Origin of the sequence: Pseudomonas sp. NPDC087690 (genome assembly GCF_044743175.1) — a bacterium.
Taxonomy (GTDB): Bacteria; Pseudomonadota; Gammaproteobacteria; order Pseudomonadales; family Pseudomonadaceae; genus Aquipseudomonas.
The window spans coordinates 1-54,491 of record NZ_JBIUVX010000033.1 but is presented as its reverse complement, the minus strand read 5'-3'; the positions used below and the strand labels follow the sequence as shown (position 1 = coordinate 54,491).

Annotated in this window: 57 protein-coding genes; 35 read left to right on the top strand and 22 right to left on the bottom strand. The window is 59.8% G+C overall.

Annotated features, from left to right (window positions below):
- Nucleotides 1-63 precede the first annotated feature (63 nt).
- The 9 genes from ACIPIZ_RS23220 (at nt 64) to ACIPIZ_RS23180 (ending at nt 8,624) form a co-directional block, all read left to right on the top strand.
- On the top strand, nt 64-1,185 hold the full coding sequence (locus ACIPIZ_RS23220) for a Re/Si-specific NAD(P)(+) transhydrogenase subunit alpha (RefSeq protein WP_122660354.1): 1,122 nt from the start codon (nt 64-66) through the stop codon (nt 1,183-1,185).
- A 15-nt stretch (nt 1,186-1,200) separates the two neighbouring features.
- A complete protein-coding gene (locus ACIPIZ_RS23215; RefSeq protein ID WP_401167671.1) occupies nt 1,201-1,521 on the top strand; it encodes an NAD(P) transhydrogenase subunit alpha in 321 nt (106 codons plus the stop codon).
- Nucleotides 1,521-2,954, top strand: coding sequence for an NAD(P)(+) transhydrogenase (Re/Si-specific) subunit beta (locus ACIPIZ_RS23210; RefSeq protein ID WP_401167668.1), 1,434 nt, complete (start codon nt 1,521-1,523; stop codon nt 2,952-2,954). Before ACIPIZ_RS23215 ends, ACIPIZ_RS23210 begins: the two co-directional genes overlap by 1 nt.
- 214 nt (nt 2,955-3,168) lie before the next feature.
- Nucleotides 3,169-4,662 carry an acetyl-CoA hydrolase/transferase family protein gene (locus ACIPIZ_RS23205; RefSeq protein WP_008081132.1) on the top strand — a complete coding sequence of 498 codons (1,494 nt, stop codon included), beginning with the start codon at nt 3,169-3,171 and terminating at the stop codon, nt 4,660-4,662.
- 321 nt (nt 4,663-4,983) lie between these two features.
- Nucleotides 4,984-5,199 (top strand): DUF1127 domain-containing protein, encoded by a 216-nt coding sequence (locus tag ACIPIZ_RS23200; protein WP_007911656.1) that lies wholly within the window; start codon nt 4,984-4,986, stop codon nt 5,197-5,199.
- A 375-nt stretch (nt 5,200-5,574) separates the two neighbouring features.
- The gene (locus tag ACIPIZ_RS23195; protein WP_064389772.1) at nt 5,575-5,892 is read left to right on the top strand and encodes a DUF2388 domain-containing protein; all 318 of its coding nucleotides are present in this window, start codon (nt 5,575-5,577) and stop codon (nt 5,890-5,892) included.
- Between the two features lie 108 nt (nt 5,893-6,000).
- A complete protein-coding gene (locus ACIPIZ_RS23190; protein ID WP_105704799.1) occupies nt 6,001-6,318 on the top strand; it encodes a DUF2388 domain-containing protein in 318 nt (105 codons plus the stop codon).
- 27 nt (nt 6,319-6,345) lie between these two features.
- Nucleotides 6,346-6,666: a DUF2388 domain-containing protein gene (locus ACIPIZ_RS23185; protein ID WP_401167664.1), complete on the top strand. Its 321-nt coding sequence runs from the start codon at nt 6,346-6,348 to the stop codon at nt 6,664-6,666.
- Nucleotides 6,663-8,624, top strand: a complete 1,962-nt coding sequence (locus ACIPIZ_RS23180) for a DUF4105 domain-containing protein (protein ID WP_401167661.1) — start codon at nt 6,663-6,665, stop codon at nt 8,622-8,624. The genes ACIPIZ_RS23185 and ACIPIZ_RS23180 overlap by 4 nt, the downstream gene beginning before the upstream one ends.
- An 84-nt stretch (nt 8,625-8,708) precedes the next feature.
- On the opposite strand, the gene ACIPIZ_RS23175 is transcribed toward ACIPIZ_RS23180, so the two are convergent.
- The 3 genes from ACIPIZ_RS23175 to trpB form a co-directional block, all read right to left on the bottom strand.
- The gene (locus tag ACIPIZ_RS23175) at nt 8,709-9,164 is read right to left on the bottom strand and encodes an anti-virulence regulator CigR family protein (RefSeq protein ID WP_253481043.1); all 456 of its coding nucleotides are present in this window, start codon (nt 9,162-9,164) and stop codon (nt 8,709-8,711) included.
- Nucleotides 9,165-9,286: 122 nt separating this feature from the next.
- On the bottom strand, nt 9,287-10,099 hold the full coding sequence (trpA, locus tag ACIPIZ_RS23170; RefSeq protein WP_150647443.1) for a tryptophan synthase subunit alpha: 813 nt from the start codon (nt 10,097-10,099) through the stop codon (nt 9,287-9,289).
- Nucleotides 10,099-11,331 carry a tryptophan synthase subunit beta gene (gene trpB, locus ACIPIZ_RS23165; protein WP_105704795.1) on the bottom strand — a complete coding sequence of 411 codons (1,233 nt, stop codon included), beginning with the start codon at nt 11,329-11,331 and terminating at the stop codon, nt 10,099-10,101. The genes trpA and trpB overlap by 1 nt, the downstream gene beginning before the upstream one ends.
- 114 nt (nt 11,332-11,445) lie before the next feature.
- Between trpB and ACIPIZ_RS23160 the strand changes: the two genes are divergently transcribed.
- Nucleotides 11,446-12,363: a LysR family transcriptional regulator gene (locus ACIPIZ_RS23160; protein ID WP_064389766.1), complete on the top strand. Its 918-nt coding sequence runs from the start codon at nt 11,446-11,448 to the stop codon at nt 12,361-12,363.
- Here ACIPIZ_RS23160 and ACIPIZ_RS23155 read toward each other — a convergent pair.
- Nucleotides 12,336-12,662, bottom strand: a complete 327-nt coding sequence (locus ACIPIZ_RS23155) for a YqjD family protein (RefSeq protein WP_007911686.1) — start codon at nt 12,660-12,662, stop codon at nt 12,336-12,338. The two genes, ACIPIZ_RS23160 and ACIPIZ_RS23155, sit on opposite strands and share 28 nt — an antisense overlap.
- 157 nt (nt 12,663-12,819) lie before the next feature.
- Here ACIPIZ_RS23155 and ACIPIZ_RS23150 point away from each other — a divergent pair, with 157 nt between their 5' ends.
- Both ACIPIZ_RS23150 and ACIPIZ_RS23145 read left to right on the top strand, forming a co-directional pair.
- Complete coding sequence (locus ACIPIZ_RS23150) at nt 12,820-13,035, top strand: dodecin (RefSeq protein ID WP_007911688.1); 216 nt, start codon at nt 12,820-12,822, stop codon at nt 13,033-13,035.
- Nucleotides 13,036-13,163: 128 nt separating this feature from the next.
- Nucleotides 13,164-13,388, top strand: coding sequence for a DUF1161 domain-containing protein (locus tag ACIPIZ_RS23145; RefSeq protein ID WP_064389765.1), 225 nt, complete (start codon nt 13,164-13,166; stop codon nt 13,386-13,388).
- Between the two features lie 247 nt (nt 13,389-13,635).
- On the opposite strand, the gene ACIPIZ_RS23140 is transcribed toward ACIPIZ_RS23145, so the two are convergent.
- Nucleotides 13,636-14,637 carry an LLM class flavin-dependent oxidoreductase gene (locus tag ACIPIZ_RS23140; RefSeq protein ID WP_064389764.1) on the bottom strand — a complete coding sequence of 334 codons (1,002 nt, stop codon included), beginning with the start codon at nt 14,635-14,637 and terminating at the stop codon, nt 13,636-13,638.
- 243 nt (nt 14,638-14,880) lie between these two features.
- Between ACIPIZ_RS23140 and ACIPIZ_RS23135 the strand changes: the two genes are divergently transcribed.
- Entirely contained in the window at nt 14,881-15,312 is a 432-nt protein-coding gene (locus ACIPIZ_RS23135; RefSeq protein WP_064389763.1) for an OsmC family protein, read from the top strand.
- Between the two features lie 258 nt (nt 15,313-15,570).
- A complete protein-coding gene (locus ACIPIZ_RS23130) occupies nt 15,571-15,810 on the top strand; it encodes a DUF1161 domain-containing protein (protein ID WP_064389762.1) in 240 nt (79 codons plus the stop codon).
- Nucleotides 15,811-15,816: 6 nt separating this feature from the next.
- On the opposite strand, the gene ACIPIZ_RS23125 is transcribed toward ACIPIZ_RS23130, so the two are convergent.
- Both ACIPIZ_RS23125 and ACIPIZ_RS23120 read right to left on the bottom strand, forming a co-directional pair.
- Complete coding sequence (locus ACIPIZ_RS23125) at nt 15,817-16,236, bottom strand: hypothetical protein (RefSeq protein ID WP_105704791.1); 420 nt, start codon at nt 16,234-16,236, stop codon at nt 15,817-15,819.
- A 40-nt stretch (nt 16,237-16,276) separates the two neighbouring features.
- A complete protein-coding gene (locus tag ACIPIZ_RS23120; protein WP_064389760.1) occupies nt 16,277-16,699 on the bottom strand; it encodes a hypothetical protein in 423 nt (140 codons plus the stop codon).
- Between the two features lie 59 nt (nt 16,700-16,758).
- Here ACIPIZ_RS23120 and ACIPIZ_RS23115 point away from each other — a divergent pair, with 59 nt between their 5' ends.
- Nucleotides 16,759-17,841 carry an aminopeptidase gene (locus tag ACIPIZ_RS23115; protein ID WP_401167653.1) on the top strand — a complete coding sequence of 361 codons (1,083 nt, stop codon included), beginning with the start codon at nt 16,759-16,761 and terminating at the stop codon, nt 17,839-17,841.
- 93 nt (nt 17,842-17,934) lie between these two features.
- Here the strand turns inward: ACIPIZ_RS23115 and ACIPIZ_RS23110 are convergent, their stop codons facing one another.
- Together ACIPIZ_RS23110 and ACIPIZ_RS23105 are read right to left on the bottom strand one after the other, a co-directional pair.
- Nucleotides 17,935-18,585: an HAD family hydrolase gene (locus tag ACIPIZ_RS23110; RefSeq protein ID WP_064389758.1), complete on the bottom strand. Its 651-nt coding sequence runs from the start codon at nt 18,583-18,585 to the stop codon at nt 17,935-17,937.
- 29 nt (nt 18,586-18,614) lie between these two features.
- Nucleotides 18,615-19,160, bottom strand: coding sequence for a gamma carbonic anhydrase family protein (locus ACIPIZ_RS23105; RefSeq protein WP_105704788.1), 546 nt, complete (start codon nt 19,158-19,160; stop codon nt 18,615-18,617).
- Between the two features lie 88 nt (nt 19,161-19,248).
- Here ACIPIZ_RS23105 and prlC point away from each other — a divergent pair, with 88 nt between their 5' ends.
- Nucleotides 19,249-21,300, top strand: a complete 2,052-nt coding sequence (gene prlC / locus ACIPIZ_RS23100) for an oligopeptidase A (protein WP_401167649.1) — start codon at nt 19,249-19,251, stop codon at nt 21,298-21,300.
- Complete coding sequence (locus ACIPIZ_RS23095; RefSeq protein WP_064389755.1) at nt 21,297-21,584, top strand: YheV family putative zinc ribbon protein; 288 nt, start codon at nt 21,297-21,299, stop codon at nt 21,582-21,584. The genes prlC and ACIPIZ_RS23095 overlap by 4 nt, the downstream gene beginning before the upstream one ends.
- Nucleotides 21,585-21,629: 45 nt before the next feature.
- Here ACIPIZ_RS23095 and ACIPIZ_RS23090 read toward each other — a convergent pair whose 3' ends face one another.
- Entirely contained in the window at nt 21,630-22,274 is a 645-nt protein-coding gene (locus tag ACIPIZ_RS23090; protein ID WP_122660344.1) for a dual specificity protein phosphatase family protein, read from the bottom strand.
- Nucleotides 22,275-22,578: 304 nt separating this feature from the next.
- On the opposite strand from ACIPIZ_RS23090, the gene ACIPIZ_RS23085 reads away from it, so the two are divergent.
- The 6 genes from ACIPIZ_RS23085 to ACIPIZ_RS23060 all read left to right on the top strand — a co-directional run bounded on the left by ACIPIZ_RS23085 (nt 22,579) and on the right by ACIPIZ_RS23060 (nt 30,144).
- Complete coding sequence (locus ACIPIZ_RS23085) at nt 22,579-23,325, top strand: gluconate 2-dehydrogenase subunit 3 family protein (RefSeq protein ID WP_401167645.1); 747 nt, start codon at nt 22,579-22,581, stop codon at nt 23,323-23,325.
- A gap of 2 nt (nt 23,326-23,327) precedes the next feature.
- A complete protein-coding gene (locus ACIPIZ_RS23080; protein ID WP_105704785.1) occupies nt 23,328-25,112 on the top strand; it encodes a GMC family oxidoreductase in 1,785 nt (594 codons plus the stop codon).
- A gap of 12 nt (nt 25,113-25,124) precedes the next feature.
- Nucleotides 25,125-26,426 (top strand): c-type cytochrome, encoded by a 1,302-nt coding sequence (locus tag ACIPIZ_RS23075; RefSeq protein WP_401167641.1) that lies wholly within the window; start codon nt 25,125-25,127, stop codon nt 26,424-26,426.
- Nucleotides 26,427-26,502: 76 nt separating this feature from the next.
- Nucleotides 26,503-27,561, top strand: a complete 1,059-nt coding sequence (locus tag ACIPIZ_RS23070; protein ID WP_064389750.1) for a PA0069 family radical SAM protein — start codon at nt 26,503-26,505, stop codon at nt 27,559-27,561.
- 237 nt (nt 27,562-27,798) lie between these two features.
- Nucleotides 27,799-28,527, top strand: coding sequence for a carbonic anhydrase (locus ACIPIZ_RS23065; protein ID WP_064389749.1), 729 nt, complete (start codon nt 27,799-27,801; stop codon nt 28,525-28,527).
- Nucleotides 28,528-28,617: 90 nt separating this feature from the next.
- The gene (locus ACIPIZ_RS23060; protein WP_122855385.1) at nt 28,618-30,144 is read left to right on the top strand and encodes a SulP family inorganic anion transporter; all 1,527 of its coding nucleotides are present in this window, start codon (nt 28,618-28,620) and stop codon (nt 30,142-30,144) included.
- A gap of 129 nt (nt 30,145-30,273) precedes the next feature.
- Here the strand turns inward: ACIPIZ_RS23060 and ACIPIZ_RS23055 are convergent, their stop codons facing one another.
- Nucleotides 30,274-30,924, bottom strand: a complete 651-nt coding sequence (locus ACIPIZ_RS23055; RefSeq protein WP_105704782.1) for a hypothetical protein — start codon at nt 30,922-30,924, stop codon at nt 30,274-30,276.
- Between the two features lie 369 nt (nt 30,925-31,293).
- Between ACIPIZ_RS23055 and coxB the strand changes: the two genes are divergently transcribed.
- The 4 genes from coxB (at nt 31,294) to ACIPIZ_RS23035 (ending at nt 35,681) form a co-directional block, all read left to right on the top strand.
- Nucleotides 31,294-32,421: a cytochrome c oxidase subunit II gene (coxB, locus tag ACIPIZ_RS23050; protein WP_064389746.1), complete on the top strand. Its 1,128-nt coding sequence runs from the start codon at nt 31,294-31,296 to the stop codon at nt 32,419-32,421.
- Nucleotides 32,422-32,503: 82 nt separating this feature from the next.
- Nucleotides 32,504-34,090: a cytochrome c oxidase subunit I gene (ctaD, locus tag ACIPIZ_RS23045; RefSeq protein ID WP_401167635.1), complete on the top strand. Its 1,587-nt coding sequence runs from the start codon at nt 32,504-32,506 to the stop codon at nt 34,088-34,090.
- Nucleotides 34,091-34,216: 126 nt separating this feature from the next.
- Nucleotides 34,217-34,768, top strand: a complete 552-nt coding sequence (locus ACIPIZ_RS23040; protein WP_064389744.1) for a cytochrome c oxidase assembly protein — start codon at nt 34,217-34,219, stop codon at nt 34,766-34,768.
- Nucleotides 34,769-34,793: 25 nt separating this feature from the next.
- On the top strand, nt 34,794-35,681 hold the full coding sequence (locus ACIPIZ_RS23035) for a cytochrome c oxidase subunit 3 (protein WP_401167632.1): 888 nt from the start codon (nt 34,794-34,796) through the stop codon (nt 35,679-35,681).
- Between the two features lie 9 nt (nt 35,682-35,690).
- Here ACIPIZ_RS23035 and ACIPIZ_RS23030 read toward each other — a convergent pair whose 3' ends face one another.
- Nucleotides 35,691-35,894 (bottom strand): twin transmembrane helix small protein, encoded by a 204-nt coding sequence (locus tag ACIPIZ_RS23030; RefSeq protein ID WP_007911731.1) that lies wholly within the window; start codon nt 35,892-35,894, stop codon nt 35,691-35,693.
- Nucleotides 35,895-35,965: 71 nt separating this feature from the next.
- Between ACIPIZ_RS23030 and ACIPIZ_RS23025 the strand changes: the two genes are divergently transcribed.
- Genes ACIPIZ_RS23025 through ACIPIZ_RS23005 form a run of 5 tightly spaced genes read left to right on the top strand, consistent with a single transcriptional unit; the run spans nt 35,966 to nt 39,874 of the window.
- Nucleotides 35,966-36,706 (top strand): SURF1 family protein, encoded by a 741-nt coding sequence (locus tag ACIPIZ_RS23025; protein ID WP_401167630.1) that lies wholly within the window; start codon nt 35,966-35,968, stop codon nt 36,704-36,706.
- Complete coding sequence (locus ACIPIZ_RS23020) at nt 36,672-37,265, top strand: hypothetical protein (RefSeq protein ID WP_122855383.1); 594 nt, start codon at nt 36,672-36,674, stop codon at nt 37,263-37,265. Before ACIPIZ_RS23025 ends, ACIPIZ_RS23020 begins: the two co-directional genes overlap by 35 nt.
- 10 nt (nt 37,266-37,275) lie before the next feature.
- Nucleotides 37,276-38,355, top strand: coding sequence for a heme A synthase (locus ACIPIZ_RS23015; RefSeq protein ID WP_105704778.1), 1,080 nt, complete (start codon nt 37,276-37,278; stop codon nt 38,353-38,355).
- The gene (gene cyoE / locus ACIPIZ_RS23010) at nt 38,343-39,242 is read left to right on the top strand and encodes a heme o synthase (protein ID WP_159813367.1); all 900 of its coding nucleotides are present in this window, start codon (nt 38,343-38,345) and stop codon (nt 39,240-39,242) included. The genes ACIPIZ_RS23015 and cyoE overlap by 13 nt, the downstream gene beginning before the upstream one ends.
- Nucleotides 39,239-39,874, top strand: a complete 636-nt coding sequence (locus tag ACIPIZ_RS23005; protein WP_007911741.1) for an SCO family protein — start codon at nt 39,239-39,241, stop codon at nt 39,872-39,874. The genes cyoE and ACIPIZ_RS23005 overlap by 4 nt, the downstream gene beginning before the upstream one ends.
- 324 nt (nt 39,875-40,198) lie before the next feature.
- Here the strand turns inward: ACIPIZ_RS23005 and ACIPIZ_RS23000 are convergent, their stop codons facing one another.
- The 3 genes from ACIPIZ_RS23000 to ACIPIZ_RS22990 form a co-directional block, all read right to left on the bottom strand.
- Entirely contained in the window at nt 40,199-40,969 is a 771-nt protein-coding gene (locus ACIPIZ_RS23000) for a MetQ/NlpA family ABC transporter substrate-binding protein (protein ID WP_122855381.1), read from the bottom strand.
- Nucleotides 40,970-41,045: 76 nt separating this feature from the next.
- On the bottom strand, nt 41,046-41,720 hold the full coding sequence (locus ACIPIZ_RS22995) for a methionine ABC transporter permease (protein ID WP_016986455.1): 675 nt from the start codon (nt 41,718-41,720) through the stop codon (nt 41,046-41,048).
- Nucleotides 41,720-42,727, bottom strand: coding sequence for a methionine ABC transporter ATP-binding protein (locus ACIPIZ_RS22990; protein WP_064389737.1), 1,008 nt, complete (start codon nt 42,725-42,727; stop codon nt 41,720-41,722). The genes ACIPIZ_RS22995 and ACIPIZ_RS22990 overlap by 1 nt, the downstream gene beginning before the upstream one ends.
- A 260-nt stretch (nt 42,728-42,987) precedes the next feature.
- Between ACIPIZ_RS22990 and katE the strand changes: the two genes are divergently transcribed.
- Nucleotides 42,988-45,129, top strand: coding sequence for a catalase HPII (gene katE, locus ACIPIZ_RS22985; RefSeq protein ID WP_401167678.1), 2,142 nt, complete (start codon nt 42,988-42,990; stop codon nt 45,127-45,129).
- A gap of 123 nt (nt 45,130-45,252) precedes the next feature.
- Here the strand turns inward: katE and ACIPIZ_RS22980 are convergent, their stop codons facing one another.
- The 4 genes from ACIPIZ_RS22980 to ACIPIZ_RS22965 are packed head-to-tail and all read right to left on the bottom strand — an operon-like array spanning nt 45,253 to nt 48,052.
- Nucleotides 45,253-45,966 (bottom strand): PA5502 family lipoprotein, encoded by a 714-nt coding sequence (locus tag ACIPIZ_RS22980; protein WP_122855380.1) that lies wholly within the window; start codon nt 45,964-45,966, stop codon nt 45,253-45,255.
- A gap of 37 nt (nt 45,967-46,003) precedes the next feature.
- Nucleotides 46,004-46,792, bottom strand: coding sequence for a zinc ABC transporter permease subunit ZnuB (znuB, locus tag ACIPIZ_RS22975; RefSeq protein ID WP_016986450.1), 789 nt, complete (start codon nt 46,790-46,792; stop codon nt 46,004-46,006).
- A complete protein-coding gene (gene znuC, locus ACIPIZ_RS22970) occupies nt 46,785-47,570 on the bottom strand; it encodes a zinc ABC transporter ATP-binding protein ZnuC (RefSeq protein WP_122855379.1) in 786 nt (261 codons plus the stop codon). Before znuC ends, znuB begins: the two co-directional genes overlap by 8 nt.
- Nucleotides 47,570-48,052, bottom strand: a complete 483-nt coding sequence (locus tag ACIPIZ_RS22965; protein ID WP_007911760.1) for a Fur family transcriptional regulator — start codon at nt 48,050-48,052, stop codon at nt 47,570-47,572. Before ACIPIZ_RS22965 ends, znuC begins: the two co-directional genes overlap by 1 nt.
- Before the next feature lie 66 nt (nt 48,053-48,118).
- Here ACIPIZ_RS22965 and ACIPIZ_RS22960 point away from each other — a divergent pair, with 66 nt between their 5' ends.
- On the top strand, nt 48,119-49,039 hold the full coding sequence (locus ACIPIZ_RS22960) for a zinc ABC transporter substrate-binding protein (protein WP_401167622.1): 921 nt from the start codon (nt 48,119-48,121) through the stop codon (nt 49,037-49,039).
- Between the two features lie 83 nt (nt 49,040-49,122).
- Here ACIPIZ_RS22960 and ACIPIZ_RS22955 read toward each other — a convergent pair whose 3' ends face one another.
- Nucleotides 49,123-50,076, bottom strand: coding sequence for a homoserine kinase (locus ACIPIZ_RS22955; protein WP_401167619.1), 954 nt, complete (start codon nt 50,074-50,076; stop codon nt 49,123-49,125).
- A 54-nt stretch (nt 50,077-50,130) separates the two neighbouring features.
- Nucleotides 50,131-50,421 (bottom strand): DUF2782 domain-containing protein, encoded by a 291-nt coding sequence (locus ACIPIZ_RS22950; protein WP_064389732.1) that lies wholly within the window; start codon nt 50,419-50,421, stop codon nt 50,131-50,133.
- Nucleotides 50,422-50,495: 74 nt separating this feature from the next.
- Here ACIPIZ_RS22950 and polA point away from each other — a divergent pair, with 74 nt between their 5' ends.
- Nucleotides 50,496-53,300 carry a DNA polymerase I gene (gene polA / locus ACIPIZ_RS22945; protein WP_122855377.1) on the top strand — a complete coding sequence of 935 codons (2,805 nt, stop codon included), beginning with the start codon at nt 50,496-50,498 and terminating at the stop codon, nt 53,298-53,300.
- Nucleotides 53,301-53,724: 424 nt separating this feature from the next.
- On the opposite strand, the gene yihA is transcribed toward polA, so the two are convergent.
- Nucleotides 53,725-54,366, bottom strand: coding sequence for a ribosome biogenesis GTP-binding protein YihA/YsxC (yihA, locus tag ACIPIZ_RS22940; RefSeq protein ID WP_064389730.1), 642 nt, complete (start codon nt 54,364-54,366; stop codon nt 53,725-53,727).
- Between the last annotated feature and the right edge of the window lie 125 nt (nt 54,367-54,491).

Genomic DNA, 54,491 nt, shown 5'->3' with positions numbered 1-54,491 from the left:
CGCCCCAGTCGCACCATCCGTAGTGCATGGGTTTACTCAATAAGATCACGCAGGAGATTTGACGTGCACATTGGTGTTCCTCTCGAAACCCAGACCGGTGAAACACGGGTTGCTGCAACCCCGGAAACCATTAAAAAGCTGATCAGCCAAGGTCATAAGGTCACTGTGCAAACCGGCGCCGGCGTTAACGCCAGTGTGGTCGACAGTGCCTATGAAGCGGCAGGCGCAACCATTGGCAGTGCCAATGATGCGTTTGGCGCCGAGCTGATTCTCAAGGTGGTCGCCCCAAGCGATGCCGAACTGACGCTGATCAAGCGCGGTACGGTGTTGGTGGGCATGCTCAACCCGTTCAACAACGAAACCATCGCCAAGATGGCCGAGTGCGGCATTACCGCGTTCGCCCTCGAAGCCGCGCCGCGCACCTCGCGCGCGCAGAGTCTTGATGTGTTGTCGTCGCAGGCGAACATTGCCGGCTATAAGGCTGTGTTGCTGGCGGCTCACCACTACCCACGCTTCATGCCGATGCTGATGACCGCTGCGGGCACCGTGAAAGCGGCGCGCGTGCTGATTCTCGGCGCCGGTGTGGCCGGGTTGCAGGCGATTGCCACGGCGAAACGTCTGGGTGCGGTAATCGAAGCGTCCGACGTGCGTCCGGCAGTGAAAGAGCAGATCGAATCCCTCGGCGCCAAGTTCGTCGACGTGCCTTACGAGACCGATGAAGAGCGCGAATGCGCCGTCGGTGTCGGCGGTTACGCGCGGCCAATGCCGGCGAGCTGGATGCAACGTCAGGCCCAGGCTGTGCACGAACGCGCCAAGCAGGCCGACATCGTCATCACCACCGCGCTGATTCCGGGCCGCAAGGCGCCGACGCTGTTGAGCGCGGACACCGTGGCGCAGATGAAACCGGGTTCGGTGGTCATCGACCTCGCGGCGGCTCAGGGTGGCAACTGCCCGCTGACCGTGGCCGATCAGGTCGTGGTCGAGAATGGCGTGACCATTTGCGGCCCGACCAACCTGGCCGGCGAAGTCGCTGCAGACGCCTCGGCACTGTACGCACGCAACCTGCTGGACTTCCTCAAGCTGGTGTTCACCAAAGAAGGCCAGTTCGACGTCAACCTCGAAGACGACATCGTCGCCGCGTGCCTGATGTGCCGCGACGGCCAAGTCATCCGCAAAAACGCCTAAGCAGGGTTTCTGACGATGGAAGAGCTTATCACCCCCGGTATCTACAACCTGATCATCTTCGTGCTGGCGATTTATGTCGGTTACCACGTGGTCTGGAACGTTACGCCTGCGCTGCACACGCCATTGATGGCGGTGACCAATGCCATTTCGGCGATCGTGATCGTCGGCGCCATGCTCGCTGCTGCACTGACTGTCACGCCGCTGGGCAAAACCATGGGTACCCTCGCGGTGGCATTGGCGGCGGTCAACGTGTTTGGTGGCTTCCTGGTCACCCGCCGCATGCTTGAGATGTTCAAGAAGAAAGCCCCGAAAGTAAAAGAAGAGGCGCCGAAGTAATGAGCATGAATCTCGTCACGACGCTCTACCTGATCGCGTCGATCTGCTTTATCCAGGCCCTCAAGGGCCTGTCGCACCCGACTACTTCGCGGCGCGGCAACCTGTTCGGCATGCTCGGCATGGCGTTGGCGATCCTCACCACCGTCGGCCTCATCTATAAGCTCGGCGCTGAACTTGCAACCGCCGGTATCGGTTACGTCATCGTTGGCCTGCTGGTCGGCGGCACCGCCGGTTCGATCATGGCCAAACGCGTTGAAATGACCAAGATGCCGGAACTGGTCGCCTTCATGCACAGCATGATCGGCCTCGCGGCTGTGTTCATCGCGATCGCGGCGGTGGTTGAGCCGCAATCGCTGGGCATCGTTAAACAGCTGGGCGACTCGATTCCGGCGGGCAACCGTCTGGAGCTGTTCCTCGGCGCCGCCATCGGTGCAATCACCTTCTCCGGTTCGGTGATTGCCTTCGGCAAGCTGTCGGGCAAGTACAAGTTCCGCCTGTTCCAAGGCGCACCGGTACAGTTCGCCGGTCAGCACAAACTGAACGCGGTGCTGGGTCTGGCTACGCTGGCACTCGGCCTGACCTTCATGTTCACCGGCAACCTCACCGCGTTCGCGCTGATGCTGGCGCTGGCATTCGTAATGGGCGTGCTGATCATCATCCCGATTGGCGGTGCAGACATGCCGGTCGTGGTGTCGATGCTCAACAGCTATTCGGGCTGGGCGGCGGCAGGTATCGGCTTCTCGCTGAACAACTCGATGCTGATCATTGCAGGCTCCTTGGTGGGTTCGAGCGGTGCGATCCTCTCGTACATCATGTGCAAGGCGATGAACCGTTCCTTCTTTAATGTACTGCTCGGCGGTTTCGGCAACACGGCCGATGCAGGCCCTGCCAGTGCGAAAGAAGCCCGTCCGGTGAAATCCGGTTCGGCTGACGACGCGACTTTCCTGCTGACCAACGCCGACACCGTGATCATCGTCCCGGGTTACGGCTTGGCAGTAGCGCGTGCACAGCATGCGCTGAAGGAATTGACCGAGAAGCTGACCCACCGTGGCGTGACCGTGAAGTATGCGATCCACCCGGTTGCCGGTCGTATGCCAGGCCACATGAACGTTCTGCTCGCCGAGGCCGAAGTGCCTTACGACCAGGTGTTCGAGATGGAAGACATCAACTCCGAGTTCGGCCAGGCCGACGTGGTGCTGGTGCTCGGCGCGAACGACGTGGTCAACCCGGCCGCGAAGAACGATCCGAAGTCGCCGATTGCCGGCATGCCGATTCTCGAAGCGTTCAAGGCCAAGACCATCATCGTCAACAAGCGCTCGATGGCCAGCGGCTATGCCGGTCTGGACAACGAACTGTTCTATCTGGACAAGACCATGATGGTCTTCGGCGACGCTAAAAAAGTCATCGAAGACATGGTCAAAGCGGTCGAATAATTCCCCGCTGCAGCACCGAACGCCCCGACTCGTCGGGGCGTTTTTGTTTGCGCAAACAGTCGGACAATATGCCGCGTTGTTGCAGATCCAGTAACGGTGTTTTACTTGAAACCCGCTGAATAGACGCCTCGTTTGCGACCTTGGTAGCGGGACAGGCGCCCGTCAAATTCACTAGACTGCGCATCCTGCTACTCGCTTCCCGAGATAATAATCCATGTACCGTGACCGTATTCGCCTGCCTTCGTTGTTGGACAAAGTGATGAGCGCCGCCGACGCAGCTGCTCTGATTGAGGACGGCATGACCGTCGGCATGAGCGGTTTCACCCGTGCCGGCGAAGCCAAGGCCGTCCCTCACGCACTGGCCGAGCGCGCCAAGGTCACGCCGCTGAAGATCAGCCTGATGACCGGCGCCAGCCTGGGCAACGACCTCGACAAGCAACTGACCGAAGCCGGTGTTCTGTCGCGGCGCATGCCGTTCCAGGTCGACAGCACCCTGCGCAAGGCGATCAACGCCGGCCAGGTGATGTTCATCGACCAGCATCTTTCGGAAACCGTTGAGCAACTGCGCAACCAGCAACTGAAGCTACCGGACATCGCCGTCATCGAAGCCGTGGCCATCACCGAACAGGGCCATATCGTGCCGACCACCTCGGTGGGCAACTCGGCGAGCTTCGCGATTTTCGCCAAGCAGGTAATCGTCGAGATCAACCTGGCGCACAACGCCAACCTCGAAGGTCTGCACGATATCTATATCCCGACGTACCGCCCGACGCGCACGCCGATCCCGCTGGTAAAAGTCGACGACCGCATTGGCAGCACAGCAATTCCGATTCCGCCGGAGAAGATTGTCGCCATCGTTATTACCCAACAGTCGGATTCGCCGTCCACCGTGTCCACGCCGGACGTGGATACCAACGCCATCGCCGAGCACCTGATCACCTTCTTCAAGCAGGAAGTCGACGCCGGGCGCATGACCAATAAGCTCGGCCCGCTGCAGGCCGGGATCGGCAACATTGCCAACGCGGTGATGTGCGGCCTGATTGATTCACCGTTCGAAGACCTGACCATGTACTCCGAGGTGCTGCAGGACTCGACCTTCGACCTGATCGACGCCGGCAAGCTGAGCTTCGCGTCGGGCAGCTCGATCACGTTGTCGGAGCGACGCAACAGCGACGTGTTCGGCAATCTGGAGAAGTACAAGGACAAACTGGTGCTGCGTCCGCAGGAAATCTCCAACCACCCGGAAGTAGTGCGCCGTCTGGGCATTATCGGGATCAACACGGCGCTGGAGTTCGACATCTACGGCAACGTCAACTCGACCCACGTTTGCGGCACACGGATGATGAACGGCATTGGCGGTTCCGGCGACTTCGCGCGCAACGCGCATCTGGCGGTGTTCGTGACCAAGTCGATCGCCAAGGGCGGCGCGATTTCCAGCGTGGTGCCGATGGTCAGCCACGTTGACCACACCGAGCATGACGTCGACATTCTGGTGACCGAAGTCGGTCTGGCCGACTTGCGTGGCCTGGCGCCACGGGAACGTGCGCGGGTCATTATTGATAACTGCGTGCACCCAGACTTCCGTCAGGCACTGAACGATTACTTCACGGCGGCCTGCGCAATCGGTGGTCACACCCCGCACATCCTGCGTGAAGCCTTGAGCTGGCACATGAATCTGGAAGAAACCGGACGCATGCTCGCTGTGTAATTCACACAGATAAACCGCTGATGCAAACACAGTTTGCATCAGCGGACTCTCGCAAACCTCCCGCCTGACAAAAACTGTACTGCTGTACTGGTCATTTCCTACAGCATTTACCTACTTCACCTAGCAAATAACGCAAAAATGCACCACTTGAGTGCAGATAGGTACAGTTTGCTCTATTTCGACCCGTACACCCCGTATAAACAGTTAACTGGTCACTCACAATACAGTTGAACTGTATCTAGAGAGACTATGCAAACGAGAGGATCATGGGCACCAGTCAAACCACTACCTGATCCCGCCACAAGCGGAAGGATGTCAACCATGGAACGTACACTCAGTTCCGAGCTGTTCTTCGAAGACAAAGCTGTAAACACCCAGGCTTCCCTGCCTCTGCGCGTTATCGCCAACCTGATGTTGTGGCAGCGCCGCATCTCCAGCCGCCACCAATTGGCCCGTCTGGATTCGCGTCTGCTGGCTGACGCCGGTATCAGCGAAGCACAACGCTACGAAGAGCTGAGCAAGCCGTTCTGGCGCTAAGTAGCGTCGCTGGCTCTGGTCGTTAGACCCACCGCCAGCAACCCGAATTGAACAAACGAAACCCGTCGTGGGAAACCACGACGGGTTTTGTCGTTTTGGGATCTTAAAAAGCTTAACCAGTACAGTTCATATAATTCTAAATCAGACCATTACAATTGTAGGAGCTGCCGAAGGCTGCGATCTTTCGATCCTGAAAATCCAAAGCAAAAGATCGCAGCCTTCGGCAGCTCTTACGATTTTTCGTCTGGATGCTGGTTTGGCGAACGCATCTGCGCCTAATATCCACACAGAACGTGGCGAATGATGCGCAACAGGCGTCTGACTCCTCAGATACCGAGCCACCTTTCAATACGGTTTATCCACAGGAGTTAACCTATGTCCCGTCTTCGTCTGCTCAGCGCTGCCGCCCTGCTGGCCGTGGCTGCCAACGCCAGCGCCACCAGCTTCATCGTCACCACCGACGCCGTGGTTGGCGCACTAAAATCATCGTCCGACGCCACTTCCGACGTCACTTCGTCCTTCCGTGACGACAAAATCGTTCTCGCTGCCCGTGACGACGCGGCCAGCTTCGTCGCCAGCCAGGGCGAGATCCGCGGCGTGAAACTGGAAAGCGCGCTCGACCACATCCGCCACCAGGCGCCACAGCTGCAAGCGACCGATGCACAGCTCGCTCAGGCCATCCTGACGATCTAAGCGATTGCGGTATCTCGGGGCACGTGCGGACGTGTCCCGATGCTTTGGCGCTGGCTCTGGCCCGGGCATTGCGCTAGCCTTTGGGCTCGCCAACCGTAATCGAGTCCAATGCGCTTTCTTCCAAATCTGCTGATCCCTTCCGTATTGTTCACCGCCTGCTGGACGACGTCGGTCGATGCCTTTGATGCTTTTAATGCATCAACACAAGGCACCGTCGTCAGTGGTTACGCCACCAGCATGGTGTCTTCTGCCCCTTTCGACCGTAAACTGCTGCTCGCGGCCCATGATGATGCCGCCGCATTCGTGGCCACTGATGGCGAATGGCGAGGCGCACGGCTGGAATCAGCGCTGCATTACCTGCGCAAAACCCGGCCAAAACTTCATGTCAGCGACCTTGAACTGGCAGAGGCAATTCTCGTCCAATAGCTATCCCTGTCCTTTCGGAGTCGTTCCATGCGTAGCCCGCTGATTGCTGCCGCCCTTGGCCTGTTTTTGTTGGCCGACGTGGCCCAGGCGCACACCCTGGTAGCCACCAGTAACATCATCGTTCGTGCCTCCCAGCGCACCATCGATTTCACCTCCGATACCACCACGTCGATCCGCGACTCGAAAATCATCCGCGAAGCCCACGATGACGCCGCCAGTTTCGTCGCCACCAACGGTGATATCCGTGGCGCGCACCTGGAAGCCGCGCTCAACACCTTGCGCACGCGCGTGCCGGAAGCGCGCGATGCCGGCGATCAGGTGCTCGCCGAAGCCATCCTCGCACTGTGAGGTCACTCGGCGCCTGGCTGCTGGCCGGGGCGTTGTTGCTGCTTGGCAACAGCGCCCACGCCGGCCTGCAATTGCGGCTCAAGACCGAGGGGCTGAGCCCCGCCCAACAACAGGCCAGCCAAGCGCTGATCGATGAGGCCATGCAGAAATTGCCGCCGAGCTTTATCGAGCGGCTGGATCGACGCATCGATGTCGGCTGGACCGACGACATGCCCGCCAATGCCTACGGCCAGGCCACGCTGGTTTCCGAACTCGATCTGAATCGCAAACTGCTGGCGGGCCTCACCGACGGCAGCGCGGCCAAAGAAAAAACCAATCGCCCCCACGGCACTGTGCGTCAGGAATTGCTCGCCACGGTGCTGCACGAAATCACCCACATTTATGACCGCGCGCGCCTGTGGCCGAGTGCCGAGCGCACGCTGATCCAGCGCTGCACCCGACGTTTCAACAGCGCCGGGTTGATCGGCATTCCCGACGAATGCCGTGGCCAGAATGGCCGGCGCTTCACCCTCAGCGATGACCCGCGCCTGCTCGACCTCGCCGGCTGGCAGCAATACGTCGGCCGGCGCGGTGAGCGCGAACAGCACAACCGGCAGATCGCGCGCAGCCCCGATCTGTACGAGATCTCCAGCCCGAAGGAGTTCGTCGCGGTCAACATGGAGTATTTCCTCCTCGACCCAAGCTATGCCTGCCGTCGCCCGGCGCTGTATCGCTATTACCAGCAACACTTCGGCTGGGCGCCAGCGGAGAAAGACACTTGCAGCAAGACCTTCGCGTTTCTCAATGCCGGTAACGATTTTGCCAAGCAACCGTTAGGGCAAGTCGATCCGGAACGGGTCTACGCCGTCGACTACCTGCTGGCCGAGGCCAATCAGAACTGGGTCAGCCGCTGGGGCCACAGCATGTTGCGTCTGGTGATCTGTGCACCGGGCCGACCACGCGGGCCGGACTGCCGGCTCGATCTCGATCAGCATCTGGTGCTGTCGTACCGCGCCTTTGTCGGTGATGTGCAGTTGTCGAGCTGGGACGGGCTGGTCGGCAAATACCCGTCGCGGCTGTTCGTGCTGCCATTGGCGCAGGTCATCGACGAATACACCAAGACCGAATTGCGCAGCCTCGCCTCCGTACCGATCAACCTGTCGCGGGACGAGATTGAAGGCGTGGTCGAGCACGCGGCCGAAATGCACTGGAGCTACGACGGCAACTACTTCTTCCTCTCCAACAACTGCGCGGTAGAAGGTCTGAAACTGTTGCGCAGCGGCAGTGACAACAGCCAGTTCGTCGGGTTGGACAGCATCATGCCCAACGGCTTGCTGGAAGTGATGAAGGGCCGTGGTCTGGCGGACACCAGTGTGCTGGATGACCCGAAAGAAGCCCTGCGTCTGGGTTATCGTTTCGACTCGTTCCGCGATCGCTATCAGGCGATGTTCGATGTGTTGAAGAAGCAGTTGCCGATCAAGCAGACCACCGTCGAGGAATGGCTTTCGCTGACTGCCGAAGAACGCCGCGAGTGGTTCGAGCGGGCAGACTTGCGCACCAGCGCCGCGTTGTTGTTGCTGGAGCAGGCCAGTTACCGCCGCCAGTTGCTACTGGCGCAAGACGAGGTCAAACAGCGTTACCTCGGCGCGCGGGAGCTGGAGAACGGTGGCATGGACAAGGCCAACGCAACGTTGCAGGAAATTCTCGCCAACAGCGGCTTCCTCAGTCGCCCGGCGGAGTTGCTCGATAGCCGTGGTTACGGCTTGCCGCAGCCGAGCGAATTCAAGCGGCTGGAGGATGAAAGCAGTCAGCGGCAGAAGAAACTGCTGGTGCTGTCTGGTGATCTGGACGCGGAGGTGCGCAAGTTGCTGGAGCCGAAGCGCGCTGCGGAGATTGCGGCGAGTGAGGAGAACGTGAAGCAGATTGGCGCGCATTTGCGCCAATTGCACAAGGCCTCTGGGGGCCTGGAACTGCCCTGAAGCAAAAGATCGCAGCCTGCGGCAGCTCCTACACAATCCCATGTAGTAGCTGCCGCAGGCTGCGATCTTTTGACTGACTAAGGATTAATACAAAACCCCGTCGAGAATCTCGTAAACGATCCCGGTACCCACTGCGATCAGCACGATATCGCCGCCGGCCCGACGCCATTCGTAGCCCGGATACACCGGCAAGCGACCCAATGCGCGATTATCCAGACGTTCGCCGTAATAGCCGTGCGGCAACGGCCGGCCACGCTCCAGATGAATCCCCGGAGGCGGCGGCGCACCGCGCACGAAATAGCCATGATTGTCACGAATGGTCTGGCGCACCGGGCCGAAGTCGCGCGGCGGCGGGCCACCACGGTGATCGTTCTGCGGGCCACGGTGATCGTCACCGTGATTGTCGCCACGGTTATCGTAATGGCCCTGCTGCGGGCCGCCGTGGTCGTGATCATCGCGCGGGTCGGCACTGGCCAGCAGCGGCGTCGCGCTGATCATCAGCACGCCCAGTCCGGCAATCAGACGTTTCGGCATTTTCATCGGGTCTTTCCTCACGGCACAAACGGCAAAAAGGGCTGCAGAACGATGTTCTGAAGCCCTCGGTCTTGCTCATTTAGTCTGCGCTTTGAGGTGCTAATTCCTCTGTATCAGGAACTTTACCTTCAACTGACGCGGGCCTTACGCACACCTTCGGACAGTGCCGAGCACAGGCTCAACACACCGTCGATGGCTTGCGCTGGCGTGGTCGCGTTGGCGATGTGATCGATCAACGCCGAGCCCACCACAACACCGTCGGCCAGGCGCGCGATGGATGCCGCTTGCTCCGGGGTTCGGATACCGAAACCGATGCTGATCGGCAGATCGGTATGACGACGCAGACGAGTGACCGCCTCTTCAACATGCTCCAGCGTCGCCGCGCCGGCACCGGTCACACCGGCTACCGACACGTAGTAAACAAAACCTGAGCTGCCATTGAGCACTTTCGGCAGACGCGCGTCGTCAGTGGTCGGCGTGGTCAGACGAATAAAGTCGAGACCTGCAGCCTGCGCCGGGTCGCAGAGTTCTGCGTTGTGCTCAGGCGGCATGTCGACCACGATCAGGCCATCGACGCCGGCCTCTTTCGCGTCAGCGATGAAGCGCTCAACGCCATACATATGAATCGGGTTGAAGTAACCCATCAGCACCAGCGGCGTGTCGCTGTTGCCTTCACGGAACTCGCGAACCATTTGCAGGGTTTTCACCAGGTTCTGCTTGGCGCCCAAGGCACGGATGTTCGCCAGTTGAATAGCCGGGCCGTCGGCCATCGGGTCGGTGAACGGCATGCCCAGCTCGATCACGTCGGCGCCAGCACCCGGCAAGCCTTTGAGAATCGCCAGCGAAGTGTCGTAGTCCGGATCACCGGCGGTGACGAAGGTCACCAGCGCGGCGCGGTTCTGTTCCTTGAGGTCGGCAAAACGGGTTTGCAGGCGGCTCATCAGTGTTTCTCCTGCTTAGACTGTTCCATGTGATGCATGACGGTCTGCATGTCTTTGTCGCCACGGCCCGACAGGTTGACCACCATCAGGTGATCCTTCGGCAGCTTCGGCGCACGTTTGAATACTTCAGCCAAGGCGTGAGCGCTTTCCAGTGCTGGAATGATCCCTTCCAGGCGGCAGCATTTGTGGAACGCATCCAACGCTTCGTCGTCGGTCACCGAGGTGTACTGAACGCGACCGATGTCATGCAACCACGCGTGTTCCGGGCCGATGCCTGGATAGTCGAGGCCGGCGGAAATCGAGTGGGCGTCGATGATCTGGCCATCGTCGTCCTGCAGCAGAAAAGTACGGTTGCCGTGCAACACACCCGGAACGCCGCCGTTGAGGCTCGCCGCGTGCTTGCCGGTTTCAATGCCGTAACCGGCCGCTTCAACGCCGATGATCTCGACGCTCTTGTCGTCGAGGAACGGATGGAACAGGCCCATCGCGTTGGAGCCGCCACCGATGCACGCCACCAGGCTGTCCGGCAGACGACCTTCCTGCGCTTGCAACTGGTCGCGGGTTTCCTTGCCGATGACGGCCTGGAAGTCGCGAACCATCGCAGGGTACGGGTGCGGGCCGGCCACGGTGCCGATCAGGTAGAAGGTGCTGTCGACGTTGGTCACCCAGTCACGCAGGGCTTCGTTCATCGCGTCTTTCAGGGTGCCGGTGCCGGCCACCACCGGAATCACTTCAGCGCCGAGCAGCTTCATGCGGAACACGTTGGCCTGCTGACGTTCGATGTCAGTGGTGCCCATGTAGATCACGCAATCCAGACCGAAACGTGCTGCAACTGTGGCAGTCGCCACGCCGTGCATGCCGGCGCCAGTCTCGGCGATGATGCGTTTTTTGCCCATGCGCCGCGCCAGCAGAATCTGGCCGATACAGTTGTTAATCTTGTGCGCGCCGGTGTGGTTCAGCTCTTCGCGCTTCAGATAAATCTTCGCGCCGCCGCAGAATTCGGTCAGGCGTTCGGCGAAGTACAGCGGGCTCGGACGTCCGACGTAGTCACGCTGGAAATAGGCCAATTCTTCTTTGAAGGCCGGATCTTCCTTGGCCGCTTCGTATTCGCGGGCCAAGTCGAGGATCAACGGCATCAGGGTTTCCGCTACGTAGCGGCCACCGAACGAGCCAAACAGGCCGTTATCGTCCGGGCCGTTGCGCAGATTGGAAGTGTTCGAAGTCTGGGTCATGAGTTGCTCCAGGTGAATTCGGGTCAAAAGACAATGACGACCACTCTACCCCTGACCTTCCAGGCTGAAAACCGATAAGATCGCCACAACCTGTCAGGAAAACTCACAGATACCATGAGCCACGATCTTCCTCCGCTGAACGCCTTGCGTGCGTTCGAAGCCACCGCCCGGCTGAACAGCGTCAGTCAGGCCGCCGAGCAACTGCACGTCACCCATGGCGCAGTCAGTCGTCAGCTCAAGGTGCTGGAAGAGCACTTGGGTGTCAGTCTCTTCGTCAAGGACGGGCGCGGCCTGAAACTCACAGATGCCGGCCTGCGTTTACGCGATGCCAGCGGTGAGGCTTTTGATCGCTTGCGCAGTGTTTGTGCTGAACTCACGCAGAACACCGCCGATGCACCGTTCGTCCTGGGTTGCTCCGGAAGTCTGCTGGCACGCTGGTTCATTCCGCGCTTGGGGCGCTTGAATGCCGATCTTCCAGACTTGCGCCTGCACCTGTCAGCCGGCGAAGGCGATCTCGATCCACGACGTCCCGGTCTGGACGCTTTGCTGCTGTTCGCCGAGCCGCCATGGCCGGCAGATATGCAAGTTTACGAATTGGCCGCAGAACGCATCGGCCCGGTGATGAGCCCGCTGTTCAGTGGCTATCAACGCCTGCAAACCGCACCAGCCTCGGCGCTGCTCGATGAACCGCTGCTGCACACGACCTCTCGTCCACAGGCGTGGCCGAGTTGGGCGCAACAAAACCACCTCGATGCCAAAGCATTGAAGTCGGGACAGGGTTTCGAGCATTTGTATTATTTGCTGGAGGCAGCGGTCGCGGGTCTTGGTGTGGCAATCGCGCCGGAACCATTGGTGATGGAAGATTTGAAGGCCGGTCGCCTGGTTGCGCCCTGGGGCTTTTGTGAAACCCCGGCGCAACTGGCGTTGTGGCTACCCAAGCGCGCCGCTGACGGGCGCGCCCGGCAACTGGCGCAATGGCTCAAGAACGAGCTGCGCCAGAGCGATCACTCGCCGCGCTTGAACAGCAAGTAAGCGGCGAGCAAGCCGATCGCACCAACCGCCACACCGGCCGTCGTCCACGGATGTTCCTGGGCGTAGTCGCGGGTGGCGATCCCGGTCTCGCGGGTTTTCACTTTGACTTCTTCATAGGCGTCGCTGAGCAGGTGACGCGAATGTTTCAGCGCGCTTTCAGCATTGCTTTTCAGCGCCTTGAGGGTCTTGCGCGACTCGTCCGAAGCGTCGTCCTTCAGGCTTTCCAACGACTTGAGCAGACTCTCGATCTCGGCTTCCATGCTTTGCAACGAGGCTTTACGTAAAGAGGTGTTGGCCATGGTGGCTCTCCTGCATTGGTGATGAGTGGCGTGTGTTGGTTGGGACTTCAGCGGTTTGAGAAAGTGCAGAAATTCTGAACTTCGTCCGCGCAGGGGCGCCGAAATCCACAGTGCAGATTCACTGCTAGTCTCAAATCCACACGCCAAGGAGATCGCCATGAGTGACCATCACACGTACAAGAAAGTCGAGCTGGTCGGTTCGTCCGCCAGCAGCATCGAAGACGCCATCAACAACGCGCTGGCCGAAGCCAACAAGAGCATCAAGCATCTTGAGTGGTTTGAAGTAGTCGACACCCGTGGCCACATCAAGGACGGCAAGGCTGCGCACTTTCAGGTGACGCTGAAAGTCGGCTTCCGCATTGCCAGCAGCTGAGTTTGGTCTAGTCTTCTGAACTTGCGCGCTGGCCGAGTGCCATAGGAATGGCAAAGCGCTACAGGGTGAGTGCATCGGGTGGATGACCTGATGCCCGCCTCTTTCAATCCGACCAGGGAGTGCGACCGATGAAGAAGTTCATGTTGGCAGTAGGTTTGTTGAGCCTTGCGGGTGGTGCGTTTGCTGCCGGTAAGCCATGTGAAGAGCTGAAAAGCGAGATTGCGGCGAAGCTGGATGCCAAGGGCGTTTCCGGGTATTCGCTGGAGATTGTCGACAAGGGCGCAGCGGCTGGCGGCGACGTCGTTGGCACCTGCGAAGGTGGCACCAAGGAAATCGTTTACCAGCGCGGTTGATCGCGCCTGAAATGCAAAAGCCGACGTGAAGGCGTCGGCTTTTTTGTGTCTGAAAGATTTGTGGTGTGTTTGAGATTGATCCCCCTCACCCCAGCCCTCTCCCCCAAGGGGGCGAGGGGGAGAGGGGGCAGATCGTGGGTTGTATCAGAACCTGAGTACGACTGGATTTTTCAGGTCGGCGTACCTCGAACATTCAACCCGGTCAGTCCCCTCTCCCTCTGGGAGAGGGCTAGGGTGAGGGTGCCTTTCAGCCCTTCATAACCTGCGCCAACAACTCGTACGAATGCACACGATCAGCGTGTTCGTAGAGATCACTGGTGAAAATCAGCTCATCCGCTTGAGTCTGTTCCACCAACACCTCCAGCTTCGCGCGGATTTTCGCTGGGCTACCGACCATCGCCAGCCCAAGGAAATCCCCCACCGCCTCACGCTCATGCGGCAACCACAAGCCTTCCATGGTTTTCACTGGCGGACGCTGCACCAGGCTCTGCCCACGCATCAACGCAAGAATGCGCTGATACACCGACGTCGCTAGATAATCGGCGTGTTCATCGGTATCCGCTGCCACCAACGGCACACCGAGCATCACGTACGGCTTGTCGAGCACCGCCGACGGCTTGAAGTGATTGCGGTAGACGCGGATCGCCTCGTGCATGAAACGCGGGGCGAAATGCGAGGCAAAGGCGTAGGGCAAACCGCGTTCACCGGCCAACTGCGCACTGAACAGACTGGAACCGAGCAACCAGATCGGCACATTGGTGCCCGTGCCCGGCATCGCGATCACACGCTGATCCGGGGTACGCGGGCCGAGGAAGCGCACCAGTTCGGCGACGTCTTCGGGAAAATCATCAGCGCTGCCGGAGCGTTCCCGGCGCAACGCACGAGCGGTCATCTGATCGGATCCCGGCGCGCGGCCAAGACCCAGATCAATCCGCCCCGGATACAAACTTTCCAGCGTACCGAACTGCTCGGCAATCACCAGCGGCGCATGGTTAGGCAACATAACGCCACCGGAGCCGACACGAATGGTCGACGTGCCACCCGCCAGATAACCCAGCAAAACCGAGGTCGCGGAACTGGCAATGCCGTCCATGTTGTGGTGTTCAGCCACCCAGAACCGCGTGTAGCCAAATTTTTCGACGTGCTGCGCCAGGTCCAGCGAGTTGCGTAGCGACTGCGCCGGGCTGCCATTTTCGCGCACCGGCACCAGATCGAGGGTGGAAAATTTTACGTCGGACAGTTGCTTCATAAACCTGCGTCTCCGAGTGAGGCGGCAGGTTTTTCTTAGCGAACGAAACCCTGCCGAATCCATAAGCGTGTTTCATGCAATGAGGGCATATACCCGAGTTTCAATAGCAGCGAAGATATTTCCTACTAAAAAAGTCAACGATTCAGACGGGCTGAACTTTGTTCCGACGTCTATCCTCAGAAGCCTTGCAAGCAAAAACCACGACGACGCGGCGTTTCCGCGTCAGATCTTGAGGAGGCAGACATGGCTATCGTGAAGAAAGCATCCGCACATTGGGCAGGCGATCTGAAAACCGGCATCGGCTCGATCTCCACCGAAACCGGTGTCCTCAGAGAAGCACCCTACGGCTTCAAGGCGCGCTTCGAAGGCGGCAAGGGCACCAACCCGGAAGAACTGATCGGCGCTGCGCATGCCGGTTGTTTCTCCATGGCGTTTTCGATGATTTTGGGCGATGCGGGCCTGAAGGCCGACAGCATCGATACCAATGCGGAAGTGACCCTCGACCAAGTGGATGGCGGGTTCGCGATCACGGCGGTGAAGCTGATCCTCAAGGCGAAAATCCCGGGGGCGACGCAGGCGCAGTTTGAAGAGCTGAGCAACAAGGCCAAGGAAGGGTGCCCGGTATCCAAAGTGCTGAATGCGAAGATTACGCTTGAGGCTTCGCTGGTCAGTTGATTTTGGGTTGACCGGTCTGGCGCTATCGCGAGCAGGCTCACTCCTACAGTTGATCTCCAGCGGACACAATTATTGTGAGCGACCAGGATTCCCTGTAGGAGTGAGCCTGCTCGCGATAGCAATCTGCAGATCTCCCAAGATTTAAACCTTCAGAACAACTTGTGAGCGAAGTCAGAACCCTCGCGGTAAAAGTATGGTCGAATCAATGACAGCAGCTTCAGCGCACGCCCGTGCGCGCTGCCTCAGGGAGCTTCACTCATGAAACGTATCGGCTTGGCGATTCTCTGCAGTGCACTGGCCACCTCGGTTTTTGCCGCACCCAAAGACTGCGAAGAACTCAAGAAAGAGATCGAAGTCAAGATCCAGGCTAAAGCAGTGCCGTCCTACACACTGGAAATTGTCAGCAAGGAAGAAGCAGCAAAGCATGACATCGCCATGGTGGTCGGTTCATGTGAGAACGGCACCAAAGCTATCATCTACCAGAAGAACGATAGCTGAGGCGCTTCAGTTGATGCAGTTGTATTGGCGATCTTCAGCAACGATCTCGCGTCTGGCGTTATAAAGCCGGGCACTCGGGGTGAACGCCAGCGAACGCCCCTCCAGCAGGTAACGTTGCCCCGCCTCGAAATGGTCGTAGCGTATGTACAGGTAACACAGGCGCTCTACCGGCCCGGTCATCAATGCGCCGCCCCCGCCAAACACTTCAAAGTCGAAGCGCACGCGCAGCTCGTGACTGCCGGGGGTGACCTGAAAGTAGCGCCCGTCATTCAGCCGTTGATTGTCGAGACGCTCAGCCATCAGTAATTTGCCGCCCGGCGTCGGCGTCGAAAAGTCGACCCAGGCCATTTGCGGATCGACCGGAGGCAGCGGCGTCTGACAACCGGCCAAAAGGCTGGCAACGATCAATGAAAGCAATTTGCGCATGATGAATATCCACTGGCCCGGACACTCAGCATAGCGCCGTTCAGGTGCGTTGACAGCCTGCCGGCGTGCCCTGGCCTACCACTTTTCGCTGCTCGTCATAAAGCTTGGCCCAAGGTCGGAATCCGATACTGCCGGCCTGCAACTGGTAACGCTGGCCCGCGTTGAAATCCTTGAATTTCACACTCAACTGGCAATCGCGCCACAGCGGTTCGGCATCGGGACCGATATTGGTCGCCTCTACCGGAAATTGATAACGCACCTTCAGCTCATGGCTACCGGGCTGCACTTCGAAGTAGCGTTTGTCGGTGGTCGCCCGGGTATCGACTTGCAGCGCTTGCAGCGCCGTATCCTGTTGCCGGGCATCGAGATCGATCCAGGCTTGCGAAGGGTCGGGTTCGGGCATTCCGAAATTGGCACAACCGGCCAGCGTCAGCAGGCCCCCTGACAACATCAACATGCGCATAGCGATGCTCCTTTAGGCGGGATAGTCTTGCGGGCAGACTCTCCGGGGGATTTCTTATTTTGAGCAGGCCGTTTCCAAGCCTTGGGTTACTTGATCGCGTTTTTCGGGTTTTGTTTCCGAGTGTGATGTTTTTGTTGCTCAACGGTTGCGCCAGCGTCAGCTATTACAGCCAGTTGGCCAGCGGCCAGCTGCAATTGCTGCGGGCGCGCGAGCCGGTGGAAAAAATCATTGCCGACCCGAGCCGCGATGCGAAATTACGCACGCACCTGGCCCAGTCACAAAAGGCCCGGGCGTTCGCCAGCGAGCATCTGCACCTGCCGGACAACCAGAGCTATCGCCTGTATGCCGACATTGGCCGACCGTTTGTGGTGTGGAATGTGTTCGCCACTCAGGAGTTTTCCCTGACGCCGCAGAACCATTGCTTCCCGATTGCCGGCTGCGTGGCTTATCGGGGTTACTACAGCCAGAGTGCGGCCCGAGGTGAGGCGGCGATCCAGCGCTTGCAAGGCATGGACGTGTCGATTGGCGGCGTTGAGGCCTATTCGACGCTGGGCTGGTTCAACGATCCCATTCTTAATTCAATGATGGGCTGGGGTGATGAACGCCTGGCCACGCTGATCTTTCACGAGCTGGCTCATCAACGCTTTTATGTGAAGGACGACACCGAGTTCAACGAGTCCTTCGCCACGTTTGTCGAGCAGGAAGGCACCCGGCAGTGGCGGGCGTTTCGCGGGTTGCCGGTGGATACCGATTCACGGCTGAAGCAGCGCGATCAGTTTATTGAATTGGTGCTGGATGTGCGGTCACGGCTGGAGAAGCTGTATGCGCAGGCATTGCCCGCTGAACAAATGCGCGAACGCAAAGCGACGGAGTTCGAGCTGTTTCGCCGCGAATACCGAATGATGAGGGACAGCCAGTGGGCCGGGGACAAGCGTTATGACGCCTGGGTGAATGCGCCGTTGAACAATGCGCGGTTGTTGCCGTTTGGGTTGTATGACCAGTGGGTGCCGGCGTTTGCGGCGTTGTTCAGGCAGGCTGGGGGGGATTGGCTGAGGTTTTATGCGCAGGTTGAGCGGTTGGGTGGGTTGCCGGGGGCTGAGCGAAAGGCGGCTTTGAAAATGTTGGCAGATCCAAACAGTTGAGTTGATTGGGAGTAAGTCATCGCGAACAGGCTCACTCCTACAGGGCAATGCGCTCTAAATGTAGGAGTGAGCCTGCTCGCGATTTCAATCTAATCAGCGCTGCAAAAAGGCCTGATGCAACTGATCCAGCGTTTCAAAGTGATAAGCCGGCGCCTCAGCGTTCAACTCTTCAAAACTGCCAAACCCATAACCGACTGCCGCCGCATCCAGCCCATTGCTGCGCGCCCCGATCAAGTCATGCTTGCGATCGCCAATCATCAGCGTATTCGCCGGATCCAGCCCTTCCTCTTTCAGCAGATGGGCAATCAGCTCGACCTTGTTGGTCCGCGTGCCATCCAGTTCGCTGCCGTAAATCACCTTGAAGTGCCGGGCGAAATCAAAATGCCGGGCAATCTCGCGGGCGAATTCCCATGGCTTCGAGGTAGCGATATACAGCTGCCGCCCCTGCCCGCTCAAGGTTTCCAGCAACGGCGTGACACCCTCAAACACGCGGTTCTCGTACAGGCCGGTGACCTTAAAGCGCTCACGATAGAAGTTCACCGCCTGCCACGCCTTGGCTTCATCGAAATCGTAGAACTGCATGAACGCCTGCAACAGTGGCGGGCCGATGAAGTGTTCGAGCTTGGTCAGGTCCGGTTCATCGATGCCGAGTTTGGCCAAGGCAAACTGAATGGAACGGGTGATGCCCTCACGCGGGTCGGTCAGGGTGCCATCGAGGTCGAACAGTACGGTTTGGTAATGCATGAGTATTCCTGATCAGTCGCAAATTCGATTCAGAGTGTGTCGTAGCCTTCGGCTAGATGCAGGTCCTTGAGCTTTACGTAGTTGGCCGCGCTGTAAGTGAAGAACGCGTTTTCCTTGTCGGTCAGCGGACGGACCTGTTTCACCGGGCTACCCACATAGAGGAAGCCGCTTTCCAGGCGTTTGCCCGGTGGCACAAGGCTGCCAGCGCCGATGATCACATCGTCCTCGACCACCGCGCCGTCCATGACGATGCTGCCCATGCCGATCAATACGCGGCTACCGACGCTGCAGCCGTGGAGCATGACTTTGTGGGCGATGGTCACGTCATCGCCGATCAGCAGCGGGAAGCCGTCGGGGTTGAACGGGCCGGCGTGGGTGATGTGCAACACGCAGCCGTCCTGCACGCTGGTGCGCGCACCGATGCGGATGCGGTGCATGTCGCCACGGATCACGGTCAGCGGCCAGACGGAGCTGTCTTCGCCGATTTCGACGTCGCCGATCACCACCGCCGAGCTGTCGACAAACGCGCCTTTACTCAACTGTGGGGTGTGATTCTGGTACTTGCGAAGGGACACGATAATTTCTCTCTCTGTCGCCGATAGCTGCGGTGAATGCCGATTGTAATTAAGATGGGGCAATGTTTCCCCAGCCAAGGTGCCAACCGTGAGCGTGAACAACCCTCTGCTGCAGTCCTACGACCTGCCACCGTTCTCCACGATCCGTGCCGAACACGTCCTGCCCGCCATCGAAACGATCCTGGCCGACAACCGCGCCGCCATTGCCGAAATCCTCAAGACTCAGGTTCAGAACCCTACCTGGGCCGGTCTGGTTCTGGCGATGGACGAACTCAATGACCGCCTCGGTGCTGCCTGGAGCCCGGTCAGCCACCTCAACGCCGTGTGCAACAGCGCTGAATTGCGCGAAGCCTACGAGTCGTGCCTGCCGGCCTTGAGCGCCTACTCCACCGAGATGGGCCAGAACCGCGAATTGTTCCAGGCCTATGAAGCGCTGGCCAACAGCCCGCAAGCCGCCGGTTTCGACGTGGCGCAGAAGACTATTCTGGAACACGCCCTGCGTGACTTCCGTCTGTCGGGTATCGACCTGCCGGAAGCCGAACAGAAACGCTACGCCGAAGTGCAAAGCAAACTGTCCGAGCTGGGCAGCCGCTTCTCCAATCAACTGCTCGATGCCACGCAGGCATGGACCAAGCACGTCAGCGACGAAGCCGCGCTCGCCGGCCTGACCGACTCGGCCAAGGCGCAAATGGCTGCCGCCGCGCAAGCCAAAGGCCTCGACGGCTGGCTGATCACTCTGGAATTCCCGAGCTACTACGCGGTGATGACCTACGCGCAAGACCGTGCGCTGCGTGAAGAAGTCTATGCCGCCTACTGCACCCGCGCCTCGGATCAAGGCCCGAACGCCGGTCAGAACGATAACGGCCCGGTGATGGAAGAGATCCTCGATCTGCGTCAGGAACTGGCCAAGTTGCTGGGTTTCGCCAGTTTCTCCGAGCTGAGCCTGGCCACCAAAATGGCCGAATCCAGCGATCAGGTGCTGAGCTTCCTGCGTGATCTGGCCAAGCGCAGCAAACCGTTTGCCGCACAGGATCTGCAACAGCTACGCGCCTACGCCGCCGAACAGGGCTGCGCCGATCTGCAAAGCTGGGACAGCGGTTTCTACGGCGAAAAACTCCGTGAGCAACGCTACAGCGTCGCCCAGGAAACCCTGCGCGCCTACTTCCCGATCGACAAAGTACTGGGCGGTCTGTTCGCCATCGTTCAGCGCCTGTACGGCATCGAGATCGCCGAACAGAAAGGCTTCGACACCTGGCACCCGGATGTTCGCCTGTTCGAAATCAAGGAAAACGGCCAGCACGTCGGCCGCTTCTTCTTCGACCTCTACGCCCGCGCCAACAAGCGTGGCGGTGCCTGGATGGACGGCGCCCGCGACCGTCGTCGCACCGTCGACGGTGTTCTGCAAAGTCCGGTGGCCAATCTGGTGTGCAACTTCACCCCGGCCGACAGCGGCAAGCCTGCGCTGCTGACCCACGACGAAGTGACCACGCTGTTCCACGAATTCGGCCATGGCCTGCATCACTTGCTGACCCGTGTTGATCAGGCCGGTGTTTCCGGCATCAACGGCGTGGCGTGGGATGCGGTCGAGCTGCCAAGCCAGTTTATGGAAAACTGGTGCTGGGAGCCGGAAGGCCTCGCGCTGATTTCCGGTCATTACGAAAGCGGCGAACCGCTGCCGCAGGACCTGCTGGAAAAAATGCTCGCGGCGAAAAACTTCCAGTCCGGCCTGATGATGGTTCGTCAGCTGGAATTCTCGCTGTTCGACTTCGAACTGCACGCCACCCACGGTGACGGCCGCAGCGTGCTGCAAGTGCTCGAAGGCGTGCGTGACGAGGTGTCGGTGATGCGTCCGCCAGCGTACAACCGCTTCCCGAACAGCTTCGCGCACATCTTCGCCGGCGGTTACGCGGCGGGTTACTACAGCTACAAGTGGGCTGAAGTGCTTTCGGCAGATGCTTTTTCGAAGTTCGAAGAAGACGGCGTGCTCAACGCTGAAACCGGCCGTGCTTTCCGCGAAGCGATTCTGGCGCGCGGTGGTTCGCAGGCACCGATGGTGCTGTTCGTCGACTTCCGTGGCCGTGAGCCGTCGATTGACGCACTGTTGCGCCACAGCGGCCTGAGTGAGGACGCGGCAGCATGAGTGACGGGCCTGTGATTACCAAGAAACGCTTTATCGCCGGGGCTGTATGCCCGGCGTGCAGCGAGCCGGACAAGTTGATGATGTGGAACGAAGACAGCGTGCCGCACCGTGAATGTGTCGCTTGCGGTTACTCCGACACGCTCAATGAGCAAGGGCTTTCGGTGCCCAAAGAGTTGGGCACGCGGGTCAACACCAGCGCTATCAGCAAACCTGCGACGGACAAGACCGTACAAGCGGTGCAGTTCTTTCCGAATCCGAAGCTCAAGAAGAAGACTGAAGACTGAGTCGCGACATGACCTCCCACAGCGCAAAGCCGTGGGAGGTTGGATTCACTTCAGATTGACTGACTGAAACCAGCTCTTCATCGAGCAAGTGGCGAACGCGCTGGTGCTGCAATCACCATTGGCCAGCGCCGTGCGCAGCTTGTCGACATCGGCCTGCATCACGTAGCGCACGCTGTCGCGAAAGTGCCCACTCTCACCAAAGCCACCTTGGGTCATCTCGCTCAAGGCGTCTTCTTTGCTCCAGCCCTGCACCACCACGCGATACATCGCTGCCATCAGGCCAGTGCGATCGGAGCCGTGCTTGCAATGCATCAGTACTGGGCCGCTGGCTTCGGCAGCCTGAATGGCACGTAGCGTCTTCAGCACATCGGCGTCATCGACGTGGTTGGTGCGATACGGCAGTTGCAGTTGATTGATGCCAGGCTCCGACAGCCAGTCGCTATCCGCTTCCGGCAGGAAATTTATCACCGTGGCGACCTTGAGATTTTTCAGCAACGGCACCGCGCCGCCATCGGGCAAGGCGCTGCGATAGAGCGTCGGTGAGATTTGGAACAGGTTGTATTGCACTTCGACCGGTTGCGCCCAATCAGCGGGTCGGGCTGTCGCTGGCGTCGCAGCCTGGGCCGGCAGCCAGTACAACAGTGCTAGAAACGATAAACACAAGGCAGGGAAAAAACGCACTCGGGACATGCTGGGGTGACCGTGTCGGGATTCATCGATGAGGGGAAACGCAGCTTCGGCGTTGCGCGGTCAAAGCCCTGTGAGGCGGCTGTCAAAGAAACGTGAATCCGCACGCTTTCGACCATTGCAGTTAAGAAAACAGGTCTTTTTTCCGCTGAATCGGTTTATCCGGAAGCTTAGCCTGCTACCATTTGTCACATCATGTTGCAGACGCGTCCCCTTTTTCCGGGCCAGACCGGATCCGTCTCGACGAAAAATCCTCAAGCCGTTCGCAGAAACGGCTGTCCCCTAATGCCTGATGAGGTGCACCCCCATGTCTGATGAAGATCGAGACAACCCGCGGCGTGAGTTTTTACGCAAATCCCTGACCCTGATTCCAGTGGTCACCCTGGCCGGCACCAGCCTGGGCAGCAGTGTGCTGCAAGCGGCGCCCGAAACCGCGCCTGCTGCACCGGCCGCGCAACCGGCTCGCACCGACGCCGGTGTTTACCAGCCGAACTATTTCACGGCTGAGGAATGGGCATTCATCAATGCCGCCGTCGCGCAATTGATCCCCAACGATGCCCAGGGCCCGGGAGCGCTAGAGGCCGGTGTGCCGGAATACATCGACCGTCAGATGAACACGCCGTACGCCGCTGGTGCCCTGTGGTACATGCAAGGCCCGTTCAATGCCGACGCCGCTCCGGAAATGGGCTGGCAGAGCAAACTGGTGCCCAAAGAGATTTATCGCCTCGGCATCGCCGCCACGGATCAGTGGGCAAAATCCCTCAACGGTAAAGTATTTGCTGAGCAAGACAGCGCTACCCGAGACGATTTGCTCAAGCAACTCGAAGCCGGAAAAGCGCAATTCGACGCCGTTCCAGCGAAGATTTTCTTCAATCTGCTGCTGCAAAACACCAAGGAAGGGTTCTTCTGCGACCCGATCCACGGTGGCAACAAAGGCATGGTCGGCTGGACCATGATCGGCTTCCCCGGCGCCCGCGCCGATTTCATGGATTGGGTGGAACGCAACGAGCAATACCCCTTCCCGGCAGTTTCGATTCGCGGCGAGAGGGCGTAAGCATGGCAACGGTAATGAAGAAAGTAGACGCGGTCATCGTCGGTTTCGGCTGGACCGGCGCGATCATGGCCAAGGAGCTGACCGAAGCGGGTCTCAACGTGCTGGCGCTGGAGCGTGGGCCGATGCAGGACACCTACCCCGACGGCAACTATCCGCAGGTGATCGACGAACTCACCTACAGCGTGCGCAAAAAACTCTTTCAAGACATCTCGAAAGAAACCGTCACCATCCGTCATAGCGTCAACGACATTGCTCTGCCGAACCGCCAGTTGGGTGCGTTCCTGCCGGGTAATGGTGTGGGCGGCGCCGGTCTGCACTGGTCGGGCGTGCACTTTCGCGTAGATCCGATCGAGTTGCGCATGCGCAGCCACTACGAAGAGCGCTACGGCAAAAGCTTCATCCCCAAGGACATGACCATCCAGGACTTCGGCGTCAGTTATGAAGAACTGGAGCCGTTCTTCGATTTCGCCGAGAAAGTCTTCGGCACCTCCGGCCAGGCCTGGACCGTGAAAGGCCAACTGGTCGGTCAGGGCAAGGGCGGCAACCCGTACGCGCCGGATCGCTCCAACCCGTTCCCGCTGGAAGCGCAGAAGAACACCGTGTCCGCACAGCTGTTCGGCAAAGCGGCTACAGAAGTCGGTTACAAACCCTACAACCTGCCGTCCGCGAATACGTCAGGGCCGTACACCAATCCTTACGGCGCGCAAATGGGCCCGTGCAACTTCTGCGGTTTCTGCAGCGGCTATGTCTGCTACATGTATTCCAAAGCCTCGCCGAACGTGAACATTCTGCCGGCGCTCAAGCCGCTGCCGAATTTCGAGCTGCGGCCTAACTCGCACGTGCTGCGCGTCAACCTCGACAGCACGAAATCCAAAGCCACCGGCGTGACCTACATCGACGGTCAGGGTCGCGAGATCGAACAACCGGCGGATCTGGTGATCCTCGGCGCGTTCCAGTTGCACAACGTGCGTCTGATGCTGCTCTCCGGGATTGGCAAGCCGTACGACCCGATCACTGGCGAAGGCGTGGTCGGGCGTAACTTCGCCTACCAGAACATGGCGACCATCAAGGCGTTCTTCGACAAGGACACCCACACCAACAACTTCATCGGCGCCGGCGGCAACGGCGTGGCGCTGGACGACTTCAACGCCGACAACTTCGACCACGGTCCCCATGGCTTCGTCGGCGGCTCGCCGATGTGGGTCAACCAGGCCGGCAGCCGGCCGATTGCCGGTACCTCGAACCCGCCGGGCACTCCCGCGTGGGGCAGTGACTGGAAACGCGCCACCGCCGATTACTACACCCACCAGGTGTCGATGGACGCTCACGGCGCGCATCAGTCCTACCGTGGCAACTACCTCGACCTCGATCCGGTGTACCGCGACGCCTACGGCTTGCCGCTGCTGCGAATGACCTTCGACTGGCAGGAAAACGACATCAAGATGAACCGCTTCATGGTCGAGAAAATGGGCAAGGTCGCCGAAGCGATGGGGCCGAAAGCAATTGCGGTGATCGGCAAGAAAGTCGGCGACCACTTCAACACCGCGTCCTACCAGACCACCCACCTCAACGGCGGCGCGATCATGGGCACCGATCCGAAGAAGAGCGCGCTGAACCGTTATCTGCAGAGCTGGGACGTGCACAACGTCTTCGTGCCGGGCGCCTCGGCCTTCCCGCAAGGCCTGGGTTACAACCCGACGGGCCTGGTTGCCGCACTGACCTACTGGTCGGCGAAAGCGATCCGCGAGCAATACCTGAAAAACCCCGGCCCGCTGGTGCAGGCTTAAGGAGCGATGACCATGAAGAATCTCGTTATCGCGACTTTGGCGCTGCTCGGTAGCGCCGCACTCCATGCGGCTGAAGTTGATCACGCCTTGATCAAACAGGGCGAGTACCTCGCCCGCGCCGGTGACTGCGTAGCCTGCCACACCGCCAAGGACGGCAAGCCGTTCGCCGGTGGCCTGCCGATGGAAACCCCGATCGGCACGATCTACTCGACCAACATCACCCCGGATAAAACCGGTATTGGTGGATACAGCTTCGAGGATTTCGATCAGGCCGTGCGCCATGGTGTCGCCAAGAACGGCAGTACGTTGTACCCGGCGATGCCGTATCCGTCCTACGCCCGCGTCAGCGAAACCGACATGCAGGCGCTGTACGCGTATTTCATGCACGGCGTTGAACCGGTCGCGCAGGAGAACAAGGCCAGTGACATTCCGTGGCCGTTGAGCATGCGCTGGCCGCTGATGGGCTGGCGCTGGATGTTTGCGCCGAAGGTCGAGGACTATAAAGCGACGAGCGCCGACCCGGTGATCGACCGTGGCGCGTATCTGGTTGAAGGCCTCGGCCACTGCGGCGCCTGCCACACGCCACGGGCGCTGACCATGCAGGAAAAATCCCTCAGCGCGGCCGATGGCAGCAACTTCCTCGCCGGCAGTGCGCCGCTGGAAGGCTGGATCGCCAAGAGTTTGCGCGGCGATCACAAGGACGGCCTCGGCAGCTGGAGCGAGGAGCAACTGGTGCAATTCCTCAAGACCGGACGCAGCGATCGCAGCGCGGTGTTCGGCGGCATGAGCGATGTGGTCACCCACAGCATGCAATACATGACCGACGCCGACCTGACGGCGATTGCCCGCTACCTCAAGTCACTGCCGGCCACCGATCCGAACGATCAGCCGCATCAGTACGACGAGACAGCGGCGAAAGCCCTGTGGAACGGCGATGATAGTCAGCGCGGTGCTTCGGTATACATCGACAACTGCGCCGCGTGCCACCGCACCGATGGCCACGGTTACACCCGGGTATTCCCTGCGCTGGCCGGTAATCCGGTGCTGCAATCGGAAGACCCGACATCGCTGATCCACATCGTGCTCAAGGGCGGTACGTTGCCGGCGACGCACACGGCACCGTCGACCTTCACCATGCCCGGTTTCGCCTGGCGCCTGTCGGATCAGGAAGTGGCGGATGTGGTGAGCTTTATCCGTGGCAGTTGGGGCAACAAGGGCGCGCCGGTGACTGCCGCCGATGTCGCCGAACTGCGCAAGGAGGACATGAAACATACCTCCAATGATGATCTCGGTCAGGTAACAGAACACAACTGACCAGTCGCCCAACGGCACTAGCCAGATGCGCAACGCCCCGATACTGTGTGCATATACAGTATCGGGGCGTTTTTTCATGTCTACTGCATTACCACCTCGCGGTCGCGGCACCGCGACCAATCCGCACAACCGCTTCGCGCCGAACCGCTCGGTAGCCGAGGACGATGGCTGGTATCAGGAAGTGCCCGAGACGCAGAACACCGAGGTGATGATCGAAACCGCGAAAACCATCATCACCCGCAACACTTCGCCGGATTTACCCTTCGATCGTTCGATCAATCCCTATCGCGGCTGCGAGCATGGCTGCATCTACTGCTATGCGCGGCCCAGTCACGCCTATTGGGACATGTCGCCGGGTCTGGACTTCGAAACCCGGCTGATCGCCAAGACCAACGCCGCCCAGGTGCTGGAAGAGCAACTGAGCAAACGCGGTTATCAATGTGCGCCGATCAATCTCGGCTCCAACACCGATCCGTATCAGCCGATCGAGCGCGAACACAAGATCACCCGCCAGACCCTCGAAGTGCTGCTGCGCTACAGGCATCCGGTGACCATCGTCACCAAGGGCTCGCTGATTCTGCGCGATCTCGACCTGCTGACCGAGTTGGCCGAACAACGACTGGTGGCAGTGATGATCAGCCTGACCACGCTGGACGACGAACTTAAACGTATCCTCGAACCGCGAGCGGCAGCCCCCAAGGCGCGGTTGCGCGCTATCAGGGTCATGCGCGAAGCGGGGATTCCGGTCGGTGTGCTGTGTTCGCCGATGATTCCGATGATCAACGACAGCGAAATCGAAAACCTGCTCACCGAGGCCCACGCCGCAGGGGCGCAAAGTGCGGCCTACATGATGCTGCGTCTGCCGCTGGAGGTGGCGCCGCTGTTCGAAGAGTGGCTGGCCGCGCACTACCCGCAACGGGCGGCGCATGTGCTGAGCCTGATCCGCCAGAGCCGTGGCGGCGAGCTCTACGACAGCCGTTTTGGCGCACGCATGCGCGGTGAAGGACCGTTCGCCGATCTGTTGGCTCAGAGGTTTTCGAAGGTAATTAAACGTCTTGGTTTAAATCACCGCGAAGGCTACAACCTCGATTGCACTGCCTTCTGTCCGCCGGGTCGCCAGATGTCGTTGATTTAGCGACAATTGGCCTATGGTTGAGGGGTTGGAATCCTTCCGCCGAAAACACCCAGTCACGTTTTTGTGACCTGGAACACACGTTCTAGAGCGTTTGATTCAGTTTGAGTTAAGTTTCGGCGGCTACCTTGTTCATCGAGTGACTGACGGGTCGGGATGACCCGGATAGTTTTAAACAGCCACTGGCTTCATACCGGAATACCGGGGAAGACTCCCTGAATCCGCCTAAGAGGATGAATCATGAGTGACAAGGATAAACAGCCGTTGGCTGTGTCGGCGCAAACCCCTGAAGCGGAATCCGCCGATGCAGCGCTGCGACAGATCGTAGACGGCTTTTTGCATTTTCATCATGAGGTTTTTCCGCAGCAGGAAGAACTCTTCAAGAAACTCGCCACGGCCCAGGCGCCAAAAGCGATGTTCATCACCTGCGCCGACTCGCGCATCGTCCCCGAGCTGATCACCCAGAGCTCGCCGGGCGATCTGTTCGTGACCCGTAACGTGGGCAATGTTGTCCCGCCATACGGCCAGATGAACGGCGGCGTTTCCACCGCGATCGAATACGCGGTGCTGGCCCTCGGTGTGCAGCACATCATCATCTGCGGCCACTCCGATTGTGGTGCCATGCGTGCTGTGCTCAATCCGGACAGCCTGGAAAAGATGCCGACGGTCAAAGCCTGGCTGCGCCACGCTGAAGTCGCGAAAACCATGGTGCATGACAACTGTCACTGTGCCGACGAAAAAGAAAGCATGCCGATCCTCACCGAGGAAAACGTCATCGCCCAGTTGCAGCACTTGCGTACCCATCCTTCGGTAGCCTCGCGCATGGCGAACGGTCATCTGTTCATCCATGGCTGGGTCTACAACATCGAAACCAGCGAAATCAAAGCTTACGACGCGGATCAGGGACGCTTCCTGCCGCTCGACGGCAGCCATCCGATTCCGGTGGCGACGCCCAAAGCGCGCTTCTAAATCCTCCTAAACATCTGTGTGGTTTGACGCCGGTCGCTGATTCAGCGACCCGGCCTTGCCATGCCTGAAGAAAACTTCGGGAGAATCGCCATGCGTGCGGCTCAATTGAAAGCGGTGTTGCCACGGGAGCTGCTCGCTTCAGTGGTTGTGTTTCTGGTCGCCCTGCCGCTGTGCATGGGTATTGCGATTGCCTCAGGGTTACCGCCGGCCAAGGGTTTGATCACCGGGATCATCGGTGGTCTGGTGGTCGGTTGGCTCGCGGGTTCGCCGTTGCAAGTCAGTGGCCCGGCGGCAGGTCTGGCGGTGTTGGTGTTCGAGCTGGTGCGCCAGCACGGCATCGAGATGCTCGGGCCGATTCTGCTGCTCGCCGGTTTTCTGCAACTGGTCGCCGGGCGCTTGAAGCTCGGGTGCTGGTTTCGGGTTACGGCGCCAGCGGTGGTGTACGGCATGCTCGCCGGGATCGGCGTGTTGATCGTGCTCTCACAGGTGCATGTGATGCTCGATGCATCGCCGAAACCTTCCGGGCTGGATAACCTTGCGGCGTTCCCGGCGGCAGTCACGCAAGCTTTGCCGTCGTTCGGCTGGCAGGCCGGATTGCTCGGGCTGTCGACGATTGCGGTGATGTGGCTGTGGGAAAAATTTCGCCCGCATGCGCTGCGGTTCATTCCGGGTGCGCTGCTCGGTGTCGGTCTGGCGACCGCGGCGAGTCTGCTGCTGGCCTTGCAGGTCAAACGCGTCGAGGTGCCGGCGAATCTGGCGGAAGCCATCGATTGGCTGAGACCTGCGGACCTGCTCAGTCTGGCCGACCCGACGTTGCTGATCGCCGCGTTCGCCGTGGCGTTTATCGCCAGCGCCGAAACGCTGTTGTCCGCCGCTGCGGTGGATCGCATGCACAGCGGCGTGCGTTCGGATTTCGACCGAGAACTGTCGGCGCAAGGTGTCGGCAATATGCTCTGCGGTCTGGTCGGCGCGCTGCCGATGACCGGGGTCATCGTGCGCAGTTCGGCCAACGTTCAGGCCGGTGCGACCACGCGTTACTCGACGATCTTCCATGGCCTGTGGCTGCTGGCGTTCGTGCTGTTGCTGTCGAGCGTGCTGCAAAGCATTCCGGTGGCGAGTCTGGCGGGGGTGCTGGTGTACACCGGTTTCAAACTGGTCGACCTGAAAGCCTTTCGCGGTCTGGGCCGATATGGACGGATGCCGATGTTCACCTACGCGGCGACGGCGTTGGCAATTATCTTCACTGACCTGCTGACCGGTGTGCTGCTCGGTTTCGGTCTGACCCTGTTGAAACTGGCGTTCAAGGCTTCGCGGTTGAAGATCAGCCTGATCGATCTGCCGCAGGACGGTGAGATGGAATTGCGCCTGGTCGGTGCGGCGACTTTCCTCAAGGTTCCGGCGCTGACGCAGGTGCTGGGCAGTATTCCAGTGGGCACCACGGTGCATGTGCCGCTCAATAACCTGAGCTACATCGACCATTCGTGTCTGGAGTTGCTGGAAGAATGGGGCCGGGCGAATGCGGCGAAGGGCTCGAAGCTGTTGATCGAGTCGCGGGGGTTGAAGCGCAGGCTTGAAGGGCGGATTCGGACGACTACCGGTATCGGTGCTGCCGGCTAAATCTCCGGGTTGAACTCAAACCCTGTAGGAGTGAGCCTGCTCGCGATGGCGGTGGGTCAGTCAACAGAGATGTTGAATGATCTATCGCCATCGCGAGCAGGCTCACTCCTACATTGGATTGTGTGTAACTCAGGCAGCAGGCTGATCCAGCTCCAGCCCCACGCCCAGGCGGCGGCTCATGCACGGCCAGCGTTTCCACGCGGCGCCGGTGTCCGGGCTGCTGAGTTTGTCACGGTAGATTTCTACCGATTCCAAGGCAAAACTCTCGTCGTTGAGCATCTCGTCGATGGCGTGATGCACCGCTTCGTCCAGCTGGTTGGCAAATTCCTCACCGATCAATTGGTGAGCAATCAAGTTGGCGACCGTCATGTCCAGGGGGATCAGTGGCTGGCCGAAATGCTTGATGTACAGGTCGTTGACCTCTTCGACAAAACGGTGCGCCAGATAGGCTTCGTCGAGCAGGCTGTCCAGGCCAACGTGCCCGGCCATGATGGCTGGCGGCTGGAGGAAATACTGCTCGGCGATTTTCAACACCGGTTTGATCTGCGATTCGATTCCCGCTTCCCTGGCGACTTCATTGGCTGCATCCAGCAGGTCTGGCACTTCATCGATGTAGGCGGCGACAAAACGCGTCAGCACACCATTGGCGTCGGCTTCCGGTAACTGGATCGACGGGTGTAGATGCGGCAGCTTGCTTTCCAGCTGACGGGTCAGCAGGCCAGTGTCTTTCTCGTGTTGTTGGGCTGTTTGGATCTGCTCGCGCAATGCGGCGGTGTTCATGAAAACTCCAGGAAACAAGGCAATGAAATAGGGAAGACATAAGTTAGCTGGCTTACGAAAAATGCTAAGACGCATTTGTCATAATTATTTCATCCTTGATGCAACTGCGTTATATCGATTTGCCACCACTCGTCTGCATCCTTCTCCATTCGTGCCCTCGAATGCAAGCACCCGCTGTTTCAGATCATTTACGTGCGCACATTGCAATTTCCCGTCGCTGTCTATACTCGCCAGTGAATGGAGTTAGCTGATGACGCCCGACTGCACCCGCAGCAAGGCCCGGCGATTCAAGTTCGTAGTCTGATGCAGCCGCTCCCTTGCCGCAGGCGAAAGCCGGCGGGATAACAAGAACGATAAGGGGAACCCGCAATGATGCGACATCCACACGTCTGGATGGGCCTCCTGTTGTGGTCGATTTTCAGCCAGGCCAACGCCGCCTGGACTGTGAATATGGCGCCTGGAGCGACTGAAATCAGTCACGCAGTATTCGACCTGCACATGACCATTTTCTGGATCTGTGTGGTGATCGGGGTCATCGTCTTCGGCGCCATGTTCTGGTCGATGATGGTGCACCGCCGTTCTACCGGGCAGGTCGCCGCAAAATTCCACGAAAGCACCGGCGTCGAAATCATGTGGACCGTCGTGCCGCTGCTGATTCTGGTGGCCATGGCCGTTCCCGCCACCGCGACGCTGATCAAGATGTACGACACCAGTGAGCCGGACATCGATATCCAGGTCACCGGTTATCAGTGGAAGTGGCACTACAAATACCTGGGCCAGGACGTCGAGTTCTTCAGCAACCTGGCCACTCCCGCCGAGCAGATCCACAACAAGGAAGCCAAGGGCGAGCACTACTTGCTTGAGGTCGACAAGCCATTGGTGCTGCCGACCGGGGCCAAGGTGCGCTTCCTCGTGACCTCCGCCGACGTTATCCACTCCTGGTGGGTGCCGGCGTTTGCGGTCAAACGCGATGCGATCCCGGGGTTCGTCAATGAGGCCTGGACGCGTGTCGACAAGCCCGGGCTTTACCGTGGCCAGTGCGCCGAACTGTGCGGCAAGGATCACGGTTTCATGCCGATCGTGGTCGAGGTCAAAGAGAAGGCCGACTACGACAAGTGGCTGGCCGAGCGCAAAGCCGAGGCCGCGCAGCTTAAAGAGCTGACCAGCAAGGATTGGACCCTCGACGAACTCAAGGAGCGCGGCGACAAGGTTTATCACACCACCTGCGTTGCCTGTCACCAGGCCGAAGGCCAAGGCCTGCCGCCGATGTTCCCGGCGCTCAAGGGCTCGAAAATTGCCACCGGCCCGATCAAGGATCACTTGAGCATTGTCTTCCACGGCAAACCCGGCACCGCCATGGCGGCGTTCGGCAAACAGCTGTCGGAAGTCGATATCGCAGCGGTCGTGACCTACGAACGTAACGCCTGGGGCAACAACAAGGGCGACATGGTCACGCCAAAAGAAGTGTTGGAGCTGAAACAGGCGGAAAGCAAATGAGCCGGTCTATCGCGTACCTCGTGAACCGGCCGGGGCAGCGCGCCCCGGCCCGCCCCGCCCACTCACGTAAAGGAGACCGGCCATGAGCGCTGTCATCGATGACCACGGTCACGCCGACCACGCCCACGGCCCCGCCAAAGGCCTGATGCGCTGGGTGCTGACCACCAACCACAAGGACATCGGCACGCTGTACCTGTGGTTTGCGTTTTTGATGTTCCTGCTTGGCGGCTCGTTCGCCATGGTGATCCGCGCCGAGTTGTTCCAGCCCGGTTTGCAGATCGTCGAACCGGCGTTCTTCAACCAGATGACCACCATGCACGGTCTGGTGATGGTCTTCGGTGCAGTGATGCCGGCATTCGTCGGCCTCGCCAACTGGATGATCCCGTTGATGGTCGGCGCGCCGGACATGGCCCTGCCCCGGATGAACAACTTCAGCTTCTGGCTGCTGCCGGCGGCGTTTCTGCTGCTGGTGTCGACCCTGTTCACCCCCGGTGGCGGGCCGAATTTCGGCTGGACCTTCTACGCGCCGCTGTCGACGACCTATGCGCCGGAAAGCGTGACCTTCTTCATCTTCGCCATCCACCTGATGGGGATCAGTTCGATCATGGGCGCGATCAACGTGATCGCGACCATCCTCAACCTGCGCGCCCCCGGCATGACCCTCATGAAAATGCCGCTGATCGTCTGCACCTGGCTGATCAACGCGATCCTGCTGATCGCGGTGATGCCGGTGCTGGCCGGGTGCGTGACGATGATGCTGATGGACATCCACTTCGGCACCAGTTTCTTCAGTGCTGCCGGTGGCGGTGACCCGGTGCTGTTCCAGCATGTGTTCTGGTTTTTCGGGCACCCTGAGGTGTACATCATGATCCTGCCGGCGTTCGGCGCGGTCAGTCAGATCATCCCGACCTTCGCGCGCAAACCGCTGTTCGGCTACACCTCGATGGTCTACGCCACGGCGAGCATCGCGTTCCTGTCGTTCATCGTCTGGGCGCACCACATGTTCGTGGTCGGCATTCCGTTGGTGGGCGAGCTGTTCTTCATGTACGCGACCATGCTCATCGCGGTGCCGACCGGGGTCAAGGTGTTCAACTGGGCCAGCACCATGTGGCAAGGCTCGATGACCTTCGAGACGCCGATGCTGTTCGCGGTGGCGTTCGTGATCCTGTTTTCCATCGGCGGTTTCTCCGGGCTGATGCTGGCCATCGCCCCGGCAGACTTCCAGTATCAGGACACCTACTTTGTGGTCGCGCACTTCCACTATGTGCTGGTGCCGGGGGCGATCTTCGGCATCTTCGCCTCGGCGTATTACTGGCTGCCGAAATGGACCGGGCACATGTACGACGAAACCCTCGGCAAGCTGCATTTCTGGCTGTCGTTCGTCGGCATGAACCTGACCTTCTTCCCGATGCACTTCGTGGGACTGGCGGGGATGCCGCGACGGATTCCGGACTACAACCTGCAGTTCGCCGACTTCAACATGGTTTCGTCGATTGGCGCGTTCATGTTCGGTGCCACGCAGATCTTCTTCCTGTTCATCGTGATCAAGACCATTCGGGGTGGCGAGCCTGCACCGGCCAAGCCTTGGGATGGTGCGGAAGGTCTGGAGTGGAGCGTGCCGTCGCCGGCGCCGTATCACACCTTCACCACACCGCCGGAAGTGAAATGAACACAGATCTCCCTGTGGGAGCGAGCCTGCTCGCGAAGAACGATGACGCGGTTCATCTGGTGCACCGAGTTGTCTGCTTCGCGAGCAGGCTCGCTCCCACAAGGGATCTGATGAGAGGCACGAATCATGGCTGACTCGATCTCGATGAAAAAACTCGTCACCCGCCTGCTCGGGGTCGTGGTGGCGATGTTTGTGTTCGGCTTTGCCCTGGTGCCGATCTACGACGTGATGTGCAAAGCCTTCGGCATCAACGGCAAGACCGGTGGGCAGTACGAGGGTGAGCAAGTGGTCGATACTTCGCGCCAGGTACGCGTGCAGTTTCTGTCGACCAACACCGCCGATATGCCGTGGGACTTCTACCCCAAGCATGACGAACTCACCGCCAACCCTGGCGCCGTCAACGAGATGATCTTCATCGCACGAAATCCCACCGACAAACCGATGAGTGCGCAAGCCGTGCCGAGCATCGCGCCGAGCAACGCCGCGGCGTATTTCCACAAGACCGAATGCTTTTGTTTTACCCAGCAGGTGCTGCAGCCCGGTCAGCAGATCGAGATGCCGGTGCGCTTCATTGTTGACCGCGACATGCCCAAGGATGTGAAGCACCTGACGCTGTCCTACACGCTGTTCGATATCACCGCCCGACATCCGCCGGTGGCTGTAAACACTGGCGGTTGAGCGTGCCCGATAAGGAGAACAATAAATGGCAACTCATGAGCATTATTTCGTTCCGGCCCAGAGCAAATGGCCGATCATTGCCACGGTCGGGATGCTCGTCACCGTGTACGGCCTCGCGACTTGGTTCAACGATCTGAAGGCTGCACGCCCGGAATCCCACGGCCCGCTGATCTTTTTCGTCGGTGGCCTGCTGGTGGCATACATGCTGTTCGGCTGGTTCGGCACGGTGATCAAGGAAAGCCGCGCGGGACTTTACAGCGCACAACTGGATCGCTCGTTTCGCTGGGGCATGAGCTGGTTCATCTTCTCCGAGGTGATGTTCTTCGTCGCCTTCTTCGGCGCGCTGTTTTACGTACGACACATTTCCGGCCCGGCGCTCGGCGGCGAAGGGCCGAAAGGCATCGCCCACATGCTCTGGCCGAACTTCCAGTTCACTTGGCCGCTGCTGCACACGCCGGACCCGAAACTGTTTCCGCCGCCCAAAGAAGTGATCAGCCCTTGGGGCCTGCCGCTGATCAACACGATTCTGCTGGTCAGCTCCAGTGTGACCATCACCATCGCCCACCATGCGCTGAAGAAGGGCCATCGCGGTGCGCTGAAAATCTGGCTAGCGATCACTGTGCTGCTCGGCTGCGCGTTTCTCGGTTTCCAGGCTGAGGAGTACATCCACGCCTATCACGAACTGGGCCTGACCCTCGGTTCGGGCATTTATGGCGCGACGTTCTTCATGCTCACCGGTTTCCACGGCGCCCACGTGACCATCGGCACAATCATTCTGTTTGTGATGCTGATGCGGATCATGAAGGGTCACTTCGATAACGAGCACCAGTTCGGCTTCGAAGCGGCGAGCTGGTATTGGCACTTCGTCGACGTGGTGTGGATCGGCCTGTTTATCTTCGTTTACGTACTCTGAGGATCAGCATTACCAAGGCGCGTGCGACACCAGTTGGCCGCTGTAAAAACCCCAGGCGATCAAGCCGACGGTGGCAGCGGCCAATGCCACCCGAACACTCAAGGCGATGACCAGGCGATTCGAGCTGCTGTCGTCCTTGACCAGGAAAAACAGGCCGCTGAACAGGCTGATCACCGTGGCAATCAGCATCAGGACGATCGCTGTTTTGAGCATGGGAAGAACTCCGGGGGACAGGCGATGCAGTTGAGTATAGCGAGCGCAACGACTGACTTTGTGGCGCAGCCATGAAGCGCTTTCGCCCGGGCGTGATTCCGACCGTGGTGGTGGCGTTGTTGCTGCCGCTGCTGGTGTCGCTGGGCTTCTGGCAACTGAGCCGGGGCGCCGAGAAAACCGCCCTGCTCGCCAGTTACGCCGAACGCCGCGCGGCCGAACCGATGGCCAGCGGCGAGTTGCTGAGCAGCGCCGATCCGGCCTATCGCCGTGTGCATCTGCAAGGCCAGTTCGATGCCGCGCACAGTTTGCTGCTGGATAACCGCCAGCGTAACGGCAAGGTCGGTGTCGAGTTGCTGCAACCGTTTCAGGATCAACGCAGCGGTTTGTGGCTGATGGTCAATCGCGGCTGGTTGCCGTGGCCGGATCGCCGCGTGCCGCCGCAATTTTCCACACCGGCAGAGGCCCTGAATGTCGATGCCTGGGTCTACGTCGCTCCCGGCGCGACTTTCCAGTTGCACGCCGACCCGGTCAGCAGTACTTGGCCGCAAAGCATCACCGCCGTCGACCCGGCCAAGCTGTGGAAAACCCTGGAACGCGACGGCTTCGCCTACGAACTACGCGCCGAGCCCGGCCCGGCCAGCTACGAGGCCGATTGGCCGGTGGTTGCCATGGGCCCGGAAAAACACCTCGGTTATGCCGTGCAGTGGTTCGCCATGGCCACCGCCCTGCTCGGTCTCTACATCTATTTGGGCTTGCACAACGCAAAGGAGAAACACCATGGGAACGGCCATGAATCCACCCAGCATGTCTGAGGCGAAACCTGCTGCCAGCCGCCGTCGCGGGCGCATTCAGTTGTTGCTGATTGTGCTCGGCGTGGTCGGCCCGATGCTGCTCGCCACCGGCATGTACAAATTGCAGTTCTGGGTGCCCGAAGGTCGCAGCTATCACGGCGAACTGATCGGCAACGGCCAGACCCGCGCCGACCTCGGCGTACAAGCCGATGATGCACGCTGGCAGATGCTGGTCACTGCGCCGAAGGATTGCGCGGTGGATTGCCAGCAACTGGTGTATCTGGCGCGGCAGATCCAGATCGGTCTTGGTCGCGAGGCCGGGCGCGCCAGCCATGCCCTCGCCGTGGCGCAACCGGTGAGCGCCGATTACGAGGCCAAACTCACTCGCGAATATCCACAGCTGCAACGCTATCCGCTGGATGCTGGCGTGTTCAGCAAGACCACTGGCGACAAGGCCACTCCGCAGCTGTGGATCATCGACCCGCACGGCAACCTCGTGCTGCGCTACGAGCCGAATGTGAAAGGCAAGGATCTGCTCAACGACCTGCGGCACCTGCTGAAACTGTCGAACATCGGATAAGGGCATCGTCATGGCCAAACCTGGATTTCGCCTCGCGCTGTTTGCCACCCTGCTGGCACTGATTGTGGTGCTGCTCGGCGCCTACACGCGCCTGACCCACGCCGGCCTCGGCTGTCCGGACTGGCCGGGTTGCTACGGCTTTATCAGCGTGCCGAAAAGCGAAGCGCAACTGGCCCATGCCGAACTGCATTACCCCGACTCGCCGGTGGAGGCGCACAAGGGCTGGAACGAGATGATCCACCGCTACTTCGCCGGCACCCTCGGCCTGCTGATTTCGATTCTCGCCGGACGCGCGTGGGTCAACCGTCGTCATCCGGGGCAGCCGTTGAAGCTGCCGCTATTTCTGCTGGCGGTGGTGTTCGCGCAAGCGGCGTTCGGCATGTGGACGGTGACGCTCAAGCTCTGGCCACAAGTGGTCACCGGACATTTGCTCGGCGGGTTTGCGACGTTGAGTCTGCTGTTTTTGCTGACGCTTAGATTGTCCGGCGTGCTGCCGGCGCTGACCGTGCCCAAGCGGTTGCAGTATTGGGCAACGGCGGGATTATTGTTGGTGATTGGGCAGATCGCGCTGGGTGGCTGGGTCAGTTCCAACTATGCGGCAGTGGCGTGCATCGATTTTCCGACCTGCCACGGGCAATGGTTGCCGCCAGCGGATTTCGCCAATGGCTTTCACCTGACCCAACACATCGGCCCGAACTATCTCGGCGGGCAACTCGACAGTGATGCACGCACGGCGATTCACCTGACTCATCGTATTGGCGCTTTGCTGGTAACGTTGGTTTTGCTCGGCTTGGCCTGGCAACTAAAAGTGGTCGGCATGACGCGGCTGGCCGGGCTGGTATTGATCGCCCTCACCGCACAAATCACCCTCGGCATCAGCAATGTCTTGTTCCATCTGCCGCTGCCAGTGGCGGTTGCGCATAACGCTGGCGGTGCCGCGCTATTGCTGACCATGGTGCTGGTCAACTATCACGCGCGCACCAGTCTGGTCCGAGTCAAACAACCGGTGCTCGCACGCTGGCGCCTGAGCCCGCGCAAACACTCTGCCGCGCCCATCACAATAAAAGGAGAAACGCCGTGGCGATTCTGATTGGCGAACGTCCCGCCCAAGCGCTGTGGCGTGATTATCTGGAACTGACCAAACCGAAAGTCGTGGTGCTGATGCTGATCACCTCGCTGGTCGGCATGTTCCTCGCGACCCGCGCCGGGGTGCCGTGGACGGTGCTGGTGTTCGGCAATCTGGGGATTGCCCTGTGTGCCGGCGGTGCGGCGGCGGTCAATCATGTGGTCGATCGGCGCATCGATGCGGTGATGGCGCGTACGCATAAACGGCCGCTGGCTGAAGGACGGGTTTCGCCGGCGGCGGCGCTGACTTTTGCGCTGGTGCTGGCGCTGCTCGGTCAGGCCTTGTTGCTGACATTCACCAATCCACTGACGGCGTGGCTGACGCTGGCTTCGCTGCTCGGATACGCAGTGATCTACACCGGGTTTCTCAAACGCGCGACGCCGCAAAACATCGTTATCGGTGGCCTCGCCGGTGCTGCGCCACCGCTGCTGGGCTGGACGGCTGCAACTGGCCACGTCAGCGCCGAACCGTTGCTGCTGGTGCTGATCATCTTCGCCTGGACGCCGCCGCACTTCTGGGCGCTGGCGATCCATCGCAAAGAGGAATACGCCAAGGCCGACATCCCGATGCTGCCGGTTACCCACGGCGAGCACTACACCAAAGTGCACATTCTGCTGTACACCTTCGCGTTGCTGGCGGTGAGCCTGCTGCCGTACGTGATCCACATGAGCGGCGTGCTCTACCTGATTTGCGCGCTCGCTCTGGGCGCAAGGTTTCTGCAATGGGCCGTGGTGCTGTACCGTGGCACTCGGCCGCACGCGGCGATCAACACCTTCAAGTACTCTATTTGGTACTTGTTTCTGCTGTTCATCGCCCTGCTCGTAGACCACTACTTACTGTTGAACCTATGACTCGAACCCAGAAAACCGTCTTCATCCTCGTCGCCGTGATCGCGCTGATCCTGGGGCTTACCGTCAACAAAGTGCTGAGCGGCAAGGGCCAGGGCGACCCGACTGCGCTGATCGATGCCGGCATCATTCTGCTGCCGCAGAGCCGTAATTTGCCGGACGTGACGATGACCGATCAGGACGGCAAACCGGTGGCGATCAATGAGTTGAAGGGTAAGTGGAGCCTGTTGTTCTTCGGCTACACCTTCTGCCCGGACATCTGCCCGACCACATTGGCGCAGTTGCGGCAGATCAAGAGTGAATTGCCAAAAGACGCTGTGGACAAGTTGCAGATCGTACTGGTCAGCGTTGACCCGAACCGCGATAACCCGAAGCAGTTGAAGCAGTATCTGGGCTACTTTGATCCACAGTTTGTTGGCCTGACACCGACCTCGATTGAAGAGCTGCAGAAGGTGGCGAATGCGGTGAGTATTCCGTTTATTCCGGCGGATACCAGTAAGCCGAATTACACCGTGGATCACAGCGGCAACCTCGCGGTGATTGGCCCGGATGGCACCCAGCGTGGGTTTATTCGGGCACCGTTGAACAACGCCAAATTGGTGGCGCAACTCCCGGTCATGCTAAACCGCAAGTAATCTTTTAAACGCAAAAGCCCCTCACCCTAGCCCTCTCCCAGAGGGAGAGGGGACTGATTGGGGGATATTGGGGAGCCACACCGAATTGAACGTCCTGCATTGAATCTATAATCGCCAAGACCTTTCAGGTCGATGTGCTGTGCCGAATCCATAATCGACTGGATCTTTCAGGTCGATGTAGAACGCAAGACACCTCGGTCGGCCCCCTCTCCCTCCGGGAGAGGGCTGGGGTGAGGGGTCGCTTCACAACAGCTCTAAAGCCAAGCATCAGACAAAAAAAGGGGCGCATATAAATGCGCCCCTTTTTCATTGCAGCAACCCGAATCAGAACGCCGGCAATACCGCGCCTTTGTACTTCTCGGTAATGAATTGCTTCACTTCCGGGCTGTGCAGCGCAGCGGCGAGTTTCTTCATCGCGTCGCTGTCCTTGTTGTCCGCGCGGGACACGAGGATGTTCACGTACGGCGAGTCGTTGCCTTCGATCACCAGCGCATCCTTGGACGGATCGAGCTTGGCTTCCAGCGCGTAGTTGGTGTTGATCAGCGCCAGATCAACCTGGGTCAGCACGCGCGGGATGGTCGCGGCTTCCAGTTCACGGATCTTCAGGTCTTTCGGGTTCTGCGCGATGTCTTTGACGGTCGACAGGATGTTGGTCGGATCCTTCAGCGTGATCACGCCAGCCTTGGCCAGCAGCAACAGCGCACGGCCGCCGTTGGTGGCGTCGTTCGGGATCACCACGTTGGCGCCGCTTGGCAGATCCTTCAGATCCTTGAGCTTGCTCGAGTAAGCGCCCAGCGGCTCCAGGTGCACACCGGTCACGGCGACCAGGTTGGTGCCCTTGGCCTTGTTGAACTCATCGAGGTACGGCTGGTGCTGGAAGAAGTTGGCGTCCAGACGCTTTTCGGCGACCTGTACGTTCGGCTGAATGTAGTCGGTGAAGACCTTGACCTTCAGATCCACGCCTTCTTTGGCCAGCGCCGGCTTCACGAACTCGAGGATTTCCGCGTGCGGCACCGGAGTGGCAGCCACGGTCAGGGTTTCGGCGTGGGCCGAGAATGCCGCAACGGCAGCGAAAGCAGCGATCAGTTTTTTCATTCAGCTAACTCCTTATGAGGCGCCCGTCTGGCGCCTGCCAGCGAATGGCCGGCTCATCTCTTGATTACAAAACCGCTTATTTGCGCGAGAAATGCACGACCAGTCGATCACCGACCATCTGCAGCACTTGCACCAGAATCAACAGCAACACCACGGTGACGATCATCACGTCAGTCTGGAAACGCTGGTAACCGAAACGGATCGCCAGGTCACCCAGACCACCGGCGCCGACCACACCGGCCATTGCCGTGTAGGACACCAGTGTAATCGCCGTCACCGTAATCGCCGCGAAGATGCCCGGGCGGGCTTCCGGCAGCAAGGCGTTCATGATGATCTGCCGCGTGGTCGCGCCCATCGACTGGGTCGCTTCGATGATGCCGCGATCGACTTCACGCAGCGCGGTTTCCACCAGACGCGCGAAGAACGGTGTCGCACCCACCACCAACGGCGGAATCGCACCGGCCACGCCCAGCGACGTGCCGGTGATCAGCACGGTGAACGGGATCATCACGATCAACAGAATAATGAACGGCAGCGAACGCAGGATGTTCACCGCCAACGACATGAACGCGTAGAGGCCACGGTTTTCCAGCAACTGGCGCGGGCTGCAGAGGAACAGCAGCACGCCCAGCGGCAGGCCGAGCAGCACGGTGAACAGCAGCGAACCGCCAAGCATCAGCATGGTGTCGCCGGTGGCCAGCCAGATTTCGTACCAATCGATGTTGGTGAAGAAACTGATCAGGTCTTCCATTAGCGCAATACCTCCATGTGAACGTCAGCGGCGGTGAAGCGGGCGAAAGCCGCTTCCATGTCGCCACCGGTGACGGCGAGGGTCAATTGCCCGTACGGAATGTCTTTGATGCGGTCGATACGACCGGCGAGGATGCTGTAGTCGACGCCGGTTTCCCGGGCGACGGTACCGAGCAACGGCGCGTAGGTCGCTTCGCCCTGGAAGGTCAGACGCACAATGCGCCCCGGCACGTGAGCGAAGTCATCGCGCTGCTCGCTTTCGTCGATCTGCTCGCTTTCCTGAACAAAGCGCTTGGTGGTCGGGTGCTTGGGATGCAGGAACACATCAGCCACCGAACCTTGCTCGACGATCACGCCGGCATCCATCACCGCCACTTGATCGCAGACGCGACGGATCACATCCATCTCGTGGGTGATCAGGACGATGGTCAGCTTCAGTTCGCGGTTGATCTCGGCCAGCAATTGCAGAACCGATGCGGTGGTCTGCGGGTCGAGGGCACTGGTGGCCTCGTCGCACAGCAGAATCTTCGGCTTGGTTGCCAGGGCGCGGGCGATGCCGACGCGCTGCTTCTGGCCACCGGACAATTGCGCCGGGTACTTCTTGGCGTGGTCAGACAGACCGACCCGCGCCAGCAACTCGGCAACACGCTTGTCGATGTCGCTGCCCGACAGTTCGCCGGCCAGGGTCAGCGGCAACGCTACGTTGTCGGCCACGGTTTTGGAGGCGAGCAGGTTGAAGTGCTGGAAGATCATCCCGACTTGCTGACGGAAACGGCGCAGGCCGTTGGCGTCCAGCGCGGTGACTTCTTCGCCGTCGACGATGATCTTGCCGCCGCTGGAGTCTTCCAGGCGATTGATCAGACGCAGCAGGGTACTTTTGCCCGCGCCGGAATGGCCGATCAGGCCGAACACCTGCCCGTTCTCGATAGAGAGACTGGTCGGATGCAGCGCGGGAATATCCTTACCGGCGACGCGGTAAGTCTTGTGGACGTTTTGAAACTCGATCACGTAGCGAACCTTGTGGGGCGCGTTAGAAAAGGATCAGCGGTTAGCCGGGCGCGCATTTTAGCCTGTCCGTATAGAGGTTCTTAGCATTTATTTCGCAATTAACCTTCGATTTGGCAATAACAAGATCAAAGGTCATAAAAAAGGAACGTCCAAAGCAGCCCATCAGTCACTAAGTAAGCGACTTGAAAACCCTGGGTGCCGTGCCCGGGAACCACTCAAGAGTCCCCGGCAAGCATCGGGGTCAACCGAGGAGTTTACGACTGATGAGCAAGAAGCCTACGTCCGACAAAAGCCAGATGGCCGGAACCGACACGCCGGATCGCGCCAACACCAACGCCAAACTCGACAGCCTCGAGAAGTTTCGCTCCGACGCCACCGGCCAGGCCCTGCGTACCAACCAAGGCGTGAAGATCGCCGACAACCAGAACACCCTCAAGGCCGGCCCGCGCGGACCGTCGTTGCTGGAAGACTTCATCATGCGGGAAAAGATCACGCATTTTGACCATGAACGCATCCCGGAGCGCATCGTCCACGCGCGCGGCACTGGCGCCCATGGTTTCTTTCAGGCCTACGAGAACCATTCGACGCTGACCAAGGCCGGCTTCCTACAGGACCCAGGGAAAAAGACCCCGGTGTTCGTGCGCTTTTCCACGGTGCAGGGGCCGCGCGGTTCCGGTGACACCGTACGAGACGTGCGCGGTTTCGCCGTGAAGTTCTTTACCGATGAAGGCAACTTCGATCTGGTCGGCAACAATATGCCGGTGTTTTTCATTCAGGACGCAATCAAGTTTCCCGACTTCGTCCACGCGGTGAAACCCGAGCCGCACAATGAAATCCCTACCGGCGGCTCGGCCCACGATACCTTCTGGGACTTCGTCTCACTGGTGCCGGAATCGGCGCACATGGTCATCTGGGCGATGTCCGACCGTGCGATCCCGAAAAGTCTGCGCAGCATGCAGGGCTTCGGCGTGCACACCTTCCGGTTGATCAACGCCGAGGGCAAATCGCGCTTCGTCAAATTCCATTGGCGCCCTACCGCCGGCACTTGCTCGCTGGTCTGGGACGAAGCGCAGAAGCTCGCCGGTAAAGACACCGACTACCACCGTCGCGACCTCTGGGAAGCGATCGAGATGGGCGACTACCCGGAATGGGAGTTGGGCGTGCAGGTCATCGAGGAAGAAAACGAGCATGACTTCGATTTCGACATCCTCGATCCGACCAAACTGATCCCAGAAGAAATCGTGCCGATCACGCCGCTGGGCAAAATGACCTTGAACCGTAACCCGGACAATTTCTTTGCCGAGACCGAGCAGGTTGCGTTCTGCCCTGGCCACATCGTGCCGGGCATCGACTTCTCCAACGACCCGTTGCTGCAAGGTCGGCTGTTTTCCTACACCGACACGCAAATCAGCCGACTCGGTGGGCCGAACTTTCATGAGCTGCCGATCAACCGCCCGGTGGCGCCGTTCCATAACGGTCAGCGCGATGCGCAGCACCGCACGGTGATCGACAAGGGCCGCGCCTCTTACGAGCCGAACTCGATTGATGGCGGCTGGCCAAAAGAAACGCCGCCGGCCGCGCAGGACGGTGGGTTCGAGAGTTATCCGGAACGCATCGATGCGAACAAGATCCGCCAGCGCAGCGAGTCGTTCAGCGATCACTTTTCCCAGGCGACGCTGTTCTTCAACAGCATGAGCGACCACGAGAAAGAGCACATCATTGCCGCCTACAGCTTCGAGCTGGGCAAGGTTGAGCGCGAGTTCATCCGTGCGCGGGAAGTGAACGAGATTCTGGCCAACATCGATCTGGAACTGGCCAAGCGGGTGGCGGCTAATCTGGGTCTGCCTGCGCCTACCAAAGGCACGGTGGATACGCGCAAGGTGTCTTTCGATCACTCGCCGTCATTGAGTCAGGCTAACTTGCTGCCAGAAAATATCAAAACCCGAAAAGTGGCGATTCTTGCTGCCAACGGCGTCGATGGTGCCGCGATTGATGCGATGAAGAAGGCATTGGCAGCTGAAGGCGCGCATGCCAAGTTGCTCGGCCCAACTTCAGCGCCGGTGAAGACCGCTGACGGCAAAATGTTGCCAGTGGATGCTTCGATGGAAGGCATGCCGTCAGTGATTTTTGACGCTGTGTTCGTGCCGGGTGGCGCGGCGTCGGTCAAGGCGTTGAGCGGCGACGGCGTGGCGTTGCACTACGTGCTGGAGGCGTACAAGCACTTGAAGGCGATTGCGTTGCACGGCGATGCCAAGCAGTTGCAGGATTTGCTGAAACTGGAAGCGGATGCTGGATTACTGCAGGGCAAGGATGTGCCGGCGTTGACCAAGCCGTTCTTTGCGGCGATCGGGCAGCATCGGGTTTGGGATCGCGAGCCTAAGGCCAAAGCCATTCCGGCTTAAGGATTTTGCTGACTGGCAGGACGCTATCGCGAGCAGGCTCACTCCTACAGGAGATCTTCGGTGAACACAGAATGGGTGTCACACCGAGATCAAATGTAGGAGTGAGCCTGCTCGCGATGCTTTTTAAGGTTTACGCGGGCTCAGAACCATCTGCGCCGGTACGGTGCGCACAATCTGCTTCTCGATCTTCAGCTCAAAATCCGGGTTGAGCTTTTTGACCCGCTTGGTCAGCAACGTCGACAACCATGGATAGTCATTCGTCCGTGGTGCCTGAATGGTCACCCCACACTCGTAATTCACCACGTCAGCGGCGATCGCATCCAGTTGCCGGCGAAGTTTGCGGCTATCGGTGATATTCAGCGCCACCGTGGTGCTCTCGGCGGTCGGATCGATCACCTTGGCTTTCGGCTTGGCCTCGGCTGCCAACAGCGCCGCTTCAGCTTTTTCCAGCTCAGCCTTGCGCGCTTCGGTGATGGCGCCATTCACGCCACCGGTCAGCGCCGGCGCCTTCGGCATCAGCGCGCGAGCACGGCTCAGCGCCGTGGCGGCGGCATTCACATCACCCTTTTGCAGCACGATCTGGCTGCGACGCAGATACGCTTCGGCAAGCTGCCGTTGGTATTGCTCAAGGGATTGGTCGTTTGGCGTTTCTTTCTGCAAAGCAGCCAATTGGTCTTCGGCGGTGGCCAGTTCGCTGCTGGCCAGGCTTTGCTCCAGCTGTGCAATGGCCGTAGCCCGCGCATCGGGGACTTCGGCCACCGGCGGCGTGCTTTGGCAGGCGCCCAGCAGCACTGAAAATGCGACAAGGAGCAGATAACGGGAGGCGAACGGCTTCATTCCTGCGACTCTCTAATTGCGCAAAAAGCGGCCAAGTCTACACCCCACGACGGGGCAGAACAAAACTCAACAGAAACAGTGCGGCCGCTGTCACAACGATTGACGGCCCGGCCGGGGTGTCCTTGAACCACGACAGCGCCAGCCCGCCACATACGGCGAGCATGCCCAGCAAGCTCGCGCCGAGTGCCATCTGCTCCGGCGAACGGGCGTGACGCTGTGCCGCAGCCGCCGGGATGATCAACAGCGAAGTAATCAGCAACACACCGACGATTTTCATCGCCACCGCGATCACCACCGCGATCAACAACATCAACGCCATGCGCAGGCCCGCGACCGGCAGGCCTTCGACCTTGGCCAGTTCTTCGTGCACGGTAATCGCCAGCAATGGCCGCCACAGTGTCACCAGCAACACCAGCACCGCCGCACTGCCACCGAGGATCCACGCCAGATCAGTCGGGCTGATCGCCAGCAGGTCGCCGAACAGATAGGCCATCAGGTCGATCCGCACTTCATGCATGAAGCTTAGTACCACCAGGCCAAGAGAGAGCGTGCTCGGTGCGAGAATTCCCAACAGCGTGTCAGACGCCAGCGGTTGACGCTGTTGAAGGGTTACCAGCAGCACCGCCAGCAGCAGGCAGCCAACGGTCACCGCAACGGTCGGGCTGACATCCAGCAGAAAGCCCAGCGCCACACCGAGCAACGCGGCGTGGGACAGGGTGTCGCCGAAATAGGCCATGCGCCGCCAGACCACAAACGAACCGAGCGGACCGGCCACCAGTGCCAGCGCCAGACCTGCAAGCAGGGCATACAACAGAAAATCAGCCATGCTTGCAGTTGTCTCCATGAACGTGAGGTTGGCCAACAACTGGCCCTTTGACTACCGAACCGTGCAGGTCGTGAGCGTGGTCGTGATGGTGGTGATAGATCGCCAGGCTCTGCGCGTTCTTGCCGAACAGCTCGACGAACGCCGGATCGCCGCTGACCTGCTCGGGATGCCCGGAGCAGCAGACATGACGGTTGAGGCAGACCACCTGATCGGTGGTGCTCATCACCAGATGCAAATCGTGGGACACCATCAGCACGCCGCAGCCGTGGCGGTCGCGCAGACGGGTGATCAGGCTGTACAGCTCGGCCTGGCCGGCAACATCAACACCCTGCACCGGCTCGTCGAGCACCAGCAATTCAGGTTCGCGCAGCAACGCCCGAGCGAGCAGCACACGCTGCATTTCACCACCGGAAACGCTTTGCACCGGGCTGTCGATGACGTGTTCGGCACCCACTTCTTTCAATGCGGCCAAGGCTCGCGGACGATCAACGCCCGGCACCAGCCGCAGAAAGCGCAGTACCGACAGCGGCAAGGTCGGATCAACGTGGAGTTTTTGCGGCATGTAGCCGACGCGCAGTTTCGGCTTGCGCCAAACGCTGCCTCTGTCCGGTTTCAACAGGCCAAGCACGGCGCGCACCAAGGTGGTCTTGCCGGCGCCGTTGGGGCCGATCAGGGTGACGATCTGCCCCGGTTCGACGCTCAGCTCGATGTTGTCCAGCACAGCCTGCCCGGCAAACGTGACGGCGACCTGTTCCAGACGAATCAGCGCATTGCTCATCAAGCCCCCTGGCAACCGGAGCACAGGCCGACGACTTCGACGGTCTGCGCTTCGACGATGAAGCCAACGTCTTTGGCGCTGTTGATGATCGCGTCGCTGATCACTTTTTGCTCAAGCTCGATGGCGGCGTGGCAATCGCGGCAGATCAGGAACTGGCCCTGATGCGCGTGCTCCGGGTGCACGCAGCCAACGAAGGCGTTGAGCGAAGAGATGCGGTGCACCAGGCCGTTTTCCAGAAGGAAATCCAGAGCGCGATACACGGTTGGCGGCGCGGCGCGGCGGCCGTCCTGCTCGCTGAGCACGGCGAGAATGTCGTAGGCGCCCAGCGGCTTGTGGCTCTGCCACACCAGTTCCAGTACCCGGCGGCGCAACGCGGTCAGGCGCAAGCCTTTCTGGGCGCACAAGGTATCGGCCTCGGACAAAGCGCTGTGCACGCAATGTGAGTGGTCGTGGGGACGGCTGGCAATCGGTGTAATAGGCATGGGCGGCGACGAGTTTTGATAGAGACGTTATTATGTTACCCGTTCTCGCCTCCTTGAGTGGTCATCGTGTCCCGACTTTTTTCTGTTTTTGTGGCTTTTGTCGCCAGTTTTCTGCTGATCGGTTCGGCTCAGGCCGAGGTCAAAGTGCTCACCAGCATCAAGCCGTTGCAGTTGATTGCAGCGGCGGTGCAAGACGGTGTGGCGATTCCCGAAGTGCTGCTGCCACCGGGTGCTTCGCCGCACAATTACGCCCTGCGCCCATCCGACGTACGGAAGGTGCAATCGGTCGATCTGCTCTACTGGATCGGCCCGGACATGGAAGGTTTCCTGCCGCGCGTGCTGAACGGTCGTACGCTGCCGAGCGTCGCGGTGCAGGATCTGCCGGGGATGAAACTGCGCCGTTTTGCTGAAGACAGCCACTCCCACGCGGAAGAGGCCGACGAGCATGATCACGACCACCGTCCGGGCACGCTGGATGCGCATTTGTGGTTATCGCCGGTGAATGCGCGGGTGATTGCCGACAAGATGGCGGCTGACCTCAGCACTGCTGATCCGGCGAATGCCGAACGCTATCAGAGCAACGCCAAGGCATTTGATGAGCGTCTGGATGCGTTGGATCAGCGTTTGAAAAAGCGTCTGGCCAGCGTTGAAGGCAAGCCGTACTTCGTCTTTCACGAGGCGTTTGATTATTTTGAAGAGGCATATGGCCTGAAGCACACCGGGGTGTTCAGCGTGGCTGCCGAAGTGCAGCCGGGCGCGCAGCATGTTGCAGCGATGCGCAAGCGCTTGCAGGAAGTGGGCAAGACGTGTGTGTTCAGTGAGCCGCCGTTGCGTCCGCGTCTGGCGGAGACGCTCGTGGCTGGCCTGCCGGTGAAGCTGGCGGAACTGGATGCGTTGGGCGGATACACCCCGGCGACGGCTCAGGGCTATGAGCAGGTGCTGGAGAAGTTGGGCAACGATCTGGCGGGATGCCTGGAATCTCTGTAACCCCATAGAAAAAGATCGCAGCCTTCGACAGCTCCTACAGGTGATTCCATGTAGGAGCTGCCGAAGGCTGCGATCTTTTGATCTTAAAGCGCGAAAGGCAAAGGTGTATTGACCTGCTGCCGCTGCGCCAACCGCTGCTCGAATTCCTGCGGATCGTGAATCAACACGTCCTGCCCGGCAAACTGCTCCGCCGCGATCAACCGCGACAGCCAGAACCGCACACACGCCACGCGCAACATCGTCGGCCACAACTCAGCCTCCGCCGCCGTGAACGGGCGCAACGCCGCATAGGCGCCGAGAAACGCGCGGGCTCGCGGTCCATCGATCAAACCGTCCTCGTCCGAACACCAGTCATTCAAGGCAATCGCCACGTCATAGAGCATCGGCCCCGAGCAAGCGTTGTAGAAGTCGATCAGCCCGGTCAGGTGCGTGCCTTCGAACATCGCGTTATCGCGAAACAGGTCGGCATGAATATTCGCCCGCGGCAGCGCGAGGATCTTCTCTTTGCGCTCGGTGATTTCATCCAGCGCCTTTTGTAGCAGCACACGCGGTTCATCACTCAGGTGCGAGAGAAACTCCGTGCCCTCCTCCAGCATCCAGTCCAGACCACGATCGGTCTTGCGCTTGATCATGCGCTCGCCCTGGGTCGCCAGGTGCAGATGCGCCTGCAATTCGCCGACCTGCGCGCAATGCTGAGCATTGGCGACTTTGATGTGCTTGCCGGACAGGCGCGGTTGCAGCAGCGCCGGTTTGCCTTTCAGCTCACGCAACGCCACACCGTCGGTGGTGCGCAGTGCGTACGGCACCGGCAGATCGGCTTCGTGGAGCACGTCGAGCAGGTCGATGAAGAACGGCATCTCCTGCACCGGACCGCGCTCGACCAGGGTCAGGACGAACTCGCCTTGCTCCAGGCTGATAAAGAAGTTGGTGTTTTCGCTGCCGGCGGCGATCCCCTGGAAATCAAGCAGACGGCCAAGCCCGTAAGGGGCGAGAAAGGTTTCCAGCTCGGGCCGAGCCAGGGGAGTGAACACAGACATGTTTTAACTGCCAGTACGGGCGCCGCCAATTGCGGCGCCGAGTGAATTAAAAATCTACTTCCATTCGAAAATCTTCCAGGACGGAATCAGCATATCCGGCTGATCCGAGCGGATGAAGTTTGCATCCGTCCCGTCTGCACGCACCAGAAAGTAGGGTGGTGCGCCCTTCGGCGTGACTTTGATCGCGTACAGGAACCCGTTTTGACGGTACTCCTGAATCGTCTTGTCGCCTTCCGTGCGAATGGTGACTTCAGGATCTCCCGACGGCGCATCATCCGCCGCCATCGCAGCCAACGGTGAGGCAGCAATCAGACCGACCAGCAGCAAGCGATTTAACGTACGCATGATAACCTTGTCCCTTTGTCGTCAACGGTCCCGCTATTCTAGCGCCGGACCCGCCGAAAAGGTTGATCCTGCTCATGAGCCAAGCCCCCCTCGTCCTGGTGGACGGTTCGTCTTACCTGTACCGCGCGTTTCACGCGCTGCCACCACTGACCACCTCCAAAGGCCTGCCGACCGGTGCGGTCAAAGGCGTGCTGAACATGCTCAAGAGTCTGCGCAAGCAGTACCCGGACAGCCCGTTCGCCGTGGTGTTCGACGCCAAGGGCGGGACATTTCGCGATGAAATGTACGCCGAATACAAAGCCAACCGCCCAAGCATGCCCGACGACATGCGCGTGCAGATCGAGCCGCTGCACCAGAGCGTGATCGCCCTCGGTTTCCCGCTGCTGTGCGTGGAAGGCGTCGAGGCTGACGATGTCATCGGCACCCTCGCCCGCAGCAGCGCGGCGGCGGATCGCCCGGTGGTGATCTCCACCGGCGACAAGGACATGGCGCAACTGGTCGATGGCCACATTACCTTGGTCAATACCATGTCCGGTAGTTCGATGGACGTGGAAGGCGTGAAGGAGAAATTCGGCGTCGCACCGGAGCAGATCATCGATTATCTGGCGCTGATGGGCGATTCGTCCGACAACATTCCCGGCGTTCCGGGCATTGGCCCGAAAACCGCGTCCGGCCTGTTGGTCGGGGTCAACGGCGGCCTCACCGAGCTGTACGCCAATCTCGACATCGTCCCGACCCTGCCGATTCGCGGCGCGAAAACCCTGCCGGCCAAGCTTGAAGAACACAAGGAGATGGCGTTCCTCTCCTATCAACTGGCGACCATCAAGGTCGACGTGCCGCTGGACGTCGAACTCGACGATCTGCAGATGGGCGCGGAAGACCCGGCCAAGCTCTACGAGCTGTACACGCTGCTGGAATTCAAAAGCTGGATCAATGATCTGGATCGCGACGCCAAACGTCTCGAATTGAGCGCAGCCAGCGAGCCTGCGCCGGCCGGCGATCTGTTCAGCGCGCCAGCAGAGGAAGCGCCCGCCGCGCCTGCTGAAGCCGCGTACGAAACCATCCTCGATCAGGCACGTTTCGACGTCTGGCTGGAAAAACTCAACAACGCCAAACTGTTCGCCTTCGATACTGAAACCACCGGCATCGACGCGCAGCAGGCGCAACTGGTCGGACTGTCGTTCGCCGTGCAGGCCAACGAAGCCGCGTACATTCCGCTGACCCACTCTTACATCGGCGTGCCGGAACAGCTGGATCGCGACACCGTACTGCGCGCACTCAAGCCGATTCTGGAAGACCCGAGCAAGCTCAAGGTCGGCCAGCACGCCAAGTTCGACATGAACATCCTCGCCAACTGCGCCATCGGCGGCGATCAGAACAACGGCATCACCGTGCGCGGTATCGCCTTCGACACGATGCTTGAGTCCTACGTGCTCAACTCCACCGCCACCCGTCACGACATGGACAGCCTCGCGCAGAAGTACCTGGATCACACCACCGTGAGCTTCCAGGACATCGCCGGCAAAGGCGCCAAGCAACTGACCTTCGACCAGATCGCGCTGGAACAGGCCGGCCCGTACGCCGCCGAAGATGCCGACATCACTCTGCGTCTGCACCAGACTTTGTTCGAAAAGCTCAGCGCCATCCCGAGTCTGGCCAGCGTGCTGACCGACATCGAGATTCCGCTGGTGCCGGTTCTCGCGCGCATCGAACGCCAAGGCGCGTACGTCGACGCAGCCCTGCTCGGTGTGCAGAGTATTGAGCTGGGCGACAAGATGGTCGCGCTGGAGCGCGAAGCCTTCGAGATCGCCGGGGAAGAATTCAACCTTGGCTCGCCGAAGCAGCTGGGCGTGATTCTCTACGAAAAACTCGGCCTGCCGGTACTGAAGAAGACCGCCAAGGGTCAACCGTCCACCGCTGAAGAAGTGCTGGCGAAACTCGCTGAAGACGATCACCGCTTGCCGAAGGTGCTGATGGAGCACCGTTCGATGAGCAAGCTGAAGAGCACCTACACCGATCGCCTGCCGGAGCAGATCAACCCGCGCACCGGGCGGATCCACACTTCGTATCACCAGGCTGTGGCGTCGACCGGGCGTTTGTCCTCCAGTGATCCGAACCTGCAGAACATCCCGGTACGCACCGCTGAAGGTCGACGCATCCGTCAGGCGTTCGTCGCGCCAAAGGGCTACAAACTGCTCGCGGCGGACTATTCGCAGATCGAACTGCGGATCATGGCGCACCTGTCCAAGGACGAAGGCCTGATGAATGCCTTCCGCAACAATCTCGACGTGCACACCGCGACCGCTGCCGAAGTGTTCAAGGTTGAGCTCAACGAAGTGAGCTCGGACCAGCGCCGTGGCGCCAAGGCGATCAACTTCGGTCTGATTTACGGCATGGGCGCGCAGAAGCTCGGCAAGGACATCGGCGTCGACACCAAGACGGCCAAGGCTTACATCGATACCTACTTCGCCCGCTATCCAGGCGTTCGCGAGTACATGGATCGCACCCGCGCGCAGGCGGCGGATCAGGGTTATGTCGAGACGTTCTTCGGTCGTCGTCTGTACCTGCCGGAGATCAATTCGAACAAGCCGCAGGAACGCGCTGCCGCCGAACGCACAGCGATCAACGCGCCGATGCAGGGCACGGCTGCCGACATCATCAAGAAAGCCATGGTCGCGGTGGATAACTGGCTGGCGACTTCAGGGCTGGACGCCAGAGTCATTCTGCAGGTGCACGATGAATTGGTGCTGGAGGTTCGTGAGGATCTGGTCGAACAGGTCAGCGCCGAGATTCGCGTGCACATGAGCGAGGCGGCGAAACTGGATGTGCCGCTGCTGGTCGAAGTGGGGGTGGGCAACAATTGGGATGAGGCTCACTGAGCCTTTTGAACACGGTTTGCCGCGACCTGATGTCGCGGCAACGCCGGTAAAACCTGCTTATTTCGAAAAGCGCTTGGGATTATTCCAAAGCTTTTTGAAAAAAATCTGAACTAATCTGGAAGTACACCACTCAGAGATACTGAATGGCTGGTGAAGCCCTTCGATGCTCCTATGTTGTGTTAAGTGTTGGCAGATATCTGAACCCCGCCCTAGCGGTTCGGAATTTAAACCCCGGAATTTCTCCCTCCCCAATGAAATCCGGGGCTTTTTTTGCCTGAAAATTGGCTGTGGCACGCTCAGATTGCGTTGAAAGCACAGCTAAAAATGCTCATTTAGGTACCCTAAAGTCGAGCGCGACCCCGGCCGCTTTTCAGTGTGCTTTCGCCTTGCCTGAGCGCACCACAGCCAATTTTCTAATCCCTGTTTACTCAGCCGCCTCGGCGCCTTTGTCTGCCAGTTCCATCCAGCCGGCCAGTACAGTGTAGGCCTCTTCCAGGCCCATGCGTTTTGGTGCCGAGAACAGCTGGATGGTGACTTGATCGCCCCAGCCCTTGCGAATTTCCGACTGCACTTTGAGCAGGGTGTTCTTGGCTGCACCGTAGGTCAGTTTGTCGGCCTTGGTCAGCAGGATGTGCATCGGCATGCCGGCCGCAACGGCCCAGTCGAGCATCAACAGGTCGAAGTCGGTCATTGGATGACGGATGTCCATCATCAGAATCAAACCCTTCAAACTCTCGCGGCCACCGAGGTAAGCCTCAAGGTGACGCTGCCAGTGCATCTTCAGCGGGATCGGTACTTTTGCGTAACCGTAGCCCGGCAGGTCGACCAGACGACGATCTTCGTCTAGCTTGAAGAAGTTCAACAGCTGTGTGCGACCCGGGGTTTTCGAGGTGCGCGCCAGGCTGGCGTGAGTCAGGGTGTTCAGTGCGCTGGATTTACCGGCGTTGGAACGACCGGCAAATGCCACTTCGAAGCCTTCGTCGTCGGGGCATTGATCGACTTTGGCGGCACTGAGCATGAACGTGGACTGTTGGCACAGGCCGAGGATGGGATTCTTGAGTTGCATGGGATTTCCGATGTGGGCGGCGCCGGGATTGGGCGCGGAACGCGGTGTCGCTTCCGTTTCAGTGACGCCAGTATATAATGCCGCAGATTTTGTGTGTGCTTTGTCCCAGCGTAGGATGAATTTCA

What these genes read in the sequence shown, in the direction of transcription:
- znuC (WP_122855379.1), bottom strand. Translation starts at nt 47,570, where the DNA reads ATGAGCAATGCGCTGATTCGTCTGGAACAGGTCGCCGTCACGTTTGCC.
- coxB (WP_064389746.1), top strand. Translation starts at nt 31,294, where the DNA reads ATGATGCGACATCCACACGTCTGGATGGGCCTCCTGTTGTGGTCGATT.
- ACIPIZ_RS23005 (WP_007911741.1), top strand. Translation starts at nt 39,239, where the DNA reads ATGACTCGAACCCAGAAAACCGTCTTCATCCTCGTCGCCGTGATCGCG.
- ACIPIZ_RS22980 (WP_122855380.1), bottom strand. Translation starts at nt 45,966, where the DNA reads ATGAAGCCGTTCGCCTCCCGTTATCTGCTCCTTGTCGCATTTTCAGTG.
- ACIPIZ_RS22965 (WP_007911760.1), bottom strand. Translation starts at nt 48,052, where the DNA reads ATGCCTATTACACCGATTGCCAGCCGTCCCCACGACCACTCACATTGC.
- ACIPIZ_RS23040 (WP_064389744.1), top strand. Translation starts at nt 34,217, where the DNA reads ATGGCTGACTCGATCTCGATGAAAAAACTCGTCACCCGCCTGCTCGGG.
- ACIPIZ_RS23150 (WP_007911688.1), top strand. Translation starts at nt 12,820, where the DNA reads ATGAGTGACCATCACACGTACAAGAAAGTCGAGCTGGTCGGTTCGTCC.
- ACIPIZ_RS23190 (WP_105704799.1), top strand. Translation starts at nt 6,001, where the DNA reads ATGCGCTTTCTTCCAAATCTGCTGATCCCTTCCGTATTGTTCACCGCC.
- ctaD (WP_401167635.1), top strand. Translation starts at nt 32,504, where the DNA reads ATGAGCGCTGTCATCGATGACCACGGTCACGCCGACCACGCCCACGGC.
- ACIPIZ_RS23080 (WP_105704785.1), top strand. Translation starts at nt 23,328, where the DNA reads ATGGCAACGGTAATGAAGAAAGTAGACGCGGTCATCGTCGGTTTCGGC.
- ACIPIZ_RS23120 (WP_064389760.1), bottom strand. Translation starts at nt 16,699, where the DNA reads ATGCGCATGTTGATGTTGTCAGGGGGCCTGCTGACGCTGGCCGGTTGT.
- ACIPIZ_RS23015 (WP_105704778.1), top strand. Translation starts at nt 37,276, where the DNA reads ATGGCCAAACCTGGATTTCGCCTCGCGCTGTTTGCCACCCTGCTGGCA.
- ACIPIZ_RS23200 (WP_007911656.1), top strand. Translation starts at nt 4,984, where the DNA reads ATGGAACGTACACTCAGTTCCGAGCTGTTCTTCGAAGACAAAGCTGTA.
- ACIPIZ_RS23130 (WP_064389762.1), top strand. Translation starts at nt 15,571, where the DNA reads ATGAAACGTATCGGCTTGGCGATTCTCTGCAGTGCACTGGCCACCTCG.
- ACIPIZ_RS23205 (WP_008081132.1), top strand. Translation starts at nt 3,169, where the DNA reads ATGTACCGTGACCGTATTCGCCTGCCTTCGTTGTTGGACAAAGTGATG.
- ACIPIZ_RS23070 (WP_064389750.1), top strand. Translation starts at nt 26,503, where the DNA reads ATGTCTACTGCATTACCACCTCGCGGTCGCGGCACCGCGACCAATCCG.
- yihA (WP_064389730.1), bottom strand. Translation starts at nt 54,366, where the DNA reads ATGCAACTCAAGAATCCCATCCTCGGCCTGTGCCAACAGTCCACGTTC.
- ACIPIZ_RS23085 (WP_401167645.1), top strand. Translation starts at nt 22,579, where the DNA reads ATGTCTGATGAAGATCGAGACAACCCGCGGCGTGAGTTTTTACGCAAA.
- ACIPIZ_RS23030 (WP_007911731.1), bottom strand. Translation starts at nt 35,894, where the DNA reads ATGCTCAAAACAGCGATCGTCCTGATGCTGATTGCCACGGTGATCAGC.
- ACIPIZ_RS22950 (WP_064389732.1), bottom strand. Translation starts at nt 50,421, where the DNA reads ATGCGTACGTTAAATCGCTTGCTGCTGGTCGGTCTGATTGCTGCCTCA.
- ACIPIZ_RS23185 (WP_401167664.1), top strand. Translation starts at nt 6,346, where the DNA reads ATGCGTAGCCCGCTGATTGCTGCCGCCCTTGGCCTGTTTTTGTTGGCC.
- ACIPIZ_RS23065 (WP_064389749.1), top strand. Translation starts at nt 27,799, where the DNA reads ATGAGTGACAAGGATAAACAGCCGTTGGCTGTGTCGGCGCAAACCCCT.
- ACIPIZ_RS23175 (WP_253481043.1), bottom strand. Translation starts at nt 9,164, where the DNA reads ATGAAAATGCCGAAACGTCTGATTGCCGGACTGGGCGTGCTGATGATC.
- ACIPIZ_RS23090 (WP_122660344.1), bottom strand. Translation starts at nt 22,274, where the DNA reads ATGTCCCGAGTGCGTTTTTTCCCTGCCTTGTGTTTATCGTTTCTAGCA.
- ACIPIZ_RS23210 (WP_401167668.1), top strand. Translation starts at nt 1,521, where the DNA reads ATGAGCATGAATCTCGTCACGACGCTCTACCTGATCGCGTCGATCTGC.
- ACIPIZ_RS23135 (WP_064389763.1), top strand. Translation starts at nt 14,881, where the DNA reads ATGGCTATCGTGAAGAAAGCATCCGCACATTGGGCAGGCGATCTGAAA.
- ACIPIZ_RS23215 (WP_401167671.1), top strand. Translation starts at nt 1,201, where the DNA reads ATGGAAGAGCTTATCACCCCCGGTATCTACAACCTGATCATCTTCGTG.
- polA (WP_122855377.1), top strand. Translation starts at nt 50,496, where the DNA reads ATGAGCCAAGCCCCCCTCGTCCTGGTGGACGGTTCGTCTTACCTGTAC.
- ACIPIZ_RS23125 (WP_105704791.1), bottom strand. Translation starts at nt 16,236, where the DNA reads ATGCGCAAATTGCTTTCATTGATCGTTGCCAGCCTTTTGGCCGGTTGT.
- ACIPIZ_RS23155 (WP_007911686.1), bottom strand. Translation starts at nt 12,662, where the DNA reads ATGGCCAACACCTCTTTACGTAAAGCCTCGTTGCAAAGCATGGAAGCC.
- ACIPIZ_RS23140 (WP_064389764.1), bottom strand. Translation starts at nt 14,637, where the DNA reads ATGAAGCAACTGTCCGACGTAAAATTTTCCACCCTCGATCTGGTGCCG.
- ACIPIZ_RS23145 (WP_064389765.1), top strand. Translation starts at nt 13,164, where the DNA reads ATGAAGAAGTTCATGTTGGCAGTAGGTTTGTTGAGCCTTGCGGGTGGT.
- ACIPIZ_RS22995 (WP_016986455.1), bottom strand. Translation starts at nt 41,720, where the DNA reads ATGGAAGACCTGATCAGTTTCTTCACCAACATCGATTGGTACGAAATC.
- ACIPIZ_RS23025 (WP_401167630.1), top strand. Translation starts at nt 35,966, where the DNA reads ATGAAGCGCTTTCGCCCGGGCGTGATTCCGACCGTGGTGGTGGCGTTG.
- trpB (WP_105704795.1), bottom strand. Translation starts at nt 11,331, where the DNA reads ATGACCCAGACTTCGAACACTTCCAATCTGCGCAACGGCCCGGACGAT.
- ACIPIZ_RS23000 (WP_122855381.1), bottom strand. Translation starts at nt 40,969, where the DNA reads ATGAAAAAACTGATCGCTGCTTTCGCTGCCGTTGCGGCATTCTCGGCC.
- ACIPIZ_RS23035 (WP_401167632.1), top strand. Translation starts at nt 34,794, where the DNA reads ATGGCAACTCATGAGCATTATTTCGTTCCGGCCCAGAGCAAATGGCCG.
- ACIPIZ_RS23110 (WP_064389758.1), bottom strand. Translation starts at nt 18,585, where the DNA reads ATGCATTACCAAACCGTACTGTTCGACCTCGATGGCACCCTGACCGAC.
- ACIPIZ_RS22955 (WP_401167619.1), bottom strand. Translation starts at nt 50,076, where the DNA reads ATGTCTGTGTTCACTCCCCTGGCTCGGCCCGAGCTGGAAACCTTTCTC.
- ACIPIZ_RS23160 (WP_064389766.1), top strand. Translation starts at nt 11,446, where the DNA reads ATGAGCCACGATCTTCCTCCGCTGAACGCCTTGCGTGCGTTCGAAGCC.
- ACIPIZ_RS23075 (WP_401167641.1), top strand. Translation starts at nt 25,125, where the DNA reads ATGAAGAATCTCGTTATCGCGACTTTGGCGCTGCTCGGTAGCGCCGCA.
- trpA (WP_150647443.1), bottom strand. Translation starts at nt 10,099, where the DNA reads ATGAGCCGCCTGCAAACCCGTTTTGCCGACCTCAAGGAACAGAACCGC.
- znuB (WP_016986450.1), bottom strand. Translation starts at nt 46,792, where the DNA reads ATGGCTGATTTTCTGTTGTATGCCCTGCTTGCAGGTCTGGCGCTGGCA.
- ACIPIZ_RS23195 (WP_064389772.1), top strand. Translation starts at nt 5,575, where the DNA reads ATGTCCCGTCTTCGTCTGCTCAGCGCTGCCGCCCTGCTGGCCGTGGCT.
- ACIPIZ_RS23095 (WP_064389755.1), top strand. Translation starts at nt 21,297, where the DNA reads ATGAGTGACGGGCCTGTGATTACCAAGAAACGCTTTATCGCCGGGGCT.
- ACIPIZ_RS23020 (WP_122855383.1), top strand. Translation starts at nt 36,672, where the DNA reads ATGGGAACGGCCATGAATCCACCCAGCATGTCTGAGGCGAAACCTGCT.
- ACIPIZ_RS23060 (WP_122855385.1), top strand. Translation starts at nt 28,618, where the DNA reads ATGCGTGCGGCTCAATTGAAAGCGGTGTTGCCACGGGAGCTGCTCGCT.
- ACIPIZ_RS23055 (WP_105704782.1), bottom strand. Translation starts at nt 30,924, where the DNA reads ATGAACACCGCCGCATTGCGCGAGCAGATCCAAACAGCCCAACAACAC.